The sequence below is a fragment of the Polyangiaceae bacterium genome (assembly GCA_016715885.1).
In the GTDB taxonomy this organism is placed as follows: domain Bacteria; phylum Myxococcota_A; class Polyangia; order Polyangiales; family Polyangiaceae; genus Polyangium.
Genome location: JADJXL010000001.1, coordinates 57,672 through 115,342, shown reverse-complemented (window position 1 = coordinate 115,342; position 57,671 = coordinate 57,672). Strand labels below are relative to the sequence as shown.

The following is a 57,671-nucleotide window of genomic DNA, read 5'->3' as shown; positions in this document are numbered from 1 at the left end:
CGCAAGCTCGGTCAAAATGCGGATTCGCGCAAGCGGCGTGCGCATTTCGTGCGATACCGCCGCCAATAACTCGCGTTGATCACTCATTTGCCGCTCGATTCGCGACGCCATGTCGTTCATCGCATCGGCCAATACGAGCACTTCGCCATGGCCATGCCGCCCAATGCGCACCCGCGATGCGTACTTGCCGCGGCCAATTTCGGACGCCATTCGCGCCAGCTCCTCGAGCGGCCGAGACAACCGGCGCGACACCATTCCGGACAATCCCCAAAGCACGGCACCTGCCAATAGAAGGGGCGCAATCCAGCGGAATGCGCCAAAAGGCCGCGGGCGCTCGGCACAAATCAAAACGGCCCCGAGCGCTCTTCCCGCACGGGTCACTTGCGCATCGAACCACGGTCGATGATGACATGGTCGTCCGTACGCGCCGAGCGTCTGACCGCCGGTATCGACGAGCGTCACGGTGACTTCGAGCTCGCGGGACATGGCACGCGCAAGCTCTTCGCGGGCCGGCGCATCGTCCCATACGTCGGCAAAACGGCCGCCCACGAACACTCGAACCCGCGCAACTTCATGGTTCCACCCCGCGCCACTCGATGCGGAAAACGCCATCGTGACGAGCGAAAAGACCACGCCCGACAAGAGAATGGCCATGCCAAACCAAAGAAATAGTCGGCGCTGCAGCCGAGCTCGCACGTAACACGACAAGCGATTCACGGTTTGTCTTTCGCCAACACGTATCCAATGCCCCGCACGGTCTTGATGAGCTTCGGCGAACGAGGGTCATCACCGAGCTTTTGGCGCAAATGCGATACGTGCACGTCGACCGTCCGTTCGCCCACCGTCACATCCCCTCGCCCCGCCTCCGAAAGCAATGCATCGCGAGCCACGACGCGGCCCGGACGCCGCGCCAATGCGCAAAGCAAGTCGAATTCGAGTCCCGTCAAGTCGACGGATTCGCCCGCACGCGTGACCGTGCGCTGCCCAAGGTCGACCACGATGTCTCCAGCAATGAGCCTTTCACCCACGACATCGGGCCTCGTGCGACGAAGCACGGCTTTGATTCGCGCCACGAGCTCACGTGGACTAAATGGCTTGGCGATGTAATCGTCGGCGCCCATTTCGAGCCCCACGACGCGATCGGTTTCGTCTCCACGCGCCGTCAACATCAAAACGGGCACGTTGTTCTTCTGCCTTATCCGCCGACAAACCTCGATGCCATCCATCCCCGGCATCATCAAATCGAGCAGCACGACATCGAACGTACCAGCCTCGAGCGCCGCGAGACCTCGCGGACCATCCAACGCCGAAGTCACGTGAAAGCCGTTTTGCCCGAGATAGGTCGAAAGCAGGTCGTAAAGGCGAACGTCGTCGTCGACGAGCAGAACACGCAAGGCCACCTCCACACGCTACAGGCAAATGCCCGCGCGGACAAGCATGCGGTTGACGTGTGAAGAAGCAACGCGAATACAAGTGAAGAAGTGCAAAGGCTCGAAGCAATGGCATTGGCGATCGCGTCACCAGACCAAAGTGACGCGTCAGCCGCGGCGTTGACGCAGTCCGTCGCTGCGTGCTTCGAGGACGCAAGAGCGGACGCCCTGCGTACTCCACGTACGCAACGCGCCCGCATGGCTGGGCGACCCATGACAACATGCCGCAAATACGCAACTTACATTACCAAAATAGGGCCACCGGCTTTGGCACGCATATGGCATTCAATTGTTCCCAAGACAGCAAAGAAACGTACGAGATGCCCCACATTGTTCGTTCACAGAGCACGTAAGCAGCAACTATCGGCGCCGAAGTGATGTGGCCAAGTGGCGCAAGCCATTGGTTCTCGCTTTTAGCCGTCGTCACGACCACGCCCTCGTCAACAAACTTGAACACGGAGCAAGCAAACCATCATGAAAATGTTCGCGACCATCACGCTCGTCGTTTCGATGTTGGCCGTTTCGAGCGCCGCTGGAGCAAGTCAGAAGGTGTCCAGCGAAGTGTCGCCCAACATACTTCGTGTGGTGGCACACCCCGCACAGGCGCATATGAACGCCGCGAAACTCGAGCTTGCGGCCGGCCATGTGCAATCGATGGTGGATGCTGGGGTCATGGACGGGGCGGTATTGCTCGTTGCGCGACACGGCAAGGTGGTATTGCATCGAGCTTTTGGGCATCGTGATGGAAACCTCGAGGGTGATGCGTCGGGAAACCCTTCAATGCCCATCGACGGGATTTTCGATTTGCAATCGATGACCAAGGTCCTCACGTCGCTCGCGGCGCTCGATTTGCACGCCTCGGGGCACCTCGATATTCATGCACCCGTGTCGAATTACATCCCCGAATTTGCTTCGCCGGACAAGGCGAGCGTGACCGTGGCCGATCTCATTCGCTTCACGTCGGGCCACGGCGTCGATTCCGATACGTATCTCGTGGGCGATGACGACCCTTGGGATACGATGATCGAGCATGGATTGGTCGCGCCGCCTCGAAGTTTTGCCCTCTACAGCGATATTGGTTATCGGTTGCTCGGCCGAGTTGTCGAAGTGGCGGGCGGCGCGCCGCTCGATGTGATCGTGCACGATCGCATCACGGGGCCGCTTGGAATGAACGATACGGCGTGGCGCCCGATTGAAACGATGCCGCAGAAGTCGGATCGATTCGTGGGTACGGGGTATTCGGACAATCGCGAGCATGCTTCGGCGCATCGTTACATGCGTGGCGAAGTTGCGGACGATCAGGATTTTTACATCGAGCAGCATACGGATTCGGTGACGGGTTGCGACGGCGCATTTTCCACGGCATGGGACATGGCTCTTTTGGGTCAATGGTTCCTCAATCGTGGGACGCGGATCCTCGGCAATGGCCATGCCGGTTTCTGTTTGCCGCAAATGGCATCGTGCACCATCGACTCGGTCACGCCGGCGTCGCTCATCAATGCGTCGATGTCGCTCCAATCGGTCTCGGCTTCGGGCAATCCGATTGGCATTTCCGGCGCAACCTCGAGCTGGCTCGACGATTTGTTATTCGCCAACAAGGGTTATGGCTGGGAGCTCGGGGACCTCGAACCAGGCGCGCACGTGGTGACGGGTCAATATTCGTCGCACATGGCGGTATCGAAGATTGGCGGAGCGGGCACGTTCATTACGGTCGATCCCGATCCGTCACGAGATCTCGTCATCGTATTGCTCACGAATCACGGTTTGCCTTCGTTCTTCGGCCCCGATGGCATTCAGGTCACCGAACAAGGCGCGCTCATTTGGCCCGGATATGAAAACATGCTCAATGGCATCGGGCCGCACATCGTGAACGATCTCGTTCAGCTCGCGATCAAGAAGTAGAAATCATTTCATCACGGCGATGCAACTGCCTTGCTCGCACACCGCTTGCAGCGTTTCGGGGCACGGCTGGCACGATAAAACGTCCGTGCACGATTTCCGCTTCTCCTCCGTCTCGGCCGCATAACGGGCCCCCTCCGTCGCGGCAATCGCTTCTTGCGTACAACCACATCCGCACACATTTCCGGTGAATACCAAGATGCAATCGGCCGAGGCGCTGCACGTCTTGCTGTAGCCTTCGACGCTCATCGTCGTATCGGGCGAGTTTGGCGTGGGTGCTTCTTCGCTACAGCCGAGAGCGGCAACGAGGAGCGTGAGCAGGAGCGCGCGTGATGACATGGCGATTCCTTTTTCGTGGAAGATTCGGTCGCGATTGAACTATCCTACAGGGTCATAAAACACTTCTCTTTGATGCGCAAACCTGATACAACAGAATTTCTGGTTGGACGCGAGGTGCATCATGGCGCGACGAGGGTCTGGGCATCGGCCATTTCTCCCGCTGCTTGTCTTGGGATTTCTAGGTATCGGCGGCTGTGTCGGCGTCATTGGGGACCCGACGGGAAGCCCGCTCGAGGAGCAAGTCGAAAGCGAGATTGCAGTCAGTGGATTGCGGAGATTGACCGCACAGGAATATGCTACGACGGTTCAAGACCTCGTGGGATTCGTCCCGGTCAATGTACGCGAGACGCTTCCCATCGATCCGCTCTTGCCGTTCGACAATGATTTCACCTATCAGAAGGCTTCCGAGGCGCTGATTCAGGGGGCGGATCTTCTCGCGGGTGACATTGCGGATGGAGTTTTGGCCGATACGGCATTGCGCGACGAGCTCGTCGGCTGCACGCCTACGGGTCCGGCCGATGCGGCGTGTTTTCGTTCGTTCATCCAGACGTTCGGGCGGCGCGTGCTTCGGCGCCCATTGCAAGCCGCAGAAATCGACAAGTTCGCTGCATTCCTTGGACATGCAACCGTTTCGAATGATTTCTACACGGCCGTCGATTCGGCGCTGCGAGCATTCTTCCAGCATCCCGAATTTCTGTATCGCGTCGAGATTGGTTCGCCGGTTTTCGGCAGCCCGGGCGTGAGCAAGTTGAATGATTTCGAGGTCGCGACGCGACTTTCGTATTTCATCGTCGGCAGTACGCCGCCGGATTTTCTGCTCGACGCGGCCGAGTCCGGGAAGCTCGAGACGCCCGAAGGATTGAGGTCCGCGGCCGAACAGCTTTTCGCCGACGATCGCGCCAAAGCGAGAATGAACCGTTTTCATGAATTGTGGCTCGGTTACACGACCCTTTCGAACACGGGCATTTCTGCCGACATGCGTGCGGAGACCGATGCGCTCATCTCACGCATCGTATTCGAGGACAAGCGGCCGTGGACCGACATGCTCACGTCACAAGAAACGTACGTGACGCCTGCGCTCGCAACGCATTATGGGCTGCCTTCGCCCGGCGCGAGCGCCGGTTGGGTCGATTATGGGACATCCGGCAGAAAGGGCATTCTTTCACAAGGAACGTTCCTTTCGGCGGTGTCGAAATTCGGTGACACGAGCCCCACGCAGCGTGGGCTCCTCGTGCGAACGAGGCTCTTTTGCCAAGTCATTCCACTACCGCCGCCAGAGCTCATGGTCAACATCGACATGCCCCCCGATTCGGGTGATCCGAATGCATGCAAGAGCGATCGGTACTTCATGGCGACGACGAATGGATGCAAAAATTGCCATTCGCTCATGGATCCCATCGGTTTTGGCCTCGAACGTTACGATGCCGCAGGTCGTTATCGTGAAACCGAGCCCAATCGTCCCGAATGTGCCATCGATGGCAATGGTGTTTTCGACGGCGTGGGCAACTTCAATGGCCCTGCGGAGCTCGCCGACTTGATGCTCACGGCGGGTGGCGTGGACAAATGCGTCGCCGAGCAGCTCTATCGATACGCGGTGGGACGCACCGAGCTCGATTATCGGGACACTGGTCTGCTCGAGCGATTGGTGGCCGATGCTTCGGCAGGCGGAGGCTTGCGGGTCGATCAATTCATCTTGGACTTCGTGACGAGCGACGCGATTCGTTACAGGCGAGAGGAGGCTGCGAAGTGAGCACGAAACGCAAGGCCGATTCACCGGTCCATCATTCCAGCGCAGTTCGTGGTCGTCGAGTGTTTTTGCGCGGCATCGGCGGCGTCGTCATGGCCCTCCCATTCCTCGAATACTTTGCATCGAAGCCCGCGACGGCAGCGGCTCCTCCCAAGCGTTACGTATTCGGCTTTGGTGGAACATCCACTGGATTCAGCGGCGGAGACGAGGTCGTACCGCAAAACGTAGGGCCGCTGAAGGACAACCTTTCGGTGGGTCTTGCGCCGCTCGAGGAATACGGCGTCACCGACGTCGTATCCATCGTGTCGGGGCTTTACATTGGGTGGAATACGAATCCGGGTCCGGGCGAGCGCGTCATTCAATGGCATTCGAGCACGCCGGCCATTTTGGCGACGGGCCTTCGTTCGGCGCTCAATGGTAATCACGAATATCTGCAAGGTCCGACGACCGATCAAATCGTCGCGGACGTGCTGCACGCGGGCACCGACAAGAAGGTATTGCCCTATCGCGTGCAAGCTGCATATTATCGCGGCGACAATGGCACAGGTGGCGCTCGCGGGACCATTTCGGCGCGCGTCGTCAATGGGAAAGTCGAAGACGTGCCGCCCATTTCGAGCCCCCGTGTCGCATATCAATCGCTTTTCACGGGATTCACCCCGCCCGATCCGCTCGAAGCCGAAAAAGCAAAACAATTGCTCGAAAGGCGCAAGAGCATCATCGATCTCGTTCGCGGCGATGCGGAATCGCTCATTCCCAAATTGGGCAAAGCGGATCAGGTTCGCATGCAGCGGCATTTCGACGAACTGCGAGCGCTCGAGCTGAAGCTCGATCAGGTGGCTCCGCCGACGACGTCGACGTGCATGCAATTGCCGGATCCGGGCGACGATCCGCCGATTGGGGACGCCGTGGAAGCTCCGTCGATGGGCAGCTACAACGATGCGTATGCATCCGGCGGCGCGTACAGCGACGAAGAGAAACGCGCCACGATCCTGGGCGACCTCATTTACATGGCATTCTGCTGCGACCTGTCCCGCGTGGCGTCGTTCATGTTCACCTATGGTCAATGCTTCCTGAACATGAAGCCGATCACGGGAGCGTCGAGCGATCTGCACGAAATCAGTCATTACAGCATGGGTGGCAATACGACGGGGCAAATCGAGCTGGCCAAAGGTGTGGGTTGGCATGTAAAACACTGGGCACGGCTCATTCAAAGGCTCAGGGACACGCAGGACAGCGACGGTTCGCCCATTCTCGATCACACGGCGCTCGTCATGGCGTTCGAGGGTGGTTGGGGGCAGGATCCCGAGCAAGGAACGATGGGTGAAGCGCATTCATCCGAAAACATGGTGGTGCTCGTCGGCGGCAAAGCCGGAGGGCTTCACGCCTCGCCTGGAAAGCACATCAAGGCCGATGGACGTCATCCGTGCGAAGTCATCGCCACGGCAATGAAAGCCGTTGGTGTCGACAAGCAGCTCGGCGAAGTCCCCGGCACGATTGACGAATTGTTTGGCTGAGTGCCCTTGCGCGATTCGGCGACGAGATGCGATCCTGCGCAGATCCTCGCCGAATCGATTCAATCCCGCGTGCGCGTTTTGCGGCTCACTTGTCCATCACCGCGAGCCCAAACGTTTCGTCGTCGTAAAGTTTGTCGAACACCGCCGCGAACTTCTTTTCGATGCTCTTGCGCTTGACCTTGAGCGTCGGGGTAATTTCGTCTTCTTCGAGTGAAAAGTCGCGATTCAGCAAATGAATGCGTTTGATCGTTTCGACGCGCGAAAGCTTCGTATTTGCACGTCGAACGGCTTCGATGACGCGTTTTTGGAGGTCCGGGTGGCCCGTCACGCGCGTCATGACCTCGTCGAGCCCCGGCGGGCGTGATAGCGGATTTTGGAGCAGCAAAAGCCGCATGGATTCCGCGCGTGACGGGTCGTCGAGCATACCGCGCTCCTTCGCCCACTCGATGGCTTCTATCGGGTGAATCGTCACGATTGCAGTGCAATATGCGCGTTTGTCCCCGTGCACGTGAGCTTGGCTGATGAGCGCGTCGCTTGCCTTGATCTCGTTCTCGATGTTCGCCGGTGTGATGTTTTTCCCGCCAGACGTAATGATGATGTGCTTTTTTCGGTCGGTGATGTAAAGAAATCCCTCGGCATCTTTTCGACCGACGTCGCCCGTGTGGAGCCACCCCTCGGCATCGATTGCGGCCGCCGTCGCTTCGGGATCCTTATAGTAGCCCTTGAATACCGTTTTACCTCGAATCAATATTTCTCCGTCGTCGGCAATTCGATCTTCAATGCAATCGATCGCTTTGCCCACCGATCCGATTCGCACGCAACCGGGCCTGTTCGCGTGCGTCATGACCGTGGCCTCGGTCATTCCGTACACTTCGTAAATGGGCATCCCTGCGCCCCAGAAAAATTCGAGGATTTGTTTCGGGGTCGGTGCAGCCCCCGTGACGAAGTAGCGGACGCGTCCCCCGAATGCCTCACGAATTCGCGAAAACACGATTCGATCGGCAATGCGATGCTGAATTTGCAGCAGCAAAGACGATTCACGTCGCGCCTGCCAATCGGCAACGACGGCCCGTCCCACGCCTTCTGCCCAGCGGAAAACTTTTTGCCTTGCCGGCGGAGCTTTTTGCACTTCGGCCATCATGCGCGCGTACGCTTTCTCGAAAATGCGCGGCACACTTCCAAAAAGCGTCGGCCGAACCTCTTTGACTTCCTCGAGCACCGCCGGGACGCTCGTGGCATACGCCGCGCATGTGCCATAATTGACGCGACCATAAAATCCGGCCACACGTTCGGCCGCATGTGCCATCGGCAGGAAGCTCAGAATGATTTCGTCTCGATTGGCCGGCCGCGTATTTGCGCTGGCGGCGAGAAACGTGATGAGGTTATCGTGCGAAATCATCGCTCCCTTGGGCGGCCCGGTCGTTCCGCTCGTGTAAATCAAAATCGCGATGTCATCGGGTTTGATCGCACCGACTCGTTCGTCGATACGCGCTCGATCAATCGGCGTTTTCAGCACTTTTTCGAGGGGCACCAGCCAATCGTGCGTGCGCAGCGCTTCTTCCGACCCTTTGGTGTCCCAAACGATGACGCGCTCGAGTTTTGGCATCGATGATTTCATTTCGAGGATTTTTTCGATTTCGCTGGTACCTTCGACGATGGCGATGCGAGCGTCCGCGTGATCGAGAATGTACGCGAGCTGCGCGGGCGCGAGTGTCGTATATGCGCCAACGGATACACCGCCGGCGAGCAAGCAGCCAAAATCGGAAATGCACCATTCCGGCCGCGTGCCGCCGACGATTCCGATCTTGTCACCTGCGCCGATACCGCAATCCAGCAAGTATGTCGCAATGGCCGCCGCACCTCGGTAGAAGTCGTCGAACGTCGACGGCACCCATGCTCCGCCACGCTTGACTTTCCACGCGATCGTCGATGGCGTGGCGGCCACGCGGCGCAAGAACAGGTCGGCCATGTTCTTGGAGCCTGCGGCCACGGACGTCGCGGGGAATTCGAGCGGAGGGAAGCGGTCGAGCATGCGGGCATGATACACGAACGGCGCGCTCTACAAACAAAATAGTCAATGAACAGACATCCATTGACATTCCACCACTTTCGCGGTCATACCTACACACCTCGAAGGTCGCTCGACGTAGACTCCCACCAATCCTTTCCACGAGTGTCACCGTGCCCCAACCATTCCGAAAAACCGCAACCTGGTGCTTGGTTCCGGTCGTCGGTTTCTCCCTCGCTCTTGCGGGCGCGTGTAGCGACCCTGGCGCGAGCAGTGAACCGCTTCCGGGCAACGCCGCATCGGGCGAAGCGCTCTATCAAAAACTTTGCGCGTCCTGCCATGGCAAACTTGGTGAAGGCACGACCGGCCCGAGGCTCGTTCCTTGGACGCGCGGCGCCGAAACGCTCGTCGGAATCATCGACGCGACGATGCCGAAACACGACCCCGCGCGCTGCGTGGAAACGTGCGCGAAAGACGTCGCGGCATTCATCCTGAGCCTCGAGTCGGCCTGTGATGCACCGACGTTCGGCCCGCGCAAATTGCGGCTGCTCAATCGTCGCGAATACAATGCCACGGTGAACGATCTCTTCAGTTTGTCCGGACCATCAGGCGCATCGTGCAGCTCGGACGGTGATTGCGACGTGCAAGAAGCATCGTGCGTCGGCGGCACGTGCGTCGCGGATCCATGTAGCGTGCAAACGTTCATTTATCCGACCGACAAGCAATATGGCTCGGTGCACGTGGCGGGTGAATTCAATGCGTGGGCCGGGACGGTCGCGGCGGGTGGGTATGCCATGACATACGTCCCGGCGAAGAACCTGTATTACGCAAAACACACACTCCAGAATGGCACGTACCAATACAAATTCGTCATTGACGAATCCAATTGGGTGTTCGATCCGGCCAATCCGGTCAAGGTGCCCGATGGGTTTGGCGGGAGCAACTCCGTCCTGACGCTCGGTTGCGACGCCGGCGGCAGTGGAAATGCCGGGGCGTACGATTGGGCCAAGGACTTTCCCATCGAGAGCCGGCCCAAGGGATTTGGGTATGACGACAATGTCGATGCGGGTCTCGTGACGAGCATTCACGTCGAGCAATACATGAAAGCGGCCGAGGCGCTGGCGCAGAAGGGCATGGAAAACATCGGCGGGATCGTCCCGTGCGACTTCAATGCCGATCCGAACGGCTGCGCCAAAACATTCGTGACGACATTTGGCGAGCGCGTCTTTCGCAGGCCGCTCACGCCGACCGAAGTCACCAAGTATGCCTCGATCGTCACGGGGCAGCAAACGTTCACGGAAGGCGTTCGTGTTGCGCTTCAGGTATTTCTTTCATCGCCGTACTTCCTCTATCGATTCGAGGTGGGCGTACCGAAGGGTGATGGGACATTTGCTTTGACGCCGTACGAAATGGCGTCGGCCCTTTCGTATTCGTTATGGGGCACGATGCCGGACGCGGCGCTCTTCGACGCTGCCAAGTCGGGGAAGCTCGCAAGCGCCGCAGGCGTTGCCGAAGAAGCGCGCCGGCTTCTTGCAGACGGCCGCGCGCGAAACGTCGTTGGAACGTTTGCCCTCCAATGGCTCGGCGTGGAACGAGTGCTCACGGCGGACAAAAGCACGACGCTTTTCCCGGCATATGGCGCAGCGGAGCGCCAGGGCCTGGCCGAAGAAACCAGGCAGTTCGTCACGCACGTGATGTTCGACGGGACGGGCAAGTATCCCGAGCTTTTGCTTGGTGGATACACGTTTGCCAATGACGCGGTCGGTTCGGTGTATGGTTTGCCTGGAGGTCTTGGACAAACCTTGACGAAAGTCGATCAACCGGCCGAACGTCGCGCGGGTCTATTGGGACATGGGAGCGTGCTGGCGAGTTATTCGCATTCGGATCAATCGTCGCCCATTCGTCGAGGGCTCTTCGTGCGAGAAATGCTTCTTTGCCAAGAATTCGGGCAACCTCCGGCCAATGCGGGCGGCGTACCCGACATCGATCCCAATGCGACGACGCGCGAGCGGTTTGCGCAGCACACGGCCGATCCTGCCTGCTATTCGTGCCATCAATACATCGACGACGTCGGCTTCGGCTTCGAAAGGTTCGACGCCATAGGGAAATACCGCGACACCGAAAACGGAAAGCCCATCGACGCGGCAGGCAACATGAATGACGTCAATGGCATGGGGACGAACACCGACGCGCTGTATTCGACCCTGCCGGAGCTTGCATCGATCATTGCAGAGAGTCGCAGCGCGAAAGCGTGTTTTGCAACGCAGGTGCATCGATTTGCGACGGGACGATCCGAATCGGTCGCGGATCTTTGTGCATTACGGAAAATCGAAAGTACTTTCGAGGCGAGTGGTTGGGACATGAAGGAGCTCGTCGTGAGCGTGCTCGCGTCCGATGGTTTCAGGGTGAGGAAGTGAGGAGCCAGCGATGAAGCGCCATAACATCCATCGTCGTCGTTTCGTCAAGGGCCTTGGTGCCGCGGCCATAACGCTGCCGTTTTTGAACTTGCTTCGGCCTGGAAAAACTCGAGCGGCGGGCGTGGCCAAGCGAGTCATCTTCTTTTACTTCCCGGACGGCGTGCCCGGGCCCAGCCAAAATGGCGAGCCGTCCAAGTGGCACCCGACGGGTTCGGAATCCAATTTCGAGCTTCCGACGGTGCTCACGCCCCTTTTGCCTTTCAAAAATGATTGCGTCTTTTTCCGCGGGCTCAGCATGGGCCCGACGGACACCGGCAGTCATCCTGGCGGCGCGAAGAAACTGCTGACGGCAGCCGATGGCGGATACAACGAATCCATCGACCAATACCTCGCACGTACAATCGGAGCAAGCGCGCCTTATCGGCATTTGTACCTCGGAGCGATGGCCAACCAGAACAACGCATCCGGGGACAAACACATCAGTTACCCGAGCGCTGGTCAAAGCATCACGCCCGAGGACAATCCGCGCAAAGCGTTCGACAACCTTTTCGGTTCGATTGCGGGCGGCGGCGTGACGCCCGAGGTCGATCCGGCCAAAGCCACGATCATCGACAACGTAATTGACGACGTCGAAACGCTACGCGCACAGCTTGGGCAAATCGAAAAGTCGAAGCTCGACATGCACCTCGAATCACTCCGCGAAGTGGAAAAACGCATCAAGAGCGGTGGCGTGATCCCCGCGGCCTCGTGCGAAAGCCCGAGCGTCGATACGACGGGTTTTACCGACGGCGAGCTTTACAAGGACGAAAAATTTCCGAGCATTCTGAAGGCGCAAATCGACTTGATGGTGCTCGCAATGGCGTGTGGTTTGACGAAAGTCGGCGTCATTCAAGGGTCGGTGCACACGAGCGAGCTCATCATGAGTCGCTTTCCAGGCACCGAAATGTATACGCCCAATTTCGACATGCGCAGCCATCAAGCGTCGCATTACGGTGCGAATCACGACGAGGGCAAGGCGGAATTCAAGGCATTCCTGCAACAGCGTACATGGTGGGTGTCTCAATTCGCCTACTTGCTCGACGAGCTGAAAAAACGCCCGGAAGACGGGGCAACGATGCTCGACAACAGCATCGTCGTGCTTTGCACCGAGGTCTGCGACGGCAATACGCATTTGCACGATGACATGCCATTCGTTCTTGCCGGTCGCGGAGGTGGGTCGATATCGACGGGCCGGCTCCTTCAATACGGCTACGAGCGGCACGGCAAGCTATTCGTGTCGATTGCGAACGCGATGGGCGATGGTTTGTCGAGCTTTGGGGACAGTTCGTCGGGGCCACTGCCGGGACTGGTCGGGTAAAACGAGTCGCTGACAATTCATGATTGACATCTCCACGGGCGGGCGTAGAGTACGCAATTCGTGGCAAATGGCCACTCGGCTGGATTCAATGGAGCAAGCAATGACGCAAGGAACGTATCGCCACGGCCACTTCGTTTGGCACGAGCTCATGACACCCGACGGCGCGGGCGCCGAAAAGTTTTACGGGGACCTCCTCGGTTGGAAGTTTCGGCACACCGAAATTGGTGGAGGCCGAATCTATCGGCTGATCGATGTGAATGGGCGCGAGCAAGGTGGGATTTTGGAAATGCCCGTGAGTGAAGGAATCCCCTCGCACTGGGTCGGCTATGTCTCCGTCCCTGATGTGGACAGCGCTGCGAAAGTTGCCGAAGCCAAGGGTGGTCGGGCCACGTGCGCGCCGATGGACATTCCGAACATTGGGCGGTTTGCGTACCTCTTGGATCCCGAAGGCGCCGGTTTCGTGGTTTATCATGATAACCGTGGCGACCAAGCTCCGCGCGAGATGCCGAACATTGGCGATTTCTGCTGGGATTCGCTGACGACGACCAATGGCGACCGGGCGCTCGCGTTTTACGGGGCCGTGGTCGGCTGGGTTCGAGGCAAATTCGGTGATGCTCCGGGCTTGTTTTTCGCGGCCGGCGAAGGCCAGGACGTAATCGCGGACACCGACGCGCCGCAAGATGGTGCTCGGTCGAGCTGGACGACGCACGTGGTCGTGCAAAATCTGGATAATGCTCGTGCCAAAGCGGAATCACTCGGCGCAAAGATTCTCGCGCCGCAAATCGACGTTCCCACGGTTGGCAAAATGTGCATCATCGCCGACCCGTGGGGCTCGGTGATTTCGCTCTTCGAGCCCCAGATGGCGGCTTAGACCCCGCGCGGGGTTGAAGAAACTGTCTCAACACTCGAAACCCCCGTCCTCGAATGCACCCCCGCGCGGGGTTGAAACCCCGCGCTACACGATAAAAAGTCCCTCACTGCCGTTCGGGACTGGCGTTGTACGATCTCGGATCGTTATCGAGAATCCCCGACGATTCCGCAATAGATTGCTGATCTCGCAATGCGGCGTGAGGCTAGTCCGAGCGCGGTAGCGCGAGGACTTCTTGTAATGTAGCGCGGGGTTTTTACCCCGCGCGGGCGTGCGGTGACACACTACGCCTCAAGTTGTGAGACAGCCACCGAAACCCCGCGCGGAGGCATCGAAAGCAGGGGGGCCGAGTTTCGAGACGGCCTCTTCACTCCGACGGCGATCCGCGTAGGTCGCCCAGAAAATCAATCAGCAATTGCGTGACTTCGGCAGGCTTTTCCTGCTGCGTCCAGTGACCGCAATCGAGATGCTCGATACGAAGGTTCTTGACGAGCGTCTTCGTGTCGCCAGCAATCTCGGGCAGCGACAGTTTATCCTTGTCAGCGACGATGAGCATCGCGGGCATGTCGATGTCGCGTGAAGGCAACTCGCGCTCCTCCTCCCACGACTTGTCCGCGGCGCGGAACCAGTTGAGCGCTCCGCGAAAACCCGTGCGCTTGAACGTGCGCACGTACGTCTCCACGTCGACCTTGGACAAGAGCGCTTCGCCCATGCCGATCTTTCCAAGAAGCGAGCTTCCGTCACCACCGACGGTAGCAAACGTCCACAGATCATCGGCATAACGAGCCGTGCGCATGAGCTTCTGGAACGTCGTGCGTACGTCGGCTTCGAGCTCCTGCTCGGCAACGCCAGGCGTCTGAAAGTACCGGACATAGAAGCTCGCGTCTGTCAATCCAAACCGATCTCGCAACGCGATGGTCGGTGGAACCGAAGGCAGCGGTAGAAACGGCGTGTTGAGACTGACGACACGCTCGGTGCGCTCCGGATGGCGCAGCGCGAACTGCCACGCCAGCGCTCCACCGCAGTCGTGCCCTACCATCGCTGCTTTGTCGAAACCGAGCTCGTCACAAATGCCGAGAAGATCCTCACAGAGAACGCTCATCACGTACGAATCGGCTTCTTCGGGAGCATCCGTGCCGCCGTAACCTCGAAGGTCTGGAGCGACGACGCGGAAGCCTGCTTCGGCCAGCGCATCGATTTGACGGCGCCACGAGTACCAAAGTTCGGGAAAGCCATGCAGGAGGAAGATTGGAAACCCGTGCCCCGCGTCCGTCACATGGAAGCGGATGTCGTTCGAATTCATGAAGACATGGCGAGTGATGATGCCCATGCTTGAAAAACTCCGGTCTGCGCGCTGATCGACACCGGTCTCACTCGAATCCGCGCGCGAGTCAACGCGGGTTTCGCCGATTCGAATGCTCGGATGACGATCGTCGGTGAGGACTGTCGGCGGATACTTTTTCAGAATCGCTCTGAAATCGCTACGCGAAACTTCGAGTCGAAACGGTACGGCGCCGTGCGAAGCGATCATGCTCGCATGCTGAAAATGTGCCCCATGATCGACCTCGCCAAGCAAAGATGCCGCGCGGTAACGTCACGGCGGCTCCATCATCGATCGTTCGAGCGCTGCACGAAGGTGATTCTGCGCTCGAAGCGTCCAGGGACCATCGGGCGATGCTTCGAGATGCGCAGTGAACGATTCGGCCGCTCGCCGAAAGTCGCCCGTTTGGAATTGAATGATGCCGCGCGCGAAATGTCGCGGATACGCCGCATCGATTCCAGCAAGCTCGTCGACCTTGCGCAAGAGATACGCTCGATCGACGCCCGCTTTGCGTTCGAGTTTTCGGGGCGGGTACTGAAGAAGGAACTCGTAAAACGCTCGCTGCTCATCGACGGTGAGCTCGAAAGGGCCGCCGGATAGGCCGCTGATCTCGTTCCAACGTCGTTTGAACGCGACCCTCAGCGCATGTTCACCCATCCGCATCACACACGGCGAAGACCCCTCGCACCAACCGTTACGAATGAGCACGTCGGCAAAAGGTCCCCCGAGCTCGACAAGGTCGGAACTGACCTCCCCGGTCGCAACGAAATGCTTCACCTCGCGCACGAACGCGTTCATTTGGAATGCGCGCAGATCGACGAGCGGAGCGTCGCCCTGAGCACGCGCAACGAGCACGGCGGTCGTGATCTGCGAACGAAGCTGCACGAGCATGGCATCGTCACGAATTGCATCGGCCTTGCCGAAAGCGCGCAGAAGCGAGCCGACGGCACGAACATCGGCATCGAGCGGGGTTCGCACGACCGAACGCGCTGCGGCATCATCGGCTCGAGCGACGCGACGCAGCTCGCGAACATCGGCCATGGGCACCGGTAGCTCGACCGGCTCGATTGATTGCGGAACGGCAAGGAGCGCCACGGCGCCAGCGAGAACGATGGCAACGAGTCCTGGCTGCCAGCCTTCGAAGTGTCGACCCAAGCCGCGTGGCACATCGACTCGACTCACACCCCGATCGCTTTTTGCCACCTAAAAAAAGCCTCCTGCACAGTATTGTAGAGCGGTCACGACGTGCGAGGTTAGAAAGTGTCCGAGAAGCGAAGGCACCCGCGCAAACTGATTGGAATTCCCGTCGCGTTCACGCTGGGCGATGGGCGGCGCATCGAAGCGGTGTCGCGCGATCTGAGCATCGGCGGAATGTTTGTCCTTACAGACACCCCCGCACCGTTCGCGAGCTCGACGCCGGTGGAGCTCTTCATCCCTGCTGCAAAGCAGCCGATTCGAGTGACTGCGACGGTGCGCTGGACGCAAAGCGATGGAATGGGTTTGCAGTTTGGGCTGATGGGTGTGCGCGATACGCATGCGCTCACGGAACTATTGCGCCACGCTCCGCCGTCGCCCTACGGCGAGAAATGATTCGATCTCGAACGAGTTTGCCTTTTAGAACTGAATCGTGATCGAACCGGTCTTCCCGACGAACCTTCCCGAACGAAGCGAGTCGAGGACGCATTGGTTCACGGAAGCTCCGAGAACTGGCTCGAAGCGAATTTTGGAAATTCGGCCGTCTGCTGCGAGCTGAATGTTCAGCGTTCGATTTTTGGCAGGACGCGCGCCCGTTGGTGAATTCGGTTTGTTCGACGGTACGCACACGGACAGCGCCGCCCTGACGTCGTTCGTCGTGAGCGCACGCGGCGGGGTGGGAGCAGGCTCGGACTCCTTGTGCTCGACAGGCATCGGTGCTGGGGAAGGTATTTCCTGAGAAACCGACGGAGCGCTCGAGATTGACGCAGCAGGTGCCGTAACGGATGGCGACGCAGTTGAAATGACGATGGGTCCGCGGTTGCGCGACACGGCCATCCAAAAGAGGCCGAAGGACGCAGCGGCCGCCAATACGACAAAGCTGAGGCGGGCAAACTGAGGGCGAGGGCTGCGCACGCTCGCAACGGGAACATCGTCGACGCGTGCATCGAGCGAACGAGGATGAGACGTCATCGGCGCTTCCTCGAGCTTTGCAAGTAGCTCGCGCTCCATGTCGTCCCAAGGCAAGTCGGGCACACGCTCAGTCGCGAGTTCCTTTCGCATGGCTTCGAGAGCCCGCTCTTCAGATCCGTAAGTGGTCACGATTCCTCCTCGCCGGCGGCAGCTAGGGGTTCTTCTGTTTGTCGTAAGTCGGCCGCGATTTCGTCGACCAATTGGGCCAAAACGGGGTCGCGACGCATCAGCTTGATGAGCTCGCGACGAGCATAAAAAAGTCTCGTACGAACAGTGAGCACAGGGGCATCCACGATCGCTGCAATCTCGGTCGGTGGAAGACCTTCGATGTCGTGCAGGATGTAAACAACGCGCTTTTTTTCGGGGATTTTTTCGAGCAAGTTGCGGAACGCTGCCATCCGACGAAGCCGCGATGCATCTTCGTCCGGGAGCAACCTTGGATCCGGCGAACGCTCACTTTCGAGTGGCAGGTCGATGACGCTCGGGCGATTGCGCTGAGCGCGACGTGCCATGAGCACGACGTTGACGGCGACGCGGTGCAGCCACGTCGAGAATTTGGACTGTCCACGAAACTCTCCAAGGCTTCGATACGCTTGGAGGAAAACTTCTTGGACCGTGTCTTCGACTTCGTTCGAGCGTCCAGTCATGCGGAAGACGAGGCGCGCAACGGATTGGCGGTGCTCGCGATAGAGCTGCGTGAATGCAGCTCGATCACCAGCGCGAGAACGCCGAACGAGTTCGTCTACGACATCCATGCCGCCCGGTACTCGAAGCCGAGGTGCGCCTGCGTCAATTCGCACAACTGCGTGCACGAAGGCGTCAGTTGCACATCACCCGTACCGCATTCACGACATGTGTGAAAAAAATACGACGCCGGAAACTTTGCCATGCGACGGCGCGGCAGCGAACGTCGCGAGCATGATCTACATCGCTGTGGGATTGACCGTGGCTCTCGTCGGCGCCGACTTGCTCGACCTGACGAAACGCCGAAGTACGCTGCGCGGCACGCCGAAACTGTAACGGCCCGTCGAATCATCGTTCAACGAGCCGTCAGCACTTACCGCAACGCTGGGCCAATCAGGCCGCGCTCTTCTTTTGTCCCGGAAAGAGCGCTTGAAGCGTGATGGGCTCTTGCTTCTTGATCTCAAGCAGTTTGTTGACCGCACGCACGAAACGCGTCTTGGTCGGACCACTCACGGCCTTTCCGGCAAGAGCGGCATCCAAAGCACGCTGCGTGATCGGACGACCACTGCGCGGCTTCTTCAGCCCCTCCTTCTTCTTCGCCCCATCCTCGCTCTTGCGAGCAAGACGCTTCGTCAAACGGATGGCGCGATCCTCGGGTCGCAAGCTTTCGAGCTCATGCGAGACGGAAATGATCCTGCGCGGATCGATCGACTTGGTCTTGAGAAACTCTTGGAACGTGCTGGACATCAGATTCACCTTGGATGCTCGCAGGGGGCGCGCACGCTACCACGCTCCTCCGTCCACTGCACGTAACAAGCGACGATCTCGGAGAGCAAATCCCCAAAACAACCAAGTCAAGCGGTTTACCCGCTGCGCTTGGCTGTACTAGGCTGCGCGGCATGAGCCTCAGTTCTCAGCTCGATCAAGCCGTTTCCGTCGTACGAACCAAGAGCGCGATCAAGCCCCTCGTCGGCGTGGTGCTCGGCTCCGGCCTCGGCGCATGGGCCGATACGCTCGAAGAACGCGTGACGATCCCCTATGCGGAAATCCCGTTCATCGGGCAATCGACCATCAAAGGACATCCCGGAAACCTGGTCCTGGGTTTGTCGAACGGCGTGCCCGTCGCATGTCTCCAGGGTCGAGCGCACCTGTACGAAGGGAACACCCCGGAACGCGCGGTGTTCGGCGTGCGTCTTCTCGCACGGCTCGGATGCTTGGCCGCGCTTTTGACGAACGCTGCAGGAGGCACGAGACCGACGTTCCAACAAGGTGATCTGATGCTGATCCGCGATCACCTGAACTTGACCGGACAAAACCCGCTCGTGGGCCCCAACGACGATTCCATCGGGCCGCGCTTCCCCGACATGACGGCTGCCTACGACAAACGCCTTGCCGCGCTCGCTCGCGAAGCCGCTGGCAAGGTCGGCGTGTCCCTTTCCGAAGGCATCTACGCGGGCTTGCTCGGTCCGTCGTACGAAACACCGGCCGAAATCGCGATGTTGCGAACGCTGGGCGCCGACGCGGTCGGCATGAGCACGGTGTACGAAGTCATTGCTTTGCGACACATGAACGTTCGATGCGGTGCGATCTCGGTGATCACGAATCTCGCTGCGGGCCTCAGCCCTGTCCCGCTCAGCCACGCCGAAGTGGAAGAAACGGCGCGCCAAGTGCAGCAGCGACTGCGCGCGCTTCTGTCGGCGTGGATCCTCGAAGTTGGCAATGCCATCGCGGGTGGGGGAAGCTGGCGCGGAGGATCGGCTTGAACAACGCCCACAACGCCCCAGCAATCGACTGGGAGGCACTCGACAAAGCTGCACGCGAAGTCCGAAGGCACGCGCACGCCCCGTACTCGGGCTACTCGGTGGGCGCGGCAATTCTCACGGCGTCAGGACGAACGTTCGTCGGATGCAACGTCGAAAATGCTTCGTACGGCTTGTCGATTTGCGCTGAACGATCGGCCATCGTGCAGATGATCGCCGCGGGAGAACGAAAGCCCGTCGCGCTCGCCATCGTGACTCCCGGCACGTCGAGGCTCGGACCAGGCGTCGAAAGCCCGCCCCTCGGCGCGCCGTGCGGTATGTGCCGACAAACCTTGGCCGAGTTCGCCGACGACTTGCCCATCCGTTTGTCCGCGGAGGGCGAGACAAACTTGTCTCGAATGACATCGCTCGCAGCGCTCTTGCCCGAGGCATTCCGCGCTCGTGCCACGCAGGACTAGTCCGCATCCATCGGCGTCGACTCGATCTCTTGCAGCCGCGCTGCTGCCTGCGTGAGCGCTTCGCGCGTATGTTCGAGCGCCAATCGATCCTGCTCCCACCGAGCTCGCATGCGCGCGATGCGTGATGCCGTGGCAACTGCTTCGGCCACGAAACGATCCTTTTCAGCACCAAGCGTGCTCGCTTCAGCCTTGCTCCCCTGAAGCTCGGCTTCGAGCCGCTCCACGTTCGCTCGCTGAGCTTCTAGCTCGCCCTTCAGCCGCACGACTTCAGCGTCGAGCGCTGCACGTTGCTCTTCGGTTTCTTCAAGCTTGATGCGCGTGTCCTGGAGGTCTGCACCAAGCGCGATCACGTGCCGATCCAGTTCCTGCACCGCAGAACGCGACGCAGCGTCGAGGTCTGCAAGAGCTCGATCACGCTCGTTGCGAAGCGTCTCGATGTCCGTGGCATGTTTGCCCTCGATCATGCGGAGCTTGTTTTCGTAGTGCTCCACAAGCTCGGAACGAACCTTCTCCGCTGCATCGTGCTCGGCTTGTTTGACCGCCTGTGCATGCAGCGCCTCGAGCTCTGCTGCACCGCGAACCCATTCATCGGCAAATTCACGGTTGCGCGCCGCCAGTCGTTCGTCCGCCTCGAGCGTCAGCGCTTCGACCTTCGCAGCGTGCTGCGCCGAAAGCGCATCGATGGCCTGCTGTTTGTCCGCACGAACCGCTTCGACCTCCGCCGCATGCTTCGCCGTGAGCTGCTCGACTTCGGTCGCGTGCTCCTGGCGCAACCCCGCAATTTCCGTTTCGTGCGCCGCATCGACCTGTTCGGCATGCGCTTCCTGCAGCGCACGAATTTCGGTCGCGTGCTTCTCGACGAGCTCACGAATCCCAGCCGCATGCTTTTCGTCGAGCGACGCGATCTGCGCTGAATGCTCCGAAATCAAACGTTCTCGTTCGGCTTCGTAACGAGCTGCTTCGGATGCAATCCGCGCTTCGGCATCGGCTGCGCCCTGTCGCGCTTGATCAAGCGATGCCAGCGCCTCGTCCTTTGCCTTGCGCTCCGCCGCTACCGCTTCGTCACGCGCTGCGGCCGCTGCAGCCGCATCCGCTTCGAGCGCCGCAACACGCGCCGCAGCGTCGGCTTCGAGCTTCGCCACGCGCGCAGCAGCGTCGGCCGCTTGAGAGGCGAGCTTCGTCTCGAGCTTCCGCGACAAACCTTCGAAGTTCTCCGCCCGCACACTCAGGTAGTCACGCTCTTCCCTGTACCTGTCGACCTTTCCCGCAAGCTCCTCGGCCGTTCGCTCGACGTCACTCACCCGATCGGACAAGTCCGCCTTGTCTCGCTCGAGCGCCAAGGTCGAATCACGCAGCTCGAGAAGCTCCTTGTCCTTGCTCGTGAGCTGATCACGCAAGGCCAAGATTTCTTTGTCCTTCTTGTTGAGCGCTTCGCGCAGGTCGAGAAGCTCTCGACTCGACCCACCTCGCGACGCTCCCGCAGCCGCAGCTCCAGTGCCTGCAACGGCAAGCTTTGCTTTGAGCTCTTCGACTTCGCGCCTGAGCCGAACGACTTCGTCCGCTTCTTCTCGCGGAGCCGCCTCTTGCGCTTCCAAGAGCTGCACGCTCGCACGCGAAGCATCCAGCGCTAGCGTGAGACGCGAAATCTCGTCACGACTGCGAACGAGCTCTTCGGCGCTGCGTGCCAGATCGATGCGTAGCTGCTCGACGATCGATGCATCGGCCGCCAAAGCGGAAGGTTTTTTCGATGAGGGCGAAGGCGCCGAAACGTCGCTCGACGACTGCGCTGCAGGCGGCGCCGATCGCGTCGTGACGGGGCCCTTCGTCGCAACCGAACGAGGAGGCGGCGGCACCGATGGCATACGCGCAGGTGCAATCGATCCTGGGCCGCTCGCACGCGCTGGCGGAGGCGGCGGGGGCGGCGGCAAAGGAGCCAACACGACGGGCGCAGGCGGCGGAGCAGGAGGCGGCGGCGCAGGGATCGTCGGCGGATCGAGCGCCAGACTCTGAGGCTGCGGCGCTGGCGCTTTGGGCTTCGGCTCCTCGTCCCCCAACAACCGATCGAACGCGCCGCCGAGAAAATCATCGATTTCGTGGTCGGGCTCATTGGCCTTGCGCGGCTCTTGCGCCGGCGCAACTTCGGGCTCGGCCGCCAAGTCCTCGACCTCGTCATCGAAGACGACCGCGTCGTCGATGAGAATGGCTTCCGGTTCAATCTCGGCCGAAATGGGCACGAGTTGGCGAATGTGGCCGACGAGCTCACCCAGGGCGATGGGCTTGCGCACGTAGTCTTCAGCGCGTGTTTTCAGCCGCCGATGCTGCTCGAACGTCTCCTCGCTCGACTCGCTCGACATGATGATGAGCGGCACGTCCTTGAGCTGCGGGTCCTTTTTCAGCTTGTTGCATACGGAAAATCCATTCATCCGCGGCAACTCGATGGACAGCAAAATGAGGTCGGGACGATCGCTGGCCGCCATTTGCAGGCCAGCGTTTCCGTCGTCGACGATCTGTACCGTGCAGCCAAGACGCCCGAGCTCGGTACGTAGCTCCCAGGCAAATGCAGGCTCGCTCTCGAAAACGAGGACTTTGGTCATGTTACGGCCTGTTGGGGTGTCCGAGACGATATTCGATTTCGCCTGGGGACTCATCAAATTCGGCGCGGACGATCCGTCGCTCCAAACGTTCAAGATCAAGGGAATTCACGCGCAGTGCAACGACGATCATGCGCATCCCGAGTCATCGAAAATGTGCTTGGTCTTCATGCGTGCGCTCGCACGCAATCAAGCGATCGCTCAGTCGCTCGCACTGTCACACGCAGATACGGCAGCAGGTGGACACACGAATCGACCAGGAGGTTCGTCGCCAAAACAAGTGCCCATCTCGCGCGCCGTGATCACGGTATCGCTCGCGAGATCGACCGTCTTCGTTCGTCCCGCGACTTCGGCGAGAGGAACGAGCTCGATGCGATGATTTCGCAGCGCCACCATGCCGCTCGAACAACCTTCGACGAGATACCTGACGGCTGCCGCTCCGAAACGAAGCGCAAGAAGCCGATCGTACGTCGTTGGACCACCACCGCGCTGCAAGTGACCAAGCACGATCGAGCGCGTTTCTTTCCCCGTTCGTTCGCCAAGCTCTTTGGCCACTCGCTCGGCGATTCCACCAAGAACGACGACGCGCCGGAACGCATCGCCTTCCTCGCGAATCGTCACGTCGCCATCGCGCATCGTCGCGCCTTCGGCGACCACGACGATCGAAAACTTCCGCCCGCGAGCTTCACGTTCGCGGATTTTCTCGACGATGGGCTCATACGAGAACGGTATTTCGGGCATCAGAATGACGTCCCCGCCGCCGGCAATTCCTGCTCGGAGCGCAATCCAGCCGGCATTTCGTCCCATGACTTCCACGACCATGACGCGGTCGTGCGCTTCGGCCGTCGTGTGGAGCCGATCGATGGCTTCGGTCGCGATCGACACGGCCGTGTCGAACCCAAACGTGAGCTCAGTGCCGTAGACGTCGTTGTCGATGGTCTTGGGAACACCAACGATCAGCGGCAATCCGCGCTCGGCGAGAGCGTTGGCAATGCGCATCGAGCCGTCGCCACCGATGGCCACGAGGGCATCGAATCCATGCGCATGGAACCGTTCGATGAGCTCGTCGGCGCGGTCTTCGGGTACGAGCTTGCCGTCCTTCTCCACGGGGTAATGGAACGGGTCGCCACGGTTCGCCGTGCCCAAAATCGTACCGCCAACGTGCATGATGCCGCGCACGGCACTGCGATCGAGCTTCACGAGACCGCGGCCCCCGTCCTCGAGAAGTCCGCGATATCCGTGGCGAATTCCCCAAACTTCAATGCCACGTTCGGCTGCACCGAGCGCGATGGCGCGTAGTACCGCATTGAGGCCCGGCGCATCTCCTCCGCCGGTGTTGACCGCGATCTTGCGAATGCTTCGTGACATCTGCTCACGAGGATCGCGGTCCATGGTCCTTTTGGCAAGGGGATAGGCATGCGGGTAAGCGCCCGGGTCGCGCACGCGTTGGAATCATGCACCGAGCGCACACTCGAAGCGGAAAGGCAGGCAGTTCATGTTATGCAAGAAAGCGAACGCTACGTAACACGTTCGTCCCGACCAACGCTTACTGGAGAAAGACCCATGGCCGACCAGGACCACGACGCGAAGAAGGCCGAGCAAGAGGCACGCAAGCAAGAGCAGATGGACAAGAGAAACACTGCTGCGGACGAGCGTGCGCGACGCAAGCAGGAGCAGATGGACAAGAGCCCCTGACGTTCAGCGCGCGGTTTGTCCCAACGAACTTACGAGCCTGTCCGCCTTTCGAGCAAGCCAATCAATCATCGAGCCCGCCACGTCGTGCCCACCGACGAGCTTTGCTCGCGCAAAATAGCAAGGAAAGTTACATTCGATGACGTAGTGCTGGCCACTCGCGTCCTCGAGCACGTCGACGCCACCAAACTCGACGTCGATGGCGGCAGCCGATCGAATGGCACTGCCCAAGATTTCAGGGGACGGAGGGTCTCGGTAGTCGCATGGATCGTCCGAAGCATGGGTGCGAAAGTCATCCGGATCCGTACGATTTCGGTAAAACCCTACCACGCGATCACCCACGACGATGCAGCGCCAATGAATCGCGTCGGGGATGTACGTCATGAGCTGAGGTATGCGGCCTGATGCGCGCGCGTGATCCATCGTGGAAAATAGGCCGGCGAGCGTATCGATGCGGAGAACGCCGACGCCGCCCGATGTGTTGGAGAACTTCAGCACGAGGGGCAATCCGCCGAGCACGTCGACGTATTTGCGCAGCCGTGCGCGATCGGTGGTCGTGGCCCAGAGCCAGCGCGGCACCGGAACGCCGGCCTGCTCGAACATGACCAAGTCCGGACCGACGGAGCGAAAAATGCCGTCGTGTCCCACGTAAAACGTGGCAACACCGGGGCCGAACAGGGCTTGCTCGACACGCGTCGCGAGCATCGAAACGGCCGGCCGATAAAGCATGGTGCCGGGCGGCAGCGGCTTGGCGGAAGCAAAGTCGAACGCTTCAGCCTCGATCACTTCGAATTCGACGTCACGCTCCGCACAGGCCTCGCGAAGCACGCGTCGCGTTGCTTCGGGTACGCCATCGTCGACGCAAACGAACCTACGCCGTCGTACGGGTTTGTCCGCGCCCGAGCGCTTGGGGGGCTCGGCATCGAGGTCCACGCTGGCGTGGTCGAGCGGCGCATACACGAAATACGCGATCGTCGCCTTGTCGCCCGCCACGAGCTTTTCGGAACGATGTTGTGACGTGCGATCGAGCTCGCCATTTGGTTCATGGTTGAACCAAACGGCAAGCCTGCGAGCTTTGGGGGTTATCGAGACGGGCACTGGGCGAGCGTCCGGAAAGTACGTCTCGCCGCCCACTTCTGCATCCGTGAGGTACACGATCGCGGTGGCGATGAGGTGCGCTCCAGCGATCGCGTACGAATCCACGTGTGGGGGATGAAAGTCGCCGACCGAATAGCGACGAAATCGAAACGTTCTTTGCAACAGGGTGCAACGAAATCCGAGAGCGTCTTCGATGCGTTCGGCGAGCTGTTCGAGTACGGGATCGTCCTCCACGGGCAGCTCACCGGACAACCCCGTTTCATTCGCCTCCCACTCGATACCACGTGCATCGAGCGCTTCACGCGAGCCGTATCGATCCAAGACATACCGGACGACTTCATGCGAAACGAAGTCGTCGTGTACGTAGACACGAGGCCTCTGGGCCAGACGCACGAGCGGACGCGGGGCGGCTTGCATGCCCCGACAGGACCGCGCACGCCGATGCTTGTCAAGTCACCTCGAAGGCACCGTGACCGCTGCGAAACGAGTGATCCTGCCGCGCGTGACCTTCACGAGCGCCTTCGAGCCCGCAGGCAGCTTGCTCAATGCCGTTTCCAGTGCCCGCACATCCTGCACCGGTGTGCCATTCAATGCGACGATGACATCCCCGCGCTCGAGCTCGCTCTCGGGATCCGTCACTCGCTCGACACGCGCACCACCGCTCGGCGTGTCGGACAGTTCCACCCCGAGTTTGTCTTGGTTCGACGGTGATGGAGGGGCCGGCCTGCGCACCGGCGGCTTGTTTTCGTCGTCGTCTTCGAGAGCATCGAGGTTTGCCGTCACATCCATGGACTTGCCGGCACGAACCAGCGACACCTTGATGTTCGAGCGCGGTGTGTTTCGAGCGACGTTGCGCGGTAGTTCGTCGGCATGAACGATGGTCGTGCCGTTGACCGCGGTGATCACGTCGCCTTGCTTGATGCCGGCACGATCGGCAGAACCGCCCGGCGCGACGTCTGACACGAGTGCTCCCTTGGGCGAGGGCAAACCGAGCGCCTTGGCGAGATCGGCGGTCAATGGTTGGAATGCCAAACCAAGCTTGCCGCGTTCGACGCGGCCCTTGTCGCGAAGTTGAGGGAGCACGTCCTTCAGCGTGTCGATTGGAATGGCGAAACCGATGCCGTTGGCGCCCGCGCGGATGAGCGTGTTGATACCAATCACCTCGCCCTTCCAGTTGAAGAGCGGACCCCCGCTGTTGCCAGGATTGATGCTCGCGTCCGTCTGGATGAAGTTGTCGTACTTGCCCAAGTCGATCGAGCGCGCCTTGGCGCTGACGATGCCCAGCGTGACGGTGTGGCCGAGGCCGAACGGATTGCCGACGGCCAGCACGTGCTCACCCACGCGCAACGCTTCGCTGTTTCCGATCGACGCCGTGGGCAAACCATCGACCTTCTTCAACTTGATCAGCGCCAGATCGAGCTGCGCATCACGTCCCACGATGTCCGCATCGAATTCGCGCTCGTCCACGAGACGCACTTTCACCTTGTCCGCACTCTCGACGACGTGCGCGTTCGTCACGACGTACCCATCGGCCGAAATGATGAAACCAGTGCCAAGCGCGCTGCGCGCCATGGGACGGTCGGGCACGTGCGGCCCGAAGAAGAAGTCGAACGGGTTTGTCCGGGAACCAGGTGGCGGAGCGTGCATCGTCGTGATGTTGACGACGACGGGTTTCACTTTTTCCGCGAGATCAGCGACGTCGAACGTGGCAGGAACGGGTGCAGGCGCGTTCGATCCGTTCTGCGGCGCCGCCGTCGCGACGACCGCTGCCGAGTCACGAGCTGCGGTGATCGAAGTCGCGTGGGCTTCGTGCCCGCATCCAGCAAGCCCGAACGTGCCGGCCGCGAAGAGCGCGGAAAGCATGGCTCCGGAAACAAGAGGCTTCACGCGCTGGGAAAAACTCGTGGACATCATGAACGTTCCCTCTGGCATGCAGACGACCGAATCCGCGAACCACCGAGGCGGCATTTTATTCCAATCGGTGAGCTCGCAGTAGCGACGCATCGTGTTGCAACAATAGCGGACGGATGATCCACCACGCCAACACACTCAGGGACCAAGCAGAGGTTCGCTTCGTCGGCATGCTACCGAGCCGAGCGCTGTCGCGATCGCGGGCTGTCTGGTACGGTGCATCGCGACAAGGATCCTATGACGAGTCAGACCAGGGGCATCGAGGGACGGCGTATCGGGTTTTTGGGCGGCGGCAGCATGGCCGGCGCGCTGATCCGAGGCCTTCTGCTGTCGGCGACGGTAACGCCAGAGCAAATTCGAGCGAGCGACGTCAAGCCAGAGCGGCTCGCCGAGCTCGAACGTACGTACAAAATCGAAACGACCAGTGACAACGAAGCGCTCGTGCGCTGGGCCGACGTGATCGTGCTCGCGGTCAAACCTCAGATCGTCGACCGTGTTCTTGGGGCCATCGCGAGCGGATTGAACGAAGGCGACTTGGTCATTTCGATCGCGGCAGGCGTGCCGATCGAAGCCATCGAAGCTCGCCTGCCCGAGCGAGCGCGCGTGATTCGATCGATGCCGAACACCGCTGCCATCGCGCTCGCAGGCGCCACGGCGATCGCGCCTGGGTCGCACGCGACGCACGACGACGTCGACGTTGCGCGAGCTCTCTTCGATGCGGTCGGACGCTGCGTCGTGCTCGACGAAACGCTGCTCGATGCCGTCACGGGGCTGAGCGGGAGCGGACCGGCGTACATCATGCTGATGATCGAGGCGCTGGCCGACGGAGGAGTCAAAGTCGGATTGGGTCGGGACACGGCGATGCTACTTGCAGCACAAACGGTTTACGGCGCCGCCAAACTCCAGCTCGAAACGGGCGAGCATCCCGGTCGATTGAAAGACATGGTCACGAGCCCTGGGGGCACGGCCATTGCGGGTCTGCACACGCTCGAAGCTGGAGGATTACGAAAAACGCTCATCGACGCGGTGGAAGCAGCGACGAACCGTTCTGCCGAGCTCGGTGAACAAATGGCCAAGAAGCTGCGTAAATCCTGATTTTGTTTTCGGGGGCTCATCGGTGAAGCTTTTTGCGATCAGCGACCTTCACGTCGGTTTCCCGGACAATCGCCGCGCGCTCGATTCGATAAAGCCGCGTCCCGACGACTGGCTCATCGTCGGTGGGGATCTTGGCGAAAACCTCGACCATGTCAAATGCGTGGTCGACTCGCTTGGGCCGAAGTTCGCGAAATTGATTTGGGTGCCGGGAAATCACGAATTGTGGGTGGATCCGCGAGCGCCAGCGAGCGAACCGCGAGGCGAAGCGCGTTATCGGATGTACGTCGATTATTGCCAGCGCTCGGGCGTGCTGTGCCCCGAGGATCCGTACGTCGAATGGTCGGGCGAAGGTGGCCCGCATTTGCTCGTGCCGATGTTTTTGCTTTACGATTATTCCTTTCGCCCTGATCACATTCCCGTGGAAAACGCAGTCGATTGGGCGGCCGAAGACGGAATCGTCGCGGGCGATGAAATCATGCTCGACCCAACGCCGCATGCGAGCCGATCGGCATGGTGTCACCAGCGCGTGGCCTTGACGGAAAAACGTTTGTCCGAGGCTATCGACATGCCCAAGGTGCTCATCAATCATTTTCCTTTGCGACAAGACATCGTGCTCTTGCCGCGCGTGCCGCGCTTTTTGCCTTGGTGCGGAACGAGGCGCACAGCAGATTGGCACACGCGGTACCGCGCGAGCACGGTCGTGCACGGGCATTTGCACGTGCGAAGAACGTGTCATGTCGATGGAGTTCGTTTCGTGGACGTATCGTTCGGCTATCCACGCGAACGACGCGCGGATCGGCCGGTCGACGATTACGTGCGACAAATATTGCCCATTCCGGAGACACAATGACGCTGCTGTCGCTCCCCTCGAACGTCGCGCACTTGTGGTACGTCGATCCGGACGCCATTGAAGATTGGTACCTTCTTGCCGCGTATCACAGCGTCATGTCGCCGGACGAAGCGCAGCAGCAGGCGCGTTATCGTTTTCCCGCGGGTCGCAAGGAATACCTGGTGACGCGAGCGCTCGTGCGCAGTGTGCTCAGCGCTTATGCTCCCGTACTTCCGCGTGATTGGGTGTTCGTGCGGAACCAGCACGGCCGTCCCGAAATTGCAGGCCCTTCCGGAGCACCTCGATTACGTTTCAATTTATCGAATACGCGAGGCATGATCGTGTGTTTGGTTGCGCGGGATCGGGAGGTCGGCGTCGATGTGGAAGACATTCACCGACGTGGGGAAACCGTGGCGGTTGCCGATCGGTTCTTTTCGCCATTCGAGGCGGCCGCGCTGAATCGGCAGCCGCCCTCTCGCCAGCGCGATCGATTTTTCGATTATTGGACGCTGAAGGAAGCCTACATCAAAGCGCGCGGCATGGGGCTGGCCATTCCACTGGACCATTTTTCATATCATTTGGAAAATCCCGAGGCGATTCGGATATCATTCGCGCCAGAGCTGCCCGATAACCCCGACCGCTGGCAATTTTCGCTCACGACGCTCGGAGGACGGCATCGCATTGCAACGGCGATCGAACGACGGTCCGGGGAAGCACCGATATGCATTGAGATGTTGCGCACGGTGCCTTTCGAGCGGTGAGCGATCTCAAATATTCCGCGGGCCTCGATTCGACGACGGAACCGGTGGAACGACGCGCGACGATGGCGGTGCGGGAGGATTGGACGGCGGTGCGGGAGGAATCGAGCGATACGAGGGCGGCGCGGGCGGCACGCTTGGATAACCGCGACTGGACGGAGGCGCGCCGGGAATGACGCGTGCCGACGGCGGCGGAAGCGTAATCCCTCGCGTCGATCCGGGCCCCACCGCAAGCGCTTGGTTTTGTTCGACCGCCCGTTTGGCTTCCAGACGCGTCGCTTCGAGCACGTCGAAATAGCCAAAAATCTCACCTTCGATTTCGCGAGGCATTCCAAGCGTACGGGCAACCTCGGAAAGAACCGCATTGCGCAATTCGTTCAACGTGCGAATCGTGTCGGCATGCAGCGACATGGCATGCTTTCGCGTGGTTGCATTGATTTCCGCACGTTGCATCAGAACCTTTGCAATCTGCTCACCTGCGCCGACGAATCCCGCCGCCCAATCGAATAACGTGCCTCCACCTGCAACGGGTATTCGCATGAGGTCTTCGATGAGGTTGACCATGCTCTCCTTGCGAAGAGCAACGGTCGCCGCCTGATCGGCATACGGGTCACGAAGCCGGTCGGGATCAGGAATGAATGCTGCACGAATTCGTCGAGCCGCTTCGACGATCCCCGATTCAATGCCCGGAATACGCAAATACGCCTCGGTGATGTGCCACATGCCAAGACCGAATGAATCATGCTCGGCATTGCGCACAGCCAATTCCTCGGCATATGCCCTTCCCCCCGTAAGCGGCGGCGGAAGCGCATTGATGGCTTGACGCTGCTGTTCGAGTATCCGCTCGTGCGCCTTGCCAGCCTGCGTCCGAAAAAGCGCCCCACGACGCACGGTGAGCAAGTCTTCGAGACCAAGCCGAAGGTCGGTGAGGTTCAACAGCGCGTACGTCTGCATCGGAACGTGACAGACTAACTGCGATTTTTCAACAAAGCAAGCTTTGCTTGCTCGAGGATACGAACCCGCGAGGCCATTCGCCCGTTTTCAGGTGCCGCGCTCCGCGATTCGACGACGAATTTCATCCACGAACGCGTCCGGGTCATCCACCGAAACGTAAAGCGATTCGACATTCATGCGCCGAACGAGCCACATGGGGACGCGAGGCGAAAGACGTAGCCCCACGACATTCGAATACGACCCCACCACGGCAATCGAATCGATCAGGTTGGTGCGCCATCCGAGACCAGCGATGATGGGCCACTTCTCCCTTTCCACCGAAGTGATCTTGTCGAGAGGAACACGCTCGTCGAAGAGAAAGCCAAACCGGACGTGAAGCGTATCGCCTTCGATTTCCACGTACGAACGATCCTCCGTGCCCCCGAAGAGCCACAGAAGCGGTTTCAACCAATTGCTGCGATGAATTGACGTGCGCATGACGCGCCATCATGCGCACGAATGGCGCTTTCGCAAGCAAAATTCGTCAGCGGGCAACGACGACCGCCGTGGTCGGACCATTGACGGACGCTCCCGCCCCGACCGCACCTTGCCAGCCGAGTGGCACCGGCGGATCACTCCAGCGAAATACGATTTCCGCGTCGATCGGGGACAGGTTCACACACCCTGCGCTCGTAGGTTCGCCAAAACGTTCGTGCCAATAAGCTGCGTGCAACGCAAACGGCGCATTGAAGTATTGCGTGTGCGGAACATCGGCAATCCAAAAGGATCGGTTTTCACCCATTTCAGGTGACATCGTCGCGGCGCGGTCCTTGAACGTGATGTTGTACGTTCCAAGCGGCGTGGTGCTCGCCTTGACCGGATCGATACCTGCAACCGGAACACCTCCGGCGCCCGGAGAAATGAGCGTCGCGTAGACCGGCTTCGAGCCTTCATAGGCCACCAGCGTGCCCTGCGTAATGCGCACGATGATCCACTTCTGCCCTTCACGTACGCCAAATGGTAATTTCGTTCGAGCCTCGACGACGGTCGCATCTTCTTCCGCGACCCAAACGACATCCGCCCCTTCCCGCTCTTTGGTTTCGAGATACTTCGTTCCTTCGACGTCGATGCTTTGTCCCGTGAGGCGAGCATGTGATCGAGCCGGAAACGAAATGCCCATGGATTCGACCGCGCCCGTGCTGAGCTTGCGCCACTTCATACGCGGGCGCTTGCGAAACCATGCAATGGGAAGCGTCTCGTCACCTTCGAGCCAAATACCTCGAAAAGAGCTTGGTCGGAAGGGACGAACGCGATCCGCTGGAACGACGGTCAAGTCGACGCTGAGCAAATACGTGCGACCATCGGCCTCGAATGCTTTGGTATACGAAAGCATCGATCCGCGAGGAATTTTTTGCCTCACGAGCCCAAAACGACCTGGGCGAATCATTTGCCCACCTTCGAGAAATGGTGGAATGGGATCGGTGGGTGGGATGGGCTCGTTCACGGCCAAGTCTTCGTGCGATGCAAGAAATGGCGACAACTTTTCGAATTTGCCCGCAGGCCCGAAGACATGCTCGTAACGCGTAATCTCGGATCGCGTCGGGATTCGATTGTACATCGGGGCGCCATTGGAAATGGCATAACGATACGGAAAAGGTCCCTCGCGCGGGGCCGTCGCCGCCATTGCAACGGTGTGCTCGGATGAAGGCGCGAGCGAGACGAAAGAATCATTGCAGACATACCCGCGAGGTTCGATTGCAAAATACCCACCAGCACAATCGGCTCCTGGAACGACAGCGGCTTGTCGAAGCGCAACCGACTCGCCAACGCGAATGTACCCGATGTACCTGCCCGTTTGTTTGTTGGGTAATTGCAATATCGGTGGAATGCCGCGAATCGCATGAAGCCGCGGCGCCGAAGGAGCCGGAGGAGCAGGTTCTGCTTCGGCAGGAGGTGGTTCGGGCGACGCCGGTACGACATGCGGCAATGAAGTCGCGACGGCCGATGAATTCGGTAATGCGGCGGCCGCCGAGTTTTGCACGCGGGGAGCAGGGATCGGTGCGGGAATCGATGGCGGCGCGGGGGTTTCGGCTACGCGCGCAGCGACTCCACAGGCACCCGAAAAGACAAGCAATGAGATGACGGCCCCGGCGCGCATGGCCCGTCCGAAGGTCAGCTCGACCCGAGCATCCAAATCGTGCCATCACGACAGGCGACGACGAGCTTGCGATCCCCGGCCGGCTGCAAGCCAATGGGATTGTTGCAAAGCCGCTCGCTCGTAATGGCAACCGTACCGTCGGGCCGCACGATGCCAACTCGTCCACTGTGTCGCACGAATGCCACGTGCCCCGCTTCGTCCACGACGACCGGAGGACTCGGACGCGCATCGCCTGTACCAAAAAACGCGGCCGGTATCTGGTCCGTGGAACCCTTGTCGAGAATCGCTCGCATTTTCTCGTTTCCGGCTGAATCAACGCCGAACAGCAAGCCGGATGCAAATGTCACAATGGTGAAACCCCGCGGATGCAAAGCGACTGGTTCGTCGAAGGAACCAAGACCGACATCGCCAATGCGCGTATGGGTCAACCCCGTAGGTACGTCGAGACCAACCAAACTTTTACCACCAACGATTGCCAATAGAGTGCGCTTGCCCTCGAGCACCGCACCTCGACGCACAGGTCCGCCAAACGTGCCAATGCGACGCGGTGCATTCGGCGGACGAAATACGTACACGGCACCTGAATCCGTGGTCGCGAGCGCACCATCCGGTCCGTCGAGGAGCCCACCCACCGCACGCTCGGGCATCGTCGCTCGCGCTCGCACCGCACCCGATGCGTCGAGCTCCACGAAGGCTCGACCGCCGAACACGACGCTTCCATCGGAACGCGCAAGCGGCGCTGCATCGAGATCGCGGCCGCGTAGCCCGAGAGGTGTCGCGAACTTGATGCGCCCTTCGCGGCTGATGCCAATCGCTGCACCGTTTGTCGTGACAACTACGACGGTCCCGTCGCTCGTGATGACGGGAGGCGCGACCGCGGAGGAAGCCCCGATGCGAATACGTGTGGTTTCCTTGCCATCGGCGCCAACGACGACGACCTCGGGAATGGTGAGCGCCGTCCAAACGCGCCCCGATTCGTCGACCACGGGTGGTACGTCGATGTTGCCCCCGAGATGCCTGCGCCAACGTTCGACCGCGGGAACGGGCAGTTTCGATGCGCTGCGACCAGAACGGCGTGCATTGATGCGTTCGCTTGGAGCATGTCCCCGTGGAGCGCCGACGATGATCGTGCGCGGCATGGATGCGTCGATGCCGTCGGCAAACGCATCACCAAGCGCGGCAGGCATGACGGTGCATGCGACAGCAGCGAGCGTGATCAGGGCGCATCGAGACGCTTGCATGAGCGAACACCTTCGTATCACGGGGACGCTCGCGACGCTGCGGGCAGCGTGAAAGCAACTTGGATCTCGGGCACCGCGAGCCCCCCCGGTGCCGACCAAGGACGACCTATCTGCCCATACGCCGTGATCGAATCACCGACCTTGGCCGCCGCTGCAGCACCGTGAACGAGCCGCACGCGGCATGATTCGCTGGTCTTTGAACAACCTTCTTTGGCGGGCACGTCGAGCAAGTAAATGGTCTGGTGGTTCTGGGTGCGTACTTCAGCAATTTGACCTGCAACGATCGCCGGGCGCCCTACATCACTGGTGGATGCGAGCGCCACGGTCGTGTACCCGACAGGTTTTTCTTTCTCGAACTCCTTGGCAGCAAGCTCGATGCGTTCGACGCGCTGCACGGAGATGGGCACGAGGCGCGGCGCCATGCCGGGCACCTTGGCGCGCACTTCGATGTTCGTCGCTCCAATCGACGATACGCTCATGCGTTGTGCAAACGCACCATCGGCGCCGATCTGGATCGGCCGGCCCGCGACGAGCACTTCAGCGCCCTTCATGGCCTGACCCGAAAGCACGAAGGTGTCGCTCTCGGTGACGACGCGCGGCCCTGGTGCATCGATACGCAATGGAACGATTCCGACGGCGACGTCGACCACGCCTTCCGTGCGCGCGCCATCGGGTGATTTCACGACATACGGGATGCGCTTGCGCAACGTTGCAGGTTCGTCGGATGAACCCGTGCAGTCTGCGGCGACGTCGATCGCATGCGCTTTGGGACCATCGGAAAGTTTGACGACGTTGCCCGCGATCGTGATCTCCGTACCCGCCACGGCTTCGATGGTGACGTGAATCGTGGGTTTGTCCGCGGTGAGCTTCGAGAGATCGGGGCGCAAGTGGTATCCCACGTGCACGGACACACCCACCGTTTCGTCTCGGCCGCGCGCCGGCCTGTCGAGTGACACGCTCAGGCGGTTTTCACCGAGCGCCAGCGGAGCGACGAGAGGTATTTGGGCGACATGCTTCGAGACGACCGCGCTCGAATCTCCGATCGACACCTTCGTTCCATCGGGACAACTCGCACACTCGATCTCGACCGCTTCATGCCCGTCCGGGGTGACGCGAACACGCGCAGACACTGGCGCGGGCGAACGCCAGAAGATCGCGAACGCAACCACGAACGCGAGCACAAACAGGGCACCAACGACGAAAGGAAGCGCCTTGCGACGCCGCTTCTGGGCTTCGGCGCGCGCTTGTTCCTCGCGCGAACGAACCGGCGGCAGAACGATTCGCTTACGAGCGAGTTTGTCTCGGTTGACCAGAAGCGCATCGGGATCCAGCCGCTCGGCACCGACGCGATTTGCCCGTCGCGGCTTCGCGGGTTGCGCAGGAACGATCGTAGCTCCGAGCTCGTGCGGCATCTCGCGCGGAGGACCTGGGTCGCGAACACGATTCGAACCGATGCCTGGCCCCGCCACGCCGAGCAGAGTCCCGTCGGGGGCTTTCGGCGGCGACGTCGGCGGTTTCCCTTCCCTCAACGCTGGCGGCACGACGCCACCGAGGATCGTGCGCTGCAATTGCGACGGTATCTTCACTGTCGTCGCATCATCGGACAGGCCGACGTTCGTGCGCTGTGCGCCACCCGATGCCGGACCAACGCCAGCTATTGCCGAATCCTCCGCGAGCGGCGCTGGAACGGGCGGAGCGGCTGCGCCCGGCGCAGCAACGCCGACCATCGTACGCCCGATGAGCAACCCTGACGCGTTTGCACCTGCCTCGATCGCGGGCAACAAGTGGCCACACGCAACGCACGCTGCGGCGCCCGGGTTTGCTTTCTTCCCGCACTCGGGGCAGTGCACCCGGCGCATACTACCGGCTTGCGCCACGTTTGGAAGAGCTTCCCCGCTCGAATGACGAGGTCGCTCCGTTCCCAATCTGCGCAATTGTTGGCCCATTCTTGACGCCCGCGCTATCCGCGCAGAGTGCTCGCAAAGCGCATCATCCCCTGCCTCGATGTCAAAGACGGCCGCGTCGTCAAGGGCGTCCAGTTCGTCGCCTTGCGTGACGCCGGCGACCCCGTCGAAGCAGCGCGTGGCTACGATGCGGCTGGCGCCGACGAGATCACGTTCCTCGACATCACCGCATCCCACGAACGCCGAGGCACGCTCCTCGACATCGTAAGAGCGACGGCGGACCAAGTCTTCGCGCCCCTCACCGTCGGCGGCGGCGTCAAAAGCGAACGCGACATCGAAGCCCTGCTCGATGCAGGCGCTGACAAGATCGCCATCAACACCGCCGCCGTCACCGACCCGTCGCTCGTCGAACGCGCCGCTCTTCGCTGGGGTAGCCAAGCCATCGTCGTCGCCATCGACGCCAAACGCACGGCAGCACAACCGTCGCCGCAGTGGAACGTCTTCACCCACGGAGGACGCACCGACACGGGCCTCGACGCGATCGCGTGGGCCAAACGCATCGTCGACCTCGGCGCAGGAGAAATCCTCCTGACGAGCATGGATCGCGATGGCACGCGTGCTGGCTACGACCTCGAGTTGACGCGCGCCGTCGCCGATTCCGTTGGTGTTCCCATCATCGCATCAGGTGGCGTGGGAACGCTCGAGCACATCTACGAGGGGCTTTCCGCAGGCGGCGCCGATGGCGCGCTCTGCGCTTCGATCTTTCACGACGGTACGTTCACCGTCGCCGACGCGAAATTCTACTTGGCCGAACGCGGGCTCACCGTACGACCCGCTCCGCGCACGCAGCACACGAGGGCAATGTCGTGAACCGATCACATGTCACCCTTCCGCAAATTCTTGTCGCCGCTTCGACTCGCCACGCAAGCATGGTGCCCGAGAGCGCGGGATATCTGGTGCTCGCGCTTTGTGATGCCATCGGCTGCTTGCCGCTCGCCGTGCCCGATGCATCCATCGAGCTTGCGGCCGATGGATCCGTCACCGTCACCGAACAAGGCAAGGTTTGTCCTGGCCCTGAAGCGGCGCGAGCGATGCGTGATCTCTTCGCCAGGCTGCTCGCGGTGACAACCGGTCCGACCCCGCGCCTCGCTGCGGTCGCGCGAACGCGTGACGTGTCGGCGGAAAAGGGCATCGACACGTTTGCGGCAGAGGTCGAAGCGGCGCTCGTTCCACTGAATCGAGCCGCAGGCAAACGAAGCTTGGGGCGTTTGGCGCGTGAAACACTTCGTGCAATCGAATCGGGCGCGCTTGCTCTCCATCTGCAAGCTCGCGCGGCTGCCAAGGAAGCGCCCGCAGCCGCCACCGCAGCCCTCGCACCGCTCTTGATTGCACCGACCGCTGCGGCAAAGCCCGCAATGACGTTGCCCGAGCCGGCTCCGATTGCGCCGCCCGAGCCGGCCCCGATCACGCCGCCGCCGTCCATGACCGCAGCGCCGTCCGAACTGAATCCCTTTTCGGACGTCACGCCGACGACCCCCGGCCTCGGTCTCGAAACGCTTGCCACCGAAGCGCACGTCGATTCCGGCGTCTTCGGCGCGACGCCCACGTACCGAGAAGGCGACTGCATTGCAGTCGAACCTGCCGACGCAAAAGCCATGAGCGAATCACCCGGATTCGACTCGACGAATACGAAGACGGTGTCGTGCGAACCCACGCAGCTCTCAGCGCGCGAAGTGCAAATCGAGCCTGCACAACGAACGCCCTCGTCCGATCCGACGATGCGCATCGTCTCGACGAAGCGTCGCGTGCGCCGCATCGAGACGCCTCGAAGTCCTGTCGAAATCACGCTGGCATCTGCGGGCGTCGAGCCCATTAGCGAACGCGCGGTGCTCACGCCTGCACCATCGTCCCCGGAAACCGCGGCGAATGCAGCGCAGGCGGCGCTCGACGCGGCTATGGCGGAATTCAATGATTGCCACGATGGCCAGACGCAATCGGCGCCCAAATACCATGAAACGCTCCCCGGATTGGCGCCCGTCTCGCCGGTCTCCACGGATGACGACGCCGAACCACTACAGAGTTTCGAATATCAGCTCGTGACGCCGTCCGCATTGCCGATGGCGGCAATGGCGAATGCGCCCATCGATATCGCTACATTCGAGGAAGGGGCGAACGAGCCCCAAGAAATCGTATTGTCTTCGCGCCTCTTGGTCACGGCGCCGCCGTCTCGCGTCGTCGATATGCCGAGCGAATCGGGAAGCAATGCACCCGAGCATTCACCCGCCGCATTCCAAGCGCTGGACGTACCGAGCGAAGAGCCTGGTCGAGTCGATGAGCTTCTCGGAACGTTTGGTCGACCGGAGGAGGGCGAAGATGAAATGCTCCGTAAAACCGCATCGAGTTTGAAGGAGCTTGCGGGGCTCGAACCGACGCCGTGCGCACCGTCGGTATCTCCGGCCATTCGAGTACCGGTCATGACTCATCGCGCGACGCCTGCATGGTTGCCCGAGGATCCCCGCAATGCAACGGCGCTCGAGCCAGCGCCGCTCGTGCGGGCATCGCGCAGCTTGCGTGCTCGATTGAGGATTCCATTTGCGCTTTTCATTGCGCTATTCGCAGGGTTTGCCGTCGTGCATTGGCGTCTTCCGGACGTCGTGATTCGCTGGATTCAACCGGCAGCAAAGCAGACGACGGACCAACCGGTGCACGCGACGGCAGAGCAAGAAGTGTATTTGGAGCCGTGAATCGGGCAACCGCCGGGGCAGGTGACCATGAAGCCATTGCCGGCGGCTGCGCAGGTGCCCGCAATGGGCGCGCCGCAGGGATCGCGAATGCACATGCACGAAGGCTGCATGCCGGCGCATGAAGCGGGGAGCGGCGCGCACGTGTAGGAATCGGGCGTATTGGGGACGTCGGCATTGGTCTTTTGGCAATACTCGGTGGCCGAATCGCAGAAGAAGTGGCCGCAACCGAATAGATTGGCCATGGGCGGCGTGCAGCCGCCCAAGTTCGACACGTCGAAGCCCTTCATGGCTGCGTCGCAATCATTGCTGTGCACGTTGCCGTCGCACGCACAAACGGGCGAATAGACGAGATCACAGGCTTCTGGACGCGGCTTGCAAACCCCTTGGCCATCGACGGCGCCGCAAATGTCGTCAGGGTAATCGCAATATTCGGTCTCGGCGCATGTGAGGCCCGCGATTCCGCCGCAAACCATACCGCCTCCAGCACCCGCGGAGCCGCCCGCGCCATTGCCCGCAGACCCGCCCGCGCCATTACCTCCTGCACCGCCTTCGCCTCCCATGCCGCTCGAACTGCTCGATGATGTGCCGGTCGACGAAGTGCCGCCGCCATCGACGCTGCCCGAGCACCCGCCAATCAACAACGAAACCGCTCCAACGAATGCCCAACGCTTCACATTGCAAGCCATGACGAACCTCCTAACCCATAGGTCAAGCCAGAGGCTGGATGGATAGCATGCTTTAGGCCATTTGTGGGGTCGCGGGGCTCAAAAGTGGTTGGCTTCTCGGCGGAGCAACATAGCCCGGGGAGTGGTTCGATTTTGCGGCGGTGCGGGGGGCCCCGCTGTTCGAGCCCGCGAAGCGGGCGAGTTCGGGGGGTACCGCGACGCCGCAAAATCGAACCCTCCCTGGGCGGGCCGACAAACCGAGATCAGGCGCGCTCGAAGAGACCCGCCGCGCCCATGCCGCCACCAATGCACATCGTCACGATGGCGTACTTGCCGCCACGACGACGCAATTCGTAAAGCGCCGTCGCCGTGAGCTTCGCGCCGGTGCAGCCGAGCGGATGACCAAGCGCAATGGCACCGCCATTGACGTTCAGCTTTTCGTCGGCCATCCCAAGCTCGCGCTTGCAATACACCGATTGCGACGCAAACGCCTCGTTCATCTCGATGATGTCGACCTGATCCAGCTTCAGACCGCTCCGCGCCAGCAATTTGCGCACCGCAGGCACAGGACCAATGCCCATGATGGCCGGATCGACACCCGCCGTCACGAACATGCGCAAATACCCGAGCGGCTTTACACCAAGCTTGTCAGCCTTCTCCTTGGACATGACGAGCGCTGCGGCGGCGCCATCGGAGAGCGGCGAGCTATTGCCTGCCGTCACCGATCCCGTCGCCGAAAACGCGGGCTTCAACGACGAAAGGCCCTCGAGCGTCGTGTCGCCACGCGGAAGCTCGTCACGCGCAAAGTCGAACGTGATGCGATCGTTCTTGGAAAAACGCACACCCTTGACGGGCACGATTTCATCCTTGAACTTCCCGGCCTCGATGGCCGCCACGGCCTTCTTTTGGCTCGCGAGCGCAAATGCATCTTGATCGGCGCGCGAAACCTCGAACTTCTTTGCGACATTTTCCGCCGTGATGCCCATCGGCGTGTACACCGACGGGAATCGATGCATTGCTTCCGGCGACGCAGAGAGCTTGTTTCCGGTCATGGGGACCATCGACATGCTCTCCACGCCACCCGCGACGAAGATATCGCCATACCCCGCAGCAATGCTCGATGCAGCAAGCGCAATGGCTTGCAGACCGCTCGAGCAAAACCGATTGATGGTCATGGCTGAAACTTCTTGCGGCAGGCCGCCGAGCATGCCCGCAACACGCGCCACGTTGAGCCCCTGCTCGCCTTCCGGCATGGCACAGCCGAGAATGACGTCGTCCACGTCGCTCGGTTTGACCTGAGGCACGCGCGCCAAAAGGCCCGCAATGACCTCGCCCGCCAGCTCATCGGGGCGCTTCTGAGCGAGCGCCCCCTTGTGCGCTCGGCCCACGGCCGAACGAACCGCCTCTACAATCACGATGTCCGCCATGGTCGTCACCTAGTTCCGCAGGGGTTTGTTGGTCATCAAAATGGATTGCATGCGCGCTTGGCTCTTTTCTTCGCCGCACAAGCTGACGAATGCTTCACGCTCGAGCGCCAGGATCTCGTCTTCCGTCACCTCGCGCGATGCGCCACCCGCTCCACCGCAAAGCACGTTCGCCAGTTTCCCAGCAATCTTCGCGTCGTGTTCGGTCGCATGACCCGCCGCGACGAGCGTATCGACCATCATTGCGAGCGTCGCAATGCCGCTTTCGCCCGGCAGCTTGTACGCGCGCGGCGCCGGCGGATGATAGCCGGACGCTGCCAATCCCAATACGCGCCCCTTCGCCTCTGTCAAGAGCCGCGCCTTGTCGAACGACACGCCATCGGTGCGACGGAAATAGCCGAGCGCCTTCGCTTCATCGGCGCTCGTGGCAACCTTCGCCAATGCAATGTTCTTGAAGACCTGCGTGACGATTTCCAGCGTGTTGATGCTCGCACCCTCCGGAATTCCTTCGAATGCGCGCCACAACATGTTCAACGTGCCCGCGCCGCCCGGAATGAGGCCCACGCCGACTTCGACGAGACCCGAATACGTCTCGGCCGCCGCTTGCACGGACGCCGTGCCAAAACAAAGCTCGAGCCCTCCGCCGAGCGTCATGCCCCACGGAGCTGCAACGACCGGCACACGCGCATACTTCATGCGCTGCGTCGCGTATTGGTATTCCCGGACGAGCTTCGAGATGGATTCCCAATCCTTGTTCGACGCCGCCATGACGATGAGGAACAAATTGGCACCGACGCAGAAATGGTCGCCGTCATTGTAGAGCACCATTCCCTTGAAGTCCTGCTCGGCCCTCTCGGTCGCCTTGGAAATCATCGAAATGACGTCCGGATCGATGCTGTTCGCTTTGGTCTTGAAGGTCAAACCAAGCACGCCATCGCCGAGGTCCCACGCTTCGGCGCCGTCGTTCTTCAAGACCGGCGCTTCGCCACGCTTGAGAATCGTAAACGACGCGTTGCGCGGATCCATCACGCGCGGCACGTACTTGCCCTGCAGCAAGTCGTACACTTCGCCGGCGCGATAAAACGACGTCGCCCCGGAGGCGCGCATTTTCTCGATCGATTCGGGCAGCTTGATTCCATCCGCCTTCATGCGATCGTACGTGGCGACGAACCCGAGCGCATCCCAAACCTCGAAAGGCCCGAGCTCCCAGTTGTAGCCCCACTTCATCGCGTCGTCGACCGCCGTCACGCTGTCGGCGATTTCGCCAATGCGACGAGCCGAATAAGCAAGCGATCGCGCCGTCACTTTCCATGCAAAAGCGCCTGCTTTGCCTTGATCCGCAGCAAGCTTTTGCACGCGCTCGACGGGCGAACCAATCTTCTCGATCGACTTGATCGCCTTCTTGATCCCTTCGTCTCCACCCTTCGGACGATATTCGAGCGTCTTCGGATCGAGCGTCGCAATGCCCTCTTTGGTCTTCTTGTAGAATCCACCCTTGGTTTTGTCGCCCAAGAGCTTCTTGTCGAGCATGCCGCGAATGAACGTCGGGACCTTGAATACGTCGCGATCCTCGTCATCCACGAGCGACGCATGACAATTTTCCGCCACGTGCACGAACGTGTCGACGCCGACGAGATCCGCCGTCCGGAAGCTGGCGCTCTTCGGGTGCGCCATCGCAGGCCCCGTGATGGAATCGACGTCTTCGGGCTCGAGACCCATTTCCACCATCGCGTGAATCGTCGCGAGCATGGCGTGCACGCCAATACGATTGCCCACGAAGTTCGGCGTGTCTTTTCCGACGACGATACCTTTGCCAAGGACGTCTTCGCCAAACCGCACGACCCTATCGAACACCGCCGGGTCCGTATCCGGTCCCGCCACGAGCTCGAGGAGCTTCATGTAACGAACAGGATTGAAGAAGTGCATGACGAGGAAGTTCTTGCGGAACGCCTCGCTGCGCCCTTCCATCATCTCGGCAATGCGCAGACCCGACGTGTTGGAAGCGACGATGGCATCGCTTTTGACGATTTTTTCGAGGCGCGTGAAGAGACTTCGTTTTGGTTCGAGCTTTTCGATGATGGCTTCGATGACGAGGTCGCAATCGCTTGCTCGTTCGAGGTCGTCCTCGACGTTGCCGACGGACACGAGTTTGGCGAAGGACGGGTGGAAAAACGCGGCCGGTTTTGCCTTGAGCGCTTTGTCGAGCCCTCCTTGAGCCCACGCGTTACGCGCGGCGCGGTCGGACTTTTGGGCGTCGCCGAGGTTCGGCGGGACCATATCGAGCAACAGCACGGAAATGCCGGCGTTCGCAAGGTGAGCGGCGATTCCGCTGCCCATGACCCCTGCGCCGATGACGGCTGCACGGTGGATTGGTTTCATCTCCAGAAGACTCCCTGGTTCGTTGAACGGACGAACGGGTACCGCGAAGAGCGGCTCGTGTCCACTTACAAATTGAAACCAGGCCAGATCCGCGCGCTCGCTACGCGCGCGTGCGCACCTTCTTCACGAGCGTGACGACCGCGAGCGTGAGCGCTCCGGCGACCATGCCTATCGCGGCCGCCACCGATGCTTCGAGCAGCGATGAAAGCACCGCGCCGCCCGTCGTGACGCTCCAGGAAACATCCGTCGCTTCGAGCCACTTGTGAAGCGGGCCGATGGCATGCACGACAATGCCTCCGCCAACCAGAAACATGGCCGCTGTGCCGGCAATCGACAAGAACCGCATGAGGCGCGGGGCAAAACCGAGCAGCGCGCTGCCGAGCGCTCGTTGCATACGCGCCGAAGCACTCGCACCCGTACGCGCCTGCAGCCAAAGTCCCGCGTCGTCGAGCTTCACGATGGCCCCGACGAGCCCATAAACGCCTACGGTCATGGCAATCGAAATCGCGACGAGCACGAGCGATTGCTTGAGCAATGGCTCTTCGGACACGGTGCCCAACGAAATGACGATGATCTCTGCGGAAAGAATGAAATCGGTCCGTACGGCGCCCTTGATCTTGGTCTTTTCGTGCTCGACCATATCGACCGCGGGATTCGCGACCGCCGCCACGAGCTCGGCATGCTCCTTGGAATCCTCGGCCTCGTGATCACCAAGAAATCGATGCGCTACCTTTTCGAATCCCTCATAACACAGAAAAACACCGCCAATCATCAAGAGCGGCAAGATGAGGAAGTGTGCGACAACGCTGATCAAAAGGGCGCCGGGGACCAAAATCGCCTTGTTGACCATCGACCCCTTCGCAACGGCCCACACGACGGGGATCTCGCGACTCGGATCGACCCCCGTGACTTGCTGCGCGTTGAGGGCGAGGTCGTCGCCAAGAACTCCCGCCGTCTTTTTGGCGGCGACTTTGCTCATGACGGCAACGTCGTCGAGCAACGTTGCAATGTCGTCGATCAGGGCAAGGAGACTACCTGCAGGCATGACGGGTGTACGCTAGAGCAGCAAAAGGTTGGTTACAAGGCCGTTCGCGGATTCGATGACCCATTGTGCATTCAGTGCGGTCTCAATGACCCGCGGCTGCGTGCACGCGAACGAGCGTCTCCGTAGCACGCGCTCTGCTCCTCTGCCCGTCCCTTTCGAAGCGCACGAACAAATCCCCAAGCGCCTCGGCCTCCTCCGCGTCGTGTGTGACGACGACCGCCGATAGCTTTCGCTTGTCGAGCACTTCGCGCAAGTATCGTTGAATCTCCAGCCTGGATGCTCGATCGAGCGCCGACAGTGGTTCGTCGAGCAGCAGCAATTCCGGACGCGCCACGAGCGCTCGAGCCAAAGCGACTCGCTGCCGTTCGCCTCCGGAGAGCGACGAAACTCGTGAATGCTTCATTTTGGACAAACCAAGCTCCGAAAGCGTAGCGTCGACCTCCGGCCCCGGCTTTTTCCGCTCGGCTCGATCCAATCCAAACGTGACGTTTCCAAGGACGTCGAGGTGCGGGAAGAGGCCTTGATCTTGCGGCACATACCCCAACTTTCGCGCTTCCGCTCGGACGAAGGCACGCTGCTCGGCATGAAACAAGGCCGCCCCCCGAGCCCGTAAGACGCCTCGTTCAGGTTTGACAAACCCCGCAATGGCCCGGAGCGTCAGGGTTTTCCCAGCTCCCGAAGGTCCAAACAAAACGGCAACGCCTCGGTCGAGAACGAATCGCACGTCGACTTCGAGCCCGTCCGCAGGTCGCCCCACACGAAGCGCAAAGTCGACATCGAGCACTGGATCGACTCGTTCGTCCATCATACGGATGCGTCCCTTGGACCGAGACGTCCCGCCATGAGCACGACCGTGACCGAAATCAATGTCAATATGGCCACGTAAAACCCAGCTCGCGCCTCGTCACCTTCCTGGAGCGCGGCGAATATCTCGAGCGACATCGTATTGGTTCGTCCACGAATGTGCCCGGCAAGCATCAACGTCGCACCAAATTCACCAATCGCGCGGGAAAATGCAAGAACCACCGCCGCGACAATCCCGCGCCACGACAGAGGCAACGTCACCCGGAAGAGCACTTCCCACGGGCCAAGGCCGAGCGAACGAGCGACATCCTCGAGCGACTTCGGCACGGCTTCGATCGATGGCTGCGCAGTCTTGACCAAGATCGGCAATGCCACGACGGCCGCTGCCAAGACGGCTCCCGCGGATGTGAACACGAAACGAAGCCCGAAAAGCTCTTCGAAGAGCCGCCCCCCGACGCCATGACGTCCGAACACGAGCACCAAAAAATAACCGATCACCGAAGGAGGAAGCACGAGCGGCAGAAGCAAAACGGCATCGACGAAGGGGCGTCCGGGATATCGATGCCTAGCCTGGAGCAGCGCGAGCCCGAGTCCCGCGGGCGCTACGAAAAGGAGCGCCGTCGCCGCCACTCGAAGCGAAAGTGCGATAGGAAACGGCTCGGGAACGTCCACCGCGCCGATGTTACGACGTCTCTGGCAGTTCGCCATGAGAACTTCGATCGCAACATTCTTGGCAGCACAGTCGATGCTCGATCATACTGCACGCATGCGCTCCGGTACCGCACTATTGGCCAGCATCCTTCCCGTGGCACTGCTCTTCGGCTGCTCGTCGAGCACCGAGTCCACTTCCAAGCCGAAGACGGCAAACGCTGCGAAACCCGAAAGCATCGCGCAGCCGGAACCGCAAACGCCCCCGGACAAACTCGAACGCTCCGCGCTGAAGACCGTGCTTCCGAGCGGACTTCCGTGGATCCTGCGGCGCGTGTGGCCGGAAGAAGTCGTGCGCGAGGGCAAGTTCATCGGATGGCGGCTCGTGGCGATTCCTGAAGAGTGGCTGGGGCTCGACGTGCGACCGGATGACATCGTGACGCGCGTCAACGGCAAAACGATCGAGACGCCCGAGCAGCTTTGGGATGCGTGGACATCGCTCGCGACGGCGACCGAGCTGCGCGTCACGTACGAGCGCATGGGCGCGACGAAGGAGTTCGTCCTGCCGATTGCGGGCGAACCGGCTCCCGAGCTTTTGGCGTCGCTCACGAATCCGTCCCCGCCTCCGCGCAAGGCGTCGGCCAAACGCGGAACGATCGTCATTGAAAGCCGCGACCCCACAGGTGATCCGAATCGGGATTGAGGCGGCTGCGATCGCCATCGTCAAAACGCATTTCAACGATTTCCAGATCGCGCCTCAGGGCGATTCGCGGTTGTCATGTCGGAGAAATGCGGACACCCTTCGACGACAGTGCCTGTAACCTTTCGACTCGTTTACCGTTTTCGTCGCATGCTCGAACCGTCTCGCCCGACCCGCTCTGGTAAAGCCTCGGAAAATATGCATTTTCGCCTCGTTCTCGCCCTGCCCGTGCTTCTCTTGACGGCCTGCCAAGACGATCCGCCGCCCTTGCCTCCCACGACAATGCAACCGCTTTCCGCCGCGCCGCTCGACGTGGCAAGTGCGGCACCTTCGGCATCGGTCGCTCCTTTGGTGTCCGCTGAACCGGCGCCGATTGCATCCGCGGCACCTTCGGCATCGACTGCGCCGAGTGCGTTGCCCACTGCAGAAAAGAAAAGCGCAGCACCGAGCGCCACGGCGAAAGCCGAACCTGCTCCGAAGAAAGACCCCGTCAAAGAACCCGCAGAACCTGCACCGGCGGCGCCGTCGGCATCGGCCATTGCATCCGTCGCGCCGCCTACCGCAGCGCCCAGTCCGGCCGACCTGGTGGCAGCACAAATCGATTCGGTTTTTCTCGACAAGAAAACGTTTTCGGCAAAATTCAAACAAGAACATACGCAAAAAGTCGCCGGCGTGACGAAAAAATCCTCGGGCGTTTTTTTCTTCGAACGTCCGAACAAGATGTCATTCCGTTATGATGCTCCAAGCACCAATCGTATCGTTTCCGACGGGACGACGCTGAAAGTGTACATTGGCGACGACAAACAGATGTTCGTCCAACCCGTGGACAAGACGGAATATCCTGGCGCATTTGCCTTCCTGATGGGCAAGGGCCTCGCGCCGTCGTTCAACTTTGGATTCAACGACAAGGCGAAATTCGATGGCGGACCGGTTCTTTTGGGCAAACCGCGACAACCTACGCCGCATTATGATTCGGTGCTCTTCTACGTCGACAAAACCCTCTTGGAAAAGAAAGATCCCGGCGTGATACGGCGCATCCTCCTCATCGACGCCCAAGGCAATCGAAATCGCTTCGACCTCGAAGGAGCCACGCAGCCCGAAAAGATCGATCCGGCCGAATTCACGTTCACGCCTCCGCCTGGTACGAACATCACCCAGAACTGAACCGCCGTGCCCCTCGACGCCCTCTGGCCATCCTTTCCGACAAACCGCATCCTGCAGCAGGATGCGGACATCATTGCGGTCGACAAGCCTCCGTTTCTCCCGACGCACGCGCCCGAACGAAGCGACGACGTCTTCCGTCGTCTGTCGGAGTATTTCACGATTGAAACGAAATCCGTCGGCTACCTCGGCGTCCACCAGCGGCTCGAACGCGACGTCTCCGGCGTGCTCGTTTTTACCAAGCGACGCGAAGCAAACCGCAGCGTTGCCGAACAAATGGAACGTCGTCGCGTCAAGCGGACGTACCATGCCATCGTATCCGGCACGCCGGGTATGCCCGGCCGCGGCAAACCTCCCGAATACGGCACGCTTCGTCACCGGCTCGTTTCCGTTTCCGGCACGCACCGCGTTCTTCCTTCGACCGCGCGCGAGGGCGAGCTTTCCACGATATCGTTTCGCGTGCTCGAACGGATTGGCAACCGCACGCTGCTCGCGCTTTCGCCCGAGCCTGGCTGCATCGTCGATTTGCCCGCGCAGCTCGGAGCGGAAGGCGCGCCGCTAGCCGGCGACATCGAACGAGGCGGCGAGCCTGCTCATCGTCTGGGCCTGCACCTTGCCGAGCTCGTCATGGTGCATCCGCAACATGGTAAGCCTGTCGAGCTGCGTGCGCCATTGCCGGCGTTTTTCCGAGATTGGCTGGATGCCAAAGACCCGCTCGGCAATGCCGAAATCATCGAACGACGCCTCCGCGAAGCAGCCGAACGACGCATCGGCATCGCGCGTCTCGAAGGCACCGATTGTTTTCGTTTGGCCAATGCCGAAGCCGACGGCGTCCCAGGCGTCACCGTCGATCGTTATGGTGACTTTCTCGTCGTATCGCTCTACGACGAACCTGCCATCGCCGCGCGCGAACACGTTTTCGATGCGGCGTTGGCGCTCGGCGCAGCCGGCGTCTACGTCAAAAACCGCCCGCGTCATGCAAGTCGAATCGTCGATGCGCATCGTGAAGAGTTTGCTCCGAAGACGCCCGTTCGAGGCGAAGCGGCGCCCGAGCCAATGATCGTTCACGAGCTTGGTGTGCCCTTCGAAGTGCACCTTGGGGAAGGTTTGTCCACGGGCATTTTCCTCGACCAGCGGGAAAACCGGCGGCGCGTGCGCGAAATGGCAAAAGGTTTGTCGGTTGCCAATTTGTTTGCATACACTGGCGCGTTTTCCGTGGCAGCCGCTGCGGGCGGGGCCAAGTCGACGCTCACGGTGGACGTATCCCGCGGCGTGCTCGAATGGGCCAAGCGGAACCTCGATCGAATTGGCGCAGACCCGGCGAAACACGCGGTGCTCGAAGCGGACGTCATGAAATGGCTCGGGCATGGAGCGAAAAAGGATGGACCGTTCGACCTGGTCATTCTGGACCCGCCGAGTTTCGCCACGACGAAACAGAGCCGATTTTCCGCGGAGAGTGATTACAAGAAACTTGCAGCCATGGCCATGCGCGTGCTTTCGCCCGGAGGTAAGCTTCTGGCCTGCACGAACCACAAGGGCATTGGTCATGGGAAATTTCGCCGAGCTTTGCAGGATGCTGCGCGTGAAGCCGGCCGCAACATTGCTCAAATGAAACCTTGGCCCGATCCGGAAGACGTGCCGGCCGAGCCCGGAAAAGAAGCACAGTTGAAATCGGTATTCGTCGTCCTGGATGGAGCATCTCGCCGCTGAGTACCAAGGAACAAGGGAGGATCATCATGGCCCGACATCTTCTGTTCACCATCTCCTCGTACGGGTACCTGGAGCCGGCATTTCTCGATGCAGGAGCGTTCGATCGCGGTCAGATCGTGCACAAGACGTTCCCCGACGGCGAGCGGTATCTGCGCGTTGCGGACGATCCCTGGGGCCGCGACGTCGTTTTGCTCGGCGGCACGCCCAGCGACCTCGATTGGCTCGAGCTGTACGACTTGGGGTATGCCATCAGTCGCGGTGGAGCTCGGTCGTTATCCATCGTCATGCCCTATTTTGGTTATGCCACGATGGAGCGCGCGGTATTGCCCGGCGAAGTCGTCACGGCGAAAACGCGCGCGCGCCTCGTATCGGCCATTCCGCCGTGTGAAGGTGGAACGCGCGTGTATCTTTTCGATTTGCACACGGATGGCATTCCGTTCTACTTCGGCGATAGCCACGTCACGCACCATTTGTATGGCGCACCCATCGTCACCGACACCCTTCGCAAAGTCATGAATGGTCGTGATTACATTCTTGGAGCAACCGATGCGGGACGGGCCAAGTGGGTGCAAAGTCTTGCGCGGGACCTCGATGTCGAGCCGGCCTTCGTGTACAAAAAACGCGATCCCGAATCGGGCAAACTTGCCATCACGGGTGTCAATGCCGATGTCCGAGGCCGTGAAGTGGTGATTTACGACGACATGATCCGCACCGGTTCCTCGCTGATCCAAGCTGCCATGGCATACACCCATGCAGGCGCTCGCAAGTGCCACGCCATTGCCAGTCACCTCATTTTGCCACCAGGCGCGCTCGACAAATTGCGAGCGACCGGTTTGTTCGAGCACATTCTGGGGACGAATTCGCATCCAGGAAGCCAACAACTTGGCGATGTTCCAGGCGCCATCGCGTCGGTCGCGCCCGTGTTCGTCAAAGCGATTGACAGGACGCATCGAGTTTGAATCGGATGCTCGGGATTTGCACGCAATTCGCTCCTCACCCCTAACTGAACCCGTGTTGCACCCCCGCGCGGGGTTGAAACCCCGCGCTACACGATAAAAAGTCCCTCACTACCGTTCGGGACTGGCGTTGTGCGATTTCGGATCATTATCGAGAACCCCCAACGATTTCGCAGCAGACACCACTTCTCACGATGCAGCATGACGCTAGTCCGAGCGCGGTAGCGCGAGGACTTCTTGTAATGTAGCGCGGGGTTTTAACCCCGCGCGGGCGTGCGGTGACGCACTTTGGCTCGAGTTATGAGACGGTCTCTTTAACCTGGGGCGGCGTGACAAGCGCGTAAGGTAGCCCTTATGGGTCGAGGGTGAGGCGCGAATTGCGCTTGATACTGGCCGTTCGCCGTTCTAGAACCACCCGCGGTGTCTTCCGTCCCTGACAGCCCCTCCCCTGCCCCCGCATCTTCGTTCGCCCGAGGGCGCGCTTTTACGATCCTGGCCGTCGCGACGATCGCCTTCTTGCTCATTCAAATCCTCCTCTACGGGCACGGTCGCGACCAAGGCATCTATTCCGTTGTCGCTCGTACAGTGCTCGAAGGCGGCATGCCTTACCGCGATGCCTGGGATTTCAAACCGCCGGGCATCTTCCTCGTTTATGCCGTCGCTCGCGCCGTATTCGGTTCCGGCGAATGGCCCATTCGGGCGCTCGAAGTCTTGGGAGTCGCATTGACGTGCCTCGGCCTCGTCGAGCTCACCCGGCGTCATTGGAACAATACGCAAATGGGTCTGATGGCTGCCGTCATCATGACGTTTGCCCACGCGCAACTCGACTTTTGGCACACATCACAGCCCGAATCGTTCGGCGGCATGCTCACCATTGCCGCATTACTCTTTGCACCACGTCCGAACAAGGCGACGACGAATCGAGATTGGTTTGTCGCGGGATGTTTGTTCGGTATCGCGGGCCTCTTGAAACCACCGCTCGCGGGGGGCGCCATCGTACCGCTTCTCGTGCATGCGTGGACGAATGCTCGATCGACCGATCCGCCCGCGCCCTGGAAAGCGACGCTTCGGGCCATGATTCGGCCGACGCTCATGGTCGCTGCGGGAGGCGCCACGCCCATCGTTTTGTGCCTTCTGTGGTTTGCAGCGCGCGGGGCTTTGGGTGATTTGTACCGCGTTTTATTCGTCTTCACGCCGCATTATACGGCGCTCGGATGGAAAGACGCGACCGTGACGGGCATGTGTTATTATGCATTCACGGAATGGCTCCAGCATTATGGCAGCGTCCCGACCGTGGGCCTACTCTTGGCGCTCGGTTTTGGCATCGGTAAAAAGGAAAGACCGTTCACAGCGCTCGTGCTGGGCATCGTGGCCATGCATCTCATTGGCGTCGCGATGCAAGGAAAGTTTTTCCCGTACCATTACGGAGCGACCTGGCCGCTCACGGCGATCGTTGCAGCATTCGGGTACTTTCGCCTTTGGGGCGTGGCCACCTCCCGACGAGCTCGAATTGCATATGGTGTATTCATCGTGATTGTCGTCTTTTGTCGAAGCGCGACGAAAGACGTTCCCGACTCCTACTTGACGCGCACGAAAAAGCGCGTCGCTGTGCTTGCGGGGGGACTTCGTGATCAGCGCACCCTGGACGAACTTGCGAGCATTGCGGACGTCAGCGCCGTGAGAAACCGCGCCGTGGCGGATTTGCTTCGGGAAAAGGTCCCTGACGACAGGTCCGTTTACGTGTGGGGGTTCGAGCCGCAAATTTACGACATGTCGGGCCGAAAAGCGGCGTCGCGCTACATCTACAACGTCGCGCAACGCGTGGAATGGGCGAAACACGAACACCGCGCCGTTTTGATGGACGAATTGCAAAAAAATCCCCCCGCCGCCATCGTCGTCGAACGTCACGACGTCTTCCCCATGGTCACGGGCAATGCCCTCGGTTCAGCCGATTCTTTGAAAGATTTCGATGCGTTGAAAACGCTCATCGACGAAAAGTACACGCACCTCACCACCATTCACGACATGGACGTTTTCATCGAGCGCCAATGAGTACCCCCGCCATTTCATTCGAGCAACCAGAATCGGCACCGCGTTCGGGCGTTCGTGTCCTCATCGACCACGCCAAGCGGTTTTTCCCTGGCAGCGGCCTCGTGCTCGACGACATCTCGCTCGATATTGCGGCCGGCTCGTTCGTCGCCCTGCTCGGTCCTTCGGGGTGTGGCAAATCGACGCTCCTGCGTATCATCGCGGGGCTCGACCAAGCCGACCAGGGCACGGTTTCTTTGCAGCCGCCTGCGGATTCGGGTCACCCGCGCATTGCGTACGTTTTTCAAGACGCACACCTTTTGCCATGGCGCACCGTCCTCGAAAATGTGACCCTTCCTCTGCAGCTCCTTGGAACGCCCAAGGCCGAGCGGCGCGCCGACGCAATGGCCGCGCTCGCCAAAGTCGGCCTTGCCGATGCAGCGGAACGCGTGCCCGCGGAATTGTCGGGCGGCATGAAAATGCGCGTATCGCTCGCGCGAGCCCTCGTCACGCGTCCGCAAATTCTCTTGCTCGACGAACCCTTTGCAGCGCTCGATGAAATCACCCGCCAAAAACTCGACGACCAGCTTCGCGCCTTGTGGCTCGAACATGACATGACCGTCCTTTTCGTCACCCATTCCAATGCGGAAGCTGCATACCTTGCCGAGCGTTGTATCGTGCTTTCACCGCGCCCGGCCAAAGTCGTCCTCGATACGCCCATTCGATTGCCTCGCACGCGTCATGCGTCCTTGCGCGCGGAGGCCAGCTTCGCCAAAGTGCTCGGCCCCCTCTACGACGCCCTCGCGAAAGCTGGTGCTGCGTGAAAACGAAGTTTTTGCCGACGATCGCGCCGCCCATCATTTCGCTCGTCGTGGTGCTCGTTTTTTGGGAAACCATCGTGCGCGTGTTGTCCGTGCCCGCTTTTCTTCTTCCGCCACCCAGCGCCATTCAAGCGGCAGGAATGGCCAATGCGTCGTCGCTCATCGGAGCATCCCTCACGACGGCGCAATCGGCATTGATTGGTTTTTTGTTGTCCATCGTCATTGGCATATCGCTCGCGGTCGTGCTTGGCACATCCCGGCTGCTCGAACGAGCGTTTTACCCATACGCCGTTTTTTTGCAGACAGTTCCCATCGTCGCCATCGCGCCGCTTTTGGTCATTTGGTTTGGCCCGGGACCACGAGCCGTGAGCGTGGCGTCATTCATCGTCAGTGTTTTTCCCATCATGGCCAATACGCTCACCGGGCTGCAATCCGTCGATCCTGCGCTACGTGATCTATTTCGATTGCACGGTGCAAGCCGATCTCAAACATTGTTTCTCTTGAGTCTGCCGCATGCAACGCCAAACATCGTCACGGGCCTCCGCGTAGCCGGTGGGCTCTCGGTGATTGGCGCAATCGTCGGAGAATTCGTGGCGGGTTTTGCCGAAGGCGCGGCGGGACTTGGCATTCGCATTTTGGAATCTTATCGCCTTTTGCGTACGGATCTACTCTTCGCGTACGTCTTTTGCGCTTGCCTTCTCGGCCTCGCCCTCTTCGGCGCGACCAATTGGCTCGGATGGCGCCTCATGCGCAAATGGCACCCTTCGGAAAAAATTTGACCAGAGCCGCTGCTACGCGAATCGATTACCGGCGGCGACACAACGCAGCCGCATAGGCAAAGCCGCTACGAAGCGTCGATCGCGTCACGAGCATTCCGAGCTCCGTATCGACCGGCAGGAGTGTCCGCGCAGTGTCGGCGCTGATCCCCGTCACGATCACACGCGCTCCGAGCATCTCGACACCTTTCGCGGTTTTCCGAAGTCCCGCCGCGAACGACGCGTCCGGCAATCGAATGCCCGTGATATCGATAATCAAAAAACGCGCGCGCCGAGCCGCAACCCCTTCGAGCGCCACGTCGCATAATTCTTCCGAACGCGCCGCATCCATGATGCCGAGAAGTGGAATGACGAGAATTTCATTCGTCATCGGCAAAATCGGCGTCGACAGCTCCCGAAGGCGCTCCTCTTGCGCCCGAATCACGTCGGCCTCGAGCGCCCGACGTGCCTCCTCCGCCCGTTTTTGCTCCTCGAATGCAACGACCAAACGCTCGTGGACGTCCGCAATCTCCGCCGTTCGTTCGGCCACGCGCACTTCCAGGTGCTGCCGCTGCTCTTGCAAGCTCGCATCGAGCCGTGCATTGCGAATCGCCACGGCCGCGAGCTCCACCAGGTTTCTCAGCGCAATCACCGTCAGGTCGTCCTTTTCGATGCGCCCGTGGTGCCGTGCCTTCCGCGCCGTATTGCCCGCAATGACACACCCGAGAACGGTCACCCCATCGTCGTCCCGAAAAGGAATCCACGCATACGCGTCGACCAGGAACGCGTCGCCGGTGCCGTCGCGCGACGCATTCCCTTTTTGCAATGCAACGATACGCTCGTGCTCGCTCGCATCGCTGCCCTCGACGATGGGATTCCCCAGTGGAAATGCCATGTTCGCAATGGCCCGAGCCGATACGTCGTCGTAATATCCGTCGAAAGCCAGCGTGCGCCATCCTTCCGGCTCGCGCACGAGGATCACGCATCGCTCGATGTTCAGCGTATAAAGCACGAACCGTACGGCCACCTTGGCAATGGCTTCGACACCGACGCCGGTATGAAGCTCATTGCCGATGTCCGCGAGCGCGCGGTACACCTGACCTTGCATATCGAGGATTTCGTTGCGCCGGAACAAATCCGCCTCGACACGCAAGAGCCGCATGATTTCTTCACGCAGCTTTGCGTTTTCCTGTCGAAGCGCGTCGGCTTCGGAGGGCCCTTCCCCCGACGTTCCATGCGCCGAATCAGACATCGATTACACGATTGCAGCGAGGACCGCCGTGTAATTGTGGAACATGTTCGTCTCGCGCACCGGCGCGATCTCTCCGCCGACGTACGCGCCAAACCAAGGCGTGTCGCCCGGCAATGAGCTCTGAATGCGGCGCACCAGATCCTGGCGTACTTGGTCCCGCAGCATCAGCTTGCCCCGCCCCGTGCACTCGAAATGCAGAATCAGCTTCGGCTTCCGATCGCCAACGCGTTCGCGAACGACCGTCGCCGCGCGCTCGGCATCTTTGCTCATGCGATCCGCGTCGCGTCGTGCCAGCCATATTTTTCGTTCCTTCGGGCGTCTCGGTCTGCACCATCACGCTGCCCGCATCGACGTCTCTGGACCCACCATGTAACGAACACAAAGCCGGTCATAATCATCCACCAATGCATCGGGCGCTTCCAGCCCGAGGCAAAGGTTATTCACGGTGTACAGCCAATTCTGGTCCTCTTCCTCGGTGACGTATTTCTTGATCACTTCGAGCGCCGGCACCCCATCGAGCTCGTATATGACATTGCCTTTCGAGCGCGTCACGGTTTGCACCATTCCAAGCGGATAACAGCCGTGCGTCACGGCGGAAACCACGGCCGCCGATCCCGAAAGCAGCGTGCACGTCGCGCCTTTCTCGAAAATCGCGTCATCGTGGAATTGGAACGTGCGGGTGCTTTGCACGTCGTTGTTCGCGCCTCCACCGAGAAACGGGACGAAGCGATTGATTCCGAGCGCGCTATCGATACCGCGCTTCACCGCCGTATAGTTCAGCGTGAATGCGTCGCCGAAAAACAAGAATGCGACGGCATTGTCGCCATAATGCGGTCGCAAGCTTTCCCCCACCGCTCGGCCGGCAGCCTCTGGATCCTGCGTGATATCGGAAACGCTCGCCGTGTGCAGCTTCAGCTCGTCGGATGCGATGACCGCGACTTCGACACAATACACGGATTCGTTGGCTCCCTCGCGCATGATGCACCCTGAAACCGAGCACCCTGTGAGCGGTGCATTCCCGGTAACTGCACGAATGGCAGGAAGCAGCTCGGCCGGATCGTGGCCGACCGTCATATAGACCATCACGAAATCGGGGCGAGAGACGCCCGCGGCTGCCAGCGCGCGTTCTGCGGCCTCTTTCCCCGCGACCTCGAATCCCGATGCAAGCTCGATCCCACGCCGACACTGGTTCCCATACGACCCCTCCGAAAGCGTCCGAGACACTTTGCGTTCGATGGAACCACTTCACATGAATCGCTGCTCGATTGCAAGAGCGAATTTCAGTGAGCATGAACATCGGTGCTGCTAACGCGCGCCACGTCACCTCCATCTACGCGCTCGACTTCGGCCAATAACGCACATCCTTCGCCCCGATGAACACCAAGACGCCCGCTCGCAAATGATTGCCCAGCGTCAGCATCTTGATCAGGTCCGCGTCCGACGTATACCGCTCGAGCTGCGCGAGCCCTCGAGACACCGCCGCTTCGATCTCCTTGTCCGTCGCCTCCGCCTTGACGTACTTCGCCTCGATGATCCACGCGTATTTCGCAGAGGATGCATTGCCGCGCAGACCGAGGAGCAAATCGCAATATCCCTGCGCGGTTTCTTTTTCGCTCATCAAGTAGAATGAATTGGTTTGCGACAAATACGCAAAGAGCATCAGCTTCATCGTTTTCTCGTCGAATTGGATGAGGTCTCGATTGCTGATGCGTGACAAGACCTTCTTCTGGAAACAAGTCCAGCAGCGGCTGAACTTCGCCGTCCACCGACATCTTCAAAGAGCGCGATCGACACATCCGACATGTCGATCTGCAATCCCTCTTGATCCGCCATCGCATACGCCATGTAGCCCCATTGCAATTCGCGCATCACGCGATTGGGATCACGAGCTTCGGCTCCGCGCTCGTGGCCGCATCTTCGGCGAACGTCAACATTCCCATGTAATAGAGAAGCGACACGATTTGTGCTCGCCCAAAAAGCATCTTCGTGCCAAATTGCTCCACCAGCGAGCTCGTCACCGATTCTTTCGTGAGGATTTCTTCGAGCACTTCTCGGGTGCCCGCGGCCGCGCCGCTCGTCGCTTTCGCAATGCCGTAGAGCCGTCCGTAATCCGTACGAACGTTCAAATCGAGCATTTGATCCGGGTAATGTCCGGAAATGAGCACTTCACGTAAGAAATACAAGACGAGCGTCGAATTGTACATCTTCTCGGCCGCGCGTTTGGAAAAACGATACCCATCGTAATACTGTTCCAGCGTCTCGAGGAGCGTTTGGCGATGACCGATGCGTGGATCCGCCGCCAAATCGGGCCTGTCTCGAAGCATCGTGTCCACCGCTCGCTCCACATCCGCCGTCGTGAAGCCCGCCAATGCATTCAAGGCATCGTGCTGCGAGACATGCG

Annotated in this window: 50 protein-coding genes (2 of these 50 cut by a window edge); 21 read left to right on the top strand and 29 right to left on the bottom strand. The window is 60.5% G+C overall.

Annotated features, from left to right (window positions below; translation table 11 throughout):
- Together IPM54_00535 and IPM54_00530 are read right to left on the bottom strand one after the other, a co-directional pair.
- Window positions 1-717 carry the 5' portion of a HAMP domain-containing histidine kinase gene (locus tag IPM54_00535; GenBank protein MBK9258306.1) on the bottom strand. It extends 555 nt beyond the left edge of the window, so only the first 717 of its 1,272 coding nucleotides appear in the window; its start codon is at window positions 715-717; its stop codon lies off the left edge, out of view.
- Window positions 714-1,400: a response regulator transcription factor gene (locus tag IPM54_00530; protein MBK9258305.1), complete on the bottom strand. Its 687-nt coding sequence runs from the start codon at window positions 1,398-1,400 to the stop codon at window positions 714-716. The genes IPM54_00535 and IPM54_00530 overlap by 4 nt, the downstream gene beginning before the upstream one ends.
- Window positions 1,401-1,904: 504 nt before the next feature.
- Between IPM54_00530 and IPM54_00525 the strand changes: the two genes are divergently transcribed.
- A complete protein-coding gene (locus IPM54_00525; protein MBK9258304.1) occupies window positions 1,905-3,332 on the top strand; it encodes a beta-lactamase family protein in 1,428 nt (475 codons plus the stop codon).
- A 3-nt stretch (window positions 3,333-3,335) separates the two neighbouring features.
- Here IPM54_00525 and IPM54_00520 read toward each other — a convergent pair whose 3' ends face one another.
- Entirely contained in the window at window positions 3,336-3,668 is a 333-nt protein-coding gene (locus tag IPM54_00520; GenBank protein MBK9258303.1) for a hypothetical protein, read from the bottom strand.
- A gap of 121 nt (window positions 3,669-3,789) precedes the next feature.
- Here IPM54_00520 and IPM54_00515 point away from each other — a divergent pair, with 121 nt between their 5' ends.
- Window positions 3,790-5,418: a DUF1592 domain-containing protein gene (locus tag IPM54_00515; protein ID MBK9258302.1), complete on the top strand. Its 1,629-nt coding sequence runs from the start codon at window positions 3,790-3,792 to the stop codon at window positions 5,416-5,418.
- The gene (locus tag IPM54_00510; protein ID MBK9258301.1) at window positions 5,415-6,929 is read left to right on the top strand and encodes a DUF1552 domain-containing protein; all 1,515 of its coding nucleotides are present in this window, start codon (window positions 5,415-5,417) and stop codon (window positions 6,927-6,929) included. Before IPM54_00515 ends, IPM54_00510 begins: the two co-directional genes overlap by 4 nt.
- A gap of 85 nt (window positions 6,930-7,014) precedes the next feature.
- Here IPM54_00510 and IPM54_00505 read toward each other — a convergent pair whose 3' ends face one another.
- Window positions 7,015-8,961: a long-chain fatty acid--CoA ligase gene (locus IPM54_00505; GenBank protein MBK9258300.1), complete on the bottom strand. Its 1,947-nt coding sequence runs from the start codon at window positions 8,959-8,961 to the stop codon at window positions 7,015-7,017.
- Between the two features lie 149 nt (window positions 8,962-9,110).
- Here IPM54_00505 and IPM54_00500 point away from each other — a divergent pair, with 149 nt between their 5' ends.
- From IPM54_00500 to IPM54_00490, 3 genes are all read left to right on the top strand, one after another.
- Complete coding sequence (locus IPM54_00500; GenBank protein MBK9258299.1) at window positions 9,111-11,354, top strand: DUF1592 domain-containing protein; 2,244 nt, start codon at window positions 9,111-9,113, stop codon at window positions 11,352-11,354.
- Between the two features lie 10 nt (window positions 11,355-11,364).
- Window positions 11,365-12,711, top strand: a complete 1,347-nt coding sequence (locus IPM54_00495; protein MBK9258298.1) for a DUF1552 domain-containing protein — start codon at window positions 11,365-11,367, stop codon at window positions 12,709-12,711.
- 100 nt (window positions 12,712-12,811) lie between these two features.
- Window positions 12,812-13,582, top strand: coding sequence for a VOC family protein (locus tag IPM54_00490; protein MBK9258297.1), 771 nt, complete (start codon window positions 12,812-12,814; stop codon window positions 13,580-13,582).
- A gap of 364 nt (window positions 13,583-13,946) precedes the next feature.
- Here the strand turns inward: IPM54_00490 and IPM54_00485 are convergent, their stop codons facing one another.
- Together IPM54_00485 and IPM54_00480 are read right to left on the bottom strand one after the other, a co-directional pair.
- Entirely contained in the window at window positions 13,947-14,909 is a 963-nt protein-coding gene (locus IPM54_00485; GenBank protein MBK9258296.1) for an alpha/beta hydrolase, read from the bottom strand.
- A gap of 264 nt (window positions 14,910-15,173) precedes the next feature.
- Entirely contained in the window at window positions 15,174-16,055 is an 882-nt protein-coding gene (locus IPM54_00480; GenBank protein ID MBK9258295.1) for a hypothetical protein, read from the bottom strand.
- A 105-nt stretch (window positions 16,056-16,160) separates the two neighbouring features.
- Between IPM54_00480 and IPM54_00475 the strand changes: the two genes are divergently transcribed.
- The gene (locus IPM54_00475; GenBank protein ID MBK9258294.1) at window positions 16,161-16,490 is read left to right on the top strand and encodes a PilZ domain-containing protein; all 330 of its coding nucleotides are present in this window, start codon (window positions 16,161-16,163) and stop codon (window positions 16,488-16,490) included.
- Between the two features lie 24 nt (window positions 16,491-16,514).
- On the opposite strand, the gene IPM54_00470 is transcribed toward IPM54_00475, so the two are convergent.
- The 3 genes from IPM54_00470 to IPM54_00460 form a co-directional block, all read right to left on the bottom strand.
- Window positions 16,515-17,156 (bottom strand): hypothetical protein, encoded by a 642-nt coding sequence (locus IPM54_00470; GenBank protein ID MBK9258293.1) that lies wholly within the window; start codon window positions 17,154-17,156, stop codon window positions 16,515-16,517.
- A gap of 35 nt (window positions 17,157-17,191) precedes the next feature.
- Window positions 17,192-17,821, bottom strand: a complete 630-nt coding sequence (locus IPM54_00465) for a sigma-70 family RNA polymerase sigma factor (GenBank protein MBK9258292.1) — start codon at window positions 17,819-17,821, stop codon at window positions 17,192-17,194.
- 322 nt (window positions 17,822-18,143) lie between these two features.
- Window positions 18,144-18,497, bottom strand: a complete 354-nt coding sequence (locus IPM54_00460) for a hypothetical protein (GenBank protein MBK9258291.1) — start codon at window positions 18,495-18,497, stop codon at window positions 18,144-18,146.
- A 152-nt stretch (window positions 18,498-18,649) separates the two neighbouring features.
- Between IPM54_00460 and IPM54_00455 the strand changes: the two genes are divergently transcribed.
- Together IPM54_00455 and IPM54_00450 are read left to right on the top strand one after the other, a co-directional pair.
- Entirely contained in the window at window positions 18,650-19,513 is an 864-nt protein-coding gene (locus tag IPM54_00455; protein ID MBK9258290.1) for a purine-nucleoside phosphorylase, read from the top strand.
- A complete protein-coding gene (locus IPM54_00450) occupies window positions 19,510-19,968 on the top strand; it encodes a cytidine deaminase (protein ID MBK9258289.1) in 459 nt (152 codons plus the stop codon). The genes IPM54_00455 and IPM54_00450 overlap by 4 nt, the downstream gene beginning before the upstream one ends.
- Here the strand turns inward: IPM54_00450 and IPM54_00445 are convergent.
- From IPM54_00445 to IPM54_00430, 4 genes are all read right to left on the bottom strand, one after another.
- Window positions 19,965-22,562, bottom strand: coding sequence for a response regulator (locus IPM54_00445; protein ID MBK9258288.1), 2,598 nt, complete (start codon window positions 22,560-22,562; stop codon window positions 19,965-19,967). The two genes, IPM54_00450 and IPM54_00445, sit on opposite strands and share 4 nt — an antisense overlap.
- A 198-nt stretch (window positions 22,563-22,760) precedes the next feature.
- Window positions 22,761-23,927: an ATP-dependent 6-phosphofructokinase gene (locus IPM54_00440; GenBank protein ID MBK9258287.1), complete on the bottom strand. Its 1,167-nt coding sequence runs from the start codon at window positions 23,925-23,927 to the stop codon at window positions 22,761-22,763.
- A 330-nt stretch (window positions 23,928-24,257) separates the two neighbouring features.
- Complete coding sequence (locus IPM54_00435; GenBank protein MBK9258286.1) at window positions 24,258-25,766, bottom strand: 2OG-Fe(II) oxygenase; 1,509 nt, start codon at window positions 25,764-25,766, stop codon at window positions 24,258-24,260.
- Window positions 25,767-25,802: 36 nt separating this feature from the next.
- Entirely contained in the window at window positions 25,803-27,212 is a 1,410-nt protein-coding gene (locus tag IPM54_00430; GenBank protein ID MBK9258285.1) for a Do family serine endopeptidase, read from the bottom strand.
- Window positions 27,213-27,497: 285 nt separating this feature from the next.
- On the opposite strand from IPM54_00430, the gene proC reads away from it, so the two are divergent.
- The 3 genes from proC to IPM54_00415 are packed head-to-tail and all read left to right on the top strand — an operon-like array spanning window position 27,498 to window position 29,945.
- The gene (gene proC, locus IPM54_00425; GenBank protein ID MBK9258284.1) at window positions 27,498-28,355 is read left to right on the top strand and encodes a pyrroline-5-carboxylate reductase; all 858 of its coding nucleotides are present in this window, start codon (window positions 27,498-27,500) and stop codon (window positions 28,353-28,355) included.
- A gap of 22 nt (window positions 28,356-28,377) precedes the next feature.
- A complete protein-coding gene (locus IPM54_00420; GenBank protein ID MBK9258283.1) occupies window positions 28,378-29,205 on the top strand; it encodes a metallophosphoesterase in 828 nt (275 codons plus the stop codon).
- Entirely contained in the window at window positions 29,202-29,945 is a 744-nt protein-coding gene (locus IPM54_00415; protein MBK9258282.1) for a 4'-phosphopantetheinyl transferase superfamily protein, read from the top strand. The genes IPM54_00420 and IPM54_00415 overlap by 4 nt, the downstream gene beginning before the upstream one ends.
- A 6-nt stretch (window positions 29,946-29,951) precedes the next feature.
- Here IPM54_00415 and IPM54_00410 read toward each other — a convergent pair whose 3' ends face one another.
- The 5 genes from IPM54_00410 to IPM54_00390 all read right to left on the bottom strand — a co-directional run bounded on the left by IPM54_00410 (window position 29,952) and on the right by IPM54_00390 (window position 36,124).
- Window positions 29,952-30,896 carry a hypothetical protein gene (locus tag IPM54_00410; GenBank protein ID MBK9258281.1) on the bottom strand — a complete coding sequence of 315 codons (945 nt, stop codon included), beginning with the start codon at window positions 30,894-30,896 and terminating at the stop codon, window positions 29,952-29,954.
- 87 nt (window positions 30,897-30,983) lie between these two features.
- Complete coding sequence (locus tag IPM54_00405) at window positions 30,984-31,373, bottom strand: hypothetical protein (protein ID MBK9258280.1); 390 nt, start codon at window positions 31,371-31,373, stop codon at window positions 30,984-30,986.
- Window positions 31,374-31,419: 46 nt separating this feature from the next.
- Window positions 31,420-32,916 carry a L,D-transpeptidase gene (locus tag IPM54_00400; protein ID MBK9258279.1) on the bottom strand — a complete coding sequence of 499 codons (1,497 nt, stop codon included), beginning with the start codon at window positions 32,914-32,916 and terminating at the stop codon, window positions 31,420-31,422.
- 131 nt (window positions 32,917-33,047) lie between these two features.
- Window positions 33,048-34,274, bottom strand: a complete 1,227-nt coding sequence (locus tag IPM54_00395; protein MBK9258278.1) for a hypothetical protein — start codon at window positions 34,272-34,274, stop codon at window positions 33,048-33,050.
- A gap of 17 nt (window positions 34,275-34,291) precedes the next feature.
- Complete coding sequence (locus IPM54_00390; GenBank protein ID MBK9258277.1) at window positions 34,292-36,124, bottom strand: zinc ribbon domain-containing protein; 1,833 nt, start codon at window positions 36,122-36,124, stop codon at window positions 34,292-34,294.
- A gap of 123 nt (window positions 36,125-36,247) precedes the next feature.
- On the opposite strand from IPM54_00390, the gene hisF reads away from it, so the two are divergent.
- The gene (gene hisF, locus IPM54_00385) at window positions 36,248-37,048 is read left to right on the top strand and encodes an imidazole glycerol phosphate synthase subunit HisF (GenBank protein MBK9258276.1); all 801 of its coding nucleotides are present in this window, start codon (window positions 36,248-36,250) and stop codon (window positions 37,046-37,048) included.
- The gene (locus IPM54_00380; protein ID MBK9258275.1) at window positions 37,045-38,922 is read left to right on the top strand and encodes a hypothetical protein; all 1,878 of its coding nucleotides are present in this window, start codon (window positions 37,045-37,047) and stop codon (window positions 38,920-38,922) included. Before hisF ends, IPM54_00380 begins: the two co-directional genes overlap by 4 nt.
- Here IPM54_00380 and IPM54_00375 read toward each other — a convergent pair.
- The 6 genes from IPM54_00375 to modB all read right to left on the bottom strand — a co-directional run bounded on the left by IPM54_00375 (window position 38,847) and on the right by modB (window position 45,947).
- A complete protein-coding gene (locus IPM54_00375; protein MBK9258274.1) occupies window positions 38,847-39,608 on the bottom strand; it encodes a hypothetical protein in 762 nt (253 codons plus the stop codon). The two genes, IPM54_00380 and IPM54_00375, sit on opposite strands and share 76 nt — an antisense overlap.
- A gap of 242 nt (window positions 39,609-39,850) precedes the next feature.
- Window positions 39,851-41,014 carry a thiolase family protein gene (locus tag IPM54_00370; GenBank protein MBK9258273.1) on the bottom strand — a complete coding sequence of 388 codons (1,164 nt, stop codon included), beginning with the start codon at window positions 41,012-41,014 and terminating at the stop codon, window positions 39,851-39,853.
- 9 nt (window positions 41,015-41,023) lie between these two features.
- Window positions 41,024-43,390 carry a 3-hydroxyacyl-CoA dehydrogenase/enoyl-CoA hydratase family protein gene (locus IPM54_00365; GenBank protein MBK9258272.1) on the bottom strand — a complete coding sequence of 789 codons (2,367 nt, stop codon included), beginning with the start codon at window positions 43,388-43,390 and terminating at the stop codon, window positions 41,024-41,026.
- Between the two features lie 100 nt (window positions 43,391-43,490).
- Window positions 43,491-44,435, bottom strand: a complete 945-nt coding sequence (locus IPM54_00360; protein ID MBK9258271.1) for a DUF808 domain-containing protein — start codon at window positions 44,433-44,435, stop codon at window positions 43,491-43,493.
- Between the two features lie 82 nt (window positions 44,436-44,517).
- Entirely contained in the window at window positions 44,518-45,243 is a 726-nt protein-coding gene (locus IPM54_00355) for an ATP-binding cassette domain-containing protein (GenBank protein ID MBK9258270.1), read from the bottom strand.
- On the bottom strand, window positions 45,240-45,947 hold the full coding sequence (gene modB, locus IPM54_00350; protein MBK9258269.1) for a molybdate ABC transporter permease subunit: 708 nt from the start codon (window positions 45,945-45,947) through the stop codon (window positions 45,240-45,242). The genes IPM54_00355 and modB overlap by 4 nt, the downstream gene beginning before the upstream one ends.
- Here modB and IPM54_00345 point away from each other — a divergent pair.
- The 7 genes from IPM54_00345 (at window position 45,946) to IPM54_00315 (ending at window position 54,042) form a co-directional block, all read left to right on the top strand.
- Complete coding sequence (locus IPM54_00345) at window positions 45,946-46,590, top strand: serine protease (protein ID MBK9258268.1); 645 nt, start codon at window positions 45,946-45,948, stop codon at window positions 46,588-46,590. The two genes, modB and IPM54_00345, sit on opposite strands and share 2 nt — an antisense overlap.
- Before the next feature lie 195 nt (window positions 46,591-46,785).
- Entirely contained in the window at window positions 46,786-47,751 is a 966-nt protein-coding gene (locus IPM54_00340) for an outer membrane lipoprotein carrier protein LolA (protein MBK9258267.1), read from the top strand.
- Between the two features lie 6 nt (window positions 47,752-47,757).
- The gene (locus tag IPM54_00335; GenBank protein ID MBK9258266.1) at window positions 47,758-49,458 is read left to right on the top strand and encodes a class I SAM-dependent methyltransferase; all 1,701 of its coding nucleotides are present in this window, start codon (window positions 47,758-47,760) and stop codon (window positions 49,456-49,458) included.
- Window positions 49,459-49,481: 23 nt separating this feature from the next.
- Entirely contained in the window at window positions 49,482-50,417 is a 936-nt protein-coding gene (locus IPM54_00330) for a ribose-phosphate pyrophosphokinase (protein MBK9258265.1), read from the top strand.
- Window positions 50,418-50,930: 513 nt separating this feature from the next.
- Window positions 50,931-52,466: a glycosyltransferase family 39 protein gene (locus IPM54_00325; GenBank protein ID MBK9258264.1), complete on the top strand. Its 1,536-nt coding sequence runs from the start codon at window positions 50,931-50,933 to the stop codon at window positions 52,464-52,466.
- Window positions 52,463-53,266 carry an ABC transporter ATP-binding protein gene (locus tag IPM54_00320; protein ID MBK9258263.1) on the top strand — a complete coding sequence of 268 codons (804 nt, stop codon included), beginning with the start codon at window positions 52,463-52,465 and terminating at the stop codon, window positions 53,264-53,266. Before IPM54_00325 ends, IPM54_00320 begins: the two co-directional genes overlap by 4 nt.
- A complete protein-coding gene (locus IPM54_00315) occupies window positions 53,263-54,042 on the top strand; it encodes an ABC transporter permease (GenBank protein ID MBK9258262.1) in 780 nt (259 codons plus the stop codon). Before IPM54_00320 ends, IPM54_00315 begins: the two co-directional genes overlap by 4 nt.
- Before the next feature lie 25 nt (window positions 54,043-54,067).
- Here the strand turns inward: IPM54_00315 and IPM54_00310 are convergent, their stop codons facing one another.
- From IPM54_00310 to IPM54_00290, 5 genes are all read right to left on the bottom strand, one after another.
- Window positions 54,068-55,270: a hypothetical protein gene (locus IPM54_00310; GenBank protein ID MBK9258261.1), complete on the bottom strand. Its 1,203-nt coding sequence runs from the start codon at window positions 55,268-55,270 to the stop codon at window positions 54,068-54,070.
- Between the two features lie 3 nt (window positions 55,271-55,273).
- A complete protein-coding gene (locus IPM54_00305) occupies window positions 55,274-55,540 on the bottom strand; it encodes an FIST C-terminal domain-containing protein (protein ID MBK9258260.1) in 267 nt (88 codons plus the stop codon).
- A 63-nt stretch (window positions 55,541-55,603) separates the two neighbouring features.
- A complete protein-coding gene (locus IPM54_00300) occupies window positions 55,604-56,494 on the bottom strand; it encodes a hypothetical protein (protein ID MBK9258259.1) in 891 nt (296 codons plus the stop codon).
- Between the two features lie 106 nt (window positions 56,495-56,600).
- Window positions 56,601-56,987 carry a PD-(D/E)XK nuclease domain-containing protein gene (locus tag IPM54_00295; protein MBK9258258.1) on the bottom strand — a complete coding sequence of 129 codons (387 nt, stop codon included), beginning with the start codon at window positions 56,985-56,987 and terminating at the stop codon, window positions 56,601-56,603.
- A 151-nt stretch (window positions 56,988-57,138) separates the two neighbouring features.
- Window positions 57,139-57,671, bottom strand: partial view of an AAA family ATPase gene (locus tag IPM54_00290; protein MBK9258257.1) — the 3' portion only. 709 nt of this gene lie beyond the right edge of the window; the window shows 533 of its 1,242 coding nt (coding positions 710-1,242); its start codon lies off the right edge, out of view — the gene reads right to left on this strand; it ends in the stop codon at window positions 57,139-57,141.

Coding starts and splice junctions, on each gene's coding strand:
- IPM54_00505 (MBK9258300.1), bottom strand. CDS start 8,961: ATGCTCGACCGCTTCCCTCCGCTCGAATTCCCCGCGACGTCCGTGGCC.
- IPM54_00485 (MBK9258296.1), bottom strand. CDS start 14,909: ATGGGCATCATCACTCGCCATGTCTTCATGAATTCGAACGACATCCGC.
- IPM54_00435 (MBK9258286.1), bottom strand. CDS start 25,766: ATGCAAGCCGCCCCGCGTCCGCTCGTGCGTCTGGCCCAGAGGCCTCGT.
- IPM54_00340 (MBK9258267.1), top strand. CDS start 46,786: ATGCATTTTCGCCTCGTTCTCGCCCTGCCCGTGCTTCTCTTGACGGCC.
- IPM54_00525 (MBK9258304.1), top strand. CDS start 1,905: ATGAAAATGTTCGCGACCATCACGCTCGTCGTTTCGATGTTGGCCGTT.
- IPM54_00520 (MBK9258303.1), bottom strand. CDS start 3,668: ATGTCATCACGCGCGCTCCTGCTCACGCTCCTCGTTGCCGCTCTCGGC.
- IPM54_00465 (MBK9258292.1), bottom strand. CDS start 17,821: ATGGATGTCGTAGACGAACTCGTTCGGCGTTCTCGCGCTGGTGATCGA.
- IPM54_00310 (MBK9258261.1), bottom strand. CDS start 55,270: ATGTCTGATTCGGCGCATGGAACGTCGGGGGAAGGGCCCTCCGAAGCC.
- IPM54_00345 (MBK9258268.1), top strand. CDS start 45,946: ATGAGAACTTCGATCGCAACATTCTTGGCAGCACAGTCGATGCTCGAT.
- IPM54_00405 (MBK9258280.1), bottom strand. CDS start 31,373: ATGCGCACGTCAATTCATCGCAGCAATTGGTTGAAACCGCTTCTGTGG.
- modB (MBK9258269.1), bottom strand. CDS start 45,947: ATGGCGAACTGCCAGAGACGTCGTAACATCGGCGCGGTGGACGTTCCC.
- IPM54_00360 (MBK9258271.1), bottom strand. CDS start 44,435: ATGCCTGCAGGTAGTCTCCTTGCCCTGATCGACGACATTGCAACGTTG.
- IPM54_00440 (MBK9258287.1), bottom strand. CDS start 23,927: ATGTCACGAAGCATTCGCAAGATCGCGGTCAACACCGGCGGAGGAGAT.
- IPM54_00515 (MBK9258302.1), top strand. CDS start 3,790: ATGGCGCGACGAGGGTCTGGGCATCGGCCATTTCTCCCGCTGCTTGTC.
- IPM54_00460 (MBK9258291.1), bottom strand. CDS start 18,497: ATGTCCAGCACGTTCCAAGAGTTTCTCAAGACCAAGTCGATCGATCCG.
- IPM54_00445 (MBK9258288.1), bottom strand. CDS start 22,562: ATGACCAAAGTCCTCGTTTTCGAGAGCGAGCCTGCATTTGCCTGGGAG.
- IPM54_00495 (MBK9258298.1), top strand. CDS start 11,365: ATGAAGCGCCATAACATCCATCGTCGTCGTTTCGTCAAGGGCCTTGGT.
- IPM54_00430 (MBK9258285.1), bottom strand. CDS start 27,212: ATGCTTTCCGCGCTCTTCGCGGCCGGCACGTTCGGGCTTGCTGGATGC.
- IPM54_00375 (MBK9258274.1), bottom strand. CDS start 39,608: ATGGCTTGCAATGTGAAGCGTTGGGCATTCGTTGGAGCGGTTTCGTTG.
- IPM54_00455 (MBK9258290.1), top strand. CDS start 18,650: ATGAGCCTCAGTTCTCAGCTCGATCAAGCCGTTTCCGTCGTACGAACC.
- IPM54_00365 (MBK9258272.1), bottom strand. CDS start 43,390: ATGAAACCAATCCACCGTGCAGCCGTCATCGGCGCAGGGGTCATGGGC.
- IPM54_00305 (MBK9258260.1), bottom strand. CDS start 55,540: ATGAGCAAAGATGCCGAGCGCGCGGCGACGGTCGTTCGCGAACGCGTT.
- IPM54_00355 (MBK9258270.1), bottom strand. CDS start 45,243: ATGATGGACGAACGAGTCGATCCAGTGCTCGATGTCGACTTTGCGCTT.
- IPM54_00370 (MBK9258273.1), bottom strand. CDS start 41,014: ATGGCGGACATCGTGATTGTAGAGGCGGTTCGTTCGGCCGTGGGCCGA.
- IPM54_00395 (MBK9258278.1), bottom strand. CDS start 34,274: ATGCAAGCGTCTCGATGCGCCCTGATCACGCTCGCTGCTGTCGCATGC.
- IPM54_00415 (MBK9258282.1), top strand. CDS start 29,202: ATGACGCTGCTGTCGCTCCCCTCGAACGTCGCGCACTTGTGGTACGTC.
- IPM54_00320 (MBK9258263.1), top strand. CDS start 52,463: ATGAGTACCCCCGCCATTTCATTCGAGCAACCAGAATCGGCACCGCGT.
- IPM54_00490 (MBK9258297.1), top strand. CDS start 12,812: ATGACGCAAGGAACGTATCGCCACGGCCACTTCGTTTGGCACGAGCTC.
- IPM54_00470 (MBK9258293.1), bottom strand. CDS start 17,156: ATGCGAAAGGAACTCGCGACTGAGCGTGTGCCCGACTTGCCTTGGGAC.
- IPM54_00410 (MBK9258281.1), bottom strand. CDS start 30,896: ATGCAGACGTACGCGCTGTTGAACCTCACCGACCTTCGGCTTGGTCTC.
- proC (MBK9258284.1), top strand. CDS start 27,498: ATGACGAGTCAGACCAGGGGCATCGAGGGACGGCGTATCGGGTTTTTG.